The 57,671-nt window shown below is 34.9% G+C and carries 52 protein-coding genes (2 of these 52 cut by a window edge); 41 read left to right on the top strand and 11 right to left on the bottom strand.

Going from position 1 to position 57,671, the window contains the following annotated elements:
* From G7059_RS10270 to G7059_RS10210, 13 genes are all read left to right on the top strand, one after another.
* Positions 1-1,950, top strand: the 3' portion of a protein-coding gene (locus G7059_RS10270; protein ID WP_166082016.1) for a CDP-glycerol glycerophosphotransferase family protein. 447 nt of this gene lie to the left of the window's left edge; the window shows 1,950 of its 2,397 coding nt (coding positions 448-2,397); its start codon lies beyond the left edge, outside the window; it ends in the stop codon at positions 1,948-1,950.
* A 219-nt stretch (positions 1,951-2,169) separates the two neighbouring features.
* Positions 2,170-3,180: an ADP-ribosylglycohydrolase family protein gene (locus tag G7059_RS10265; protein WP_166082015.1), complete on the top strand. Its 1,011-nt coding sequence runs from the start codon at positions 2,170-2,172 to the stop codon at positions 3,178-3,180.
* 304 nt (positions 3,181-3,484) lie between these two features.
* Positions 3,485-4,789, top strand: coding sequence for a PTS sugar transporter subunit IIC (locus tag G7059_RS10260; RefSeq protein ID WP_166082014.1), 1,305 nt, complete (start codon positions 3,485-3,487; stop codon positions 4,787-4,789).
* Positions 4,789-5,826: a MupG family TIM beta-alpha barrel fold protein gene (locus G7059_RS10255; RefSeq protein WP_166082012.1), complete on the top strand. Its 1,038-nt coding sequence runs from the start codon at positions 4,789-4,791 to the stop codon at positions 5,824-5,826. The genes G7059_RS10260 and G7059_RS10255 overlap by 1 nt, the downstream gene beginning before the upstream one ends.
* Positions 5,827-6,510: 684 nt before the next feature.
* The gene (locus tag G7059_RS10250; RefSeq protein ID WP_166082011.1) at positions 6,511-7,137 is read left to right on the top strand and encodes a ribulose-phosphate 3-epimerase; all 627 of its coding nucleotides are present in this window, start codon (positions 6,511-6,513) and stop codon (positions 7,135-7,137) included.
* A gap of 53 nt (positions 7,138-7,190) precedes the next feature.
* Positions 7,191-9,227 carry a BglG family transcription antiterminator gene (locus G7059_RS10245; RefSeq protein ID WP_166082009.1) on the top strand — a complete coding sequence of 679 codons (2,037 nt, stop codon included), beginning with the start codon at positions 7,191-7,193 and terminating at the stop codon, positions 9,225-9,227.
* A gap of 9 nt (positions 9,228-9,236) precedes the next feature.
* Positions 9,237-9,701 carry a PTS sugar transporter subunit IIA gene (locus G7059_RS10240; RefSeq protein ID WP_166082007.1) on the top strand — a complete coding sequence of 155 codons (465 nt, stop codon included), beginning with the start codon at positions 9,237-9,239 and terminating at the stop codon, positions 9,699-9,701.
* Between the two features lie 2 nt (positions 9,702-9,703).
* On the top strand, positions 9,704-10,825 hold the full coding sequence (locus G7059_RS10235; RefSeq protein ID WP_166082006.1) for a M42 family metallopeptidase: 1,122 nt from the start codon (positions 9,704-9,706) through the stop codon (positions 10,823-10,825).
* Position 10,826: 1 nt separating this feature from the next.
* A complete protein-coding gene (locus tag G7059_RS10230) occupies positions 10,827-11,105 on the top strand; it encodes a PTS sugar transporter subunit IIB (RefSeq protein WP_166082005.1) in 279 nt (92 codons plus the stop codon).
* Positions 11,106-11,118: 13 nt separating this feature from the next.
* Positions 11,119-12,435, top strand: a complete 1,317-nt coding sequence (locus tag G7059_RS10225; protein WP_166082004.1) for a PTS galactitol transporter subunit IIC — start codon at positions 11,119-11,121, stop codon at positions 12,433-12,435.
* Positions 12,436-12,457: 22 nt separating this feature from the next.
* Complete coding sequence (locus tag G7059_RS10220; RefSeq protein WP_166082003.1) at positions 12,458-13,270, top strand: BtpA/SgcQ family protein; 813 nt, start codon at positions 12,458-12,460, stop codon at positions 13,268-13,270.
* Between the two features lie 51 nt (positions 13,271-13,321).
* Positions 13,322-13,963: an HAD-IB family phosphatase gene (locus tag G7059_RS10215; RefSeq protein ID WP_166082002.1), complete on the top strand. Its 642-nt coding sequence runs from the start codon at positions 13,322-13,324 to the stop codon at positions 13,961-13,963.
* Between the two features lie 84 nt (positions 13,964-14,047).
* A complete protein-coding gene (locus G7059_RS10210) occupies positions 14,048-14,695 on the top strand; it encodes an HAD family phosphatase (protein WP_166082001.1) in 648 nt (215 codons plus the stop codon).
* 176 nt (positions 14,696-14,871) lie between these two features.
* Here G7059_RS10210 and G7059_RS10205 read toward each other — a convergent pair whose 3' ends face one another.
* Genes G7059_RS10205 through G7059_RS10195 form a run of 3 tightly spaced genes read right to left on the bottom strand, consistent with a single transcriptional unit; the run spans position 14,872 to position 17,429 of the window.
* Positions 14,872-15,507 (bottom strand): Crp/Fnr family transcriptional regulator, encoded by a 636-nt coding sequence (locus G7059_RS10205; protein ID WP_166082000.1) that lies wholly within the window; start codon positions 15,505-15,507, stop codon positions 14,872-14,874.
* Position 15,508: 1 nt separating this feature from the next.
* Positions 15,509-17,194: a heavy metal translocating P-type ATPase gene (locus tag G7059_RS10200; protein ID WP_166081999.1), complete on the bottom strand. Its 1,686-nt coding sequence runs from the start codon at positions 17,192-17,194 to the stop codon at positions 15,509-15,511.
* A gap of 31 nt (positions 17,195-17,225) precedes the next feature.
* The gene (locus tag G7059_RS10195; protein WP_166081998.1) at positions 17,226-17,429 is read right to left on the bottom strand and encodes a heavy-metal-associated domain-containing protein; all 204 of its coding nucleotides are present in this window, start codon (positions 17,427-17,429) and stop codon (positions 17,226-17,228) included.
* Positions 17,430-17,668: 239 nt separating this feature from the next.
* On the opposite strand from G7059_RS10195, the gene G7059_RS10190 reads away from it, so the two are divergent.
* Positions 17,669-19,279, top strand: a complete 1,611-nt coding sequence (locus G7059_RS10190; protein ID WP_166081997.1) for an McrB family protein — start codon at positions 17,669-17,671, stop codon at positions 19,277-19,279.
* A 3-nt stretch (positions 19,280-19,282) separates the two neighbouring features.
* On the top strand, positions 19,283-20,554 hold the full coding sequence (locus G7059_RS10185; RefSeq protein ID WP_166081996.1) for a guanosine 5'-monophosphate oxidoreductase: 1,272 nt from the start codon (positions 19,283-19,285) through the stop codon (positions 20,552-20,554).
* 351 nt (positions 20,555-20,905) lie between these two features.
* On the opposite strand, the gene G7059_RS10180 is transcribed toward G7059_RS10185, so the two are convergent.
* A complete protein-coding gene (locus tag G7059_RS10180; RefSeq protein ID WP_166081995.1) occupies positions 20,906-21,751 on the bottom strand; it encodes an AraC family transcriptional regulator in 846 nt (281 codons plus the stop codon).
* Between the two features lie 149 nt (positions 21,752-21,900).
* Here G7059_RS10180 and G7059_RS10175 point away from each other — a divergent pair, with 149 nt between their 5' ends.
* The 8 genes from G7059_RS10175 to G7059_RS10145 all read left to right on the top strand — a co-directional run bounded on the left by G7059_RS10175 (position 21,901) and on the right by G7059_RS10145 (position 30,183).
* Entirely contained in the window at positions 21,901-23,172 is a 1,272-nt protein-coding gene (locus G7059_RS10175; RefSeq protein ID WP_166081994.1) for a PTS sugar transporter subunit IIC, read from the top strand.
* A 26-nt stretch (positions 23,173-23,198) separates the two neighbouring features.
* Positions 23,199-24,671 carry a family 1 glycosylhydrolase gene (locus tag G7059_RS10170; protein ID WP_166081992.1) on the top strand — a complete coding sequence of 491 codons (1,473 nt, stop codon included), beginning with the start codon at positions 23,199-23,201 and terminating at the stop codon, positions 24,669-24,671.
* Positions 24,672-24,857: 186 nt separating this feature from the next.
* The gene (locus G7059_RS10165; RefSeq protein ID WP_166081991.1) at positions 24,858-25,304 is read left to right on the top strand and encodes an N-acetyltransferase; all 447 of its coding nucleotides are present in this window, start codon (positions 24,858-24,860) and stop codon (positions 25,302-25,304) included.
* A 215-nt stretch (positions 25,305-25,519) separates the two neighbouring features.
* Positions 25,520-26,416: a hypothetical protein gene (locus G7059_RS10160; RefSeq protein ID WP_166081990.1), complete on the top strand. Its 897-nt coding sequence runs from the start codon at positions 25,520-25,522 to the stop codon at positions 26,414-26,416.
* A gap of 77 nt (positions 26,417-26,493) precedes the next feature.
* Positions 26,494-27,249, top strand: a complete 756-nt coding sequence (locus G7059_RS10155; RefSeq protein ID WP_166081988.1) for a MurR/RpiR family transcriptional regulator — start codon at positions 26,494-26,496, stop codon at positions 27,247-27,249.
* A 146-nt stretch (positions 27,250-27,395) separates the two neighbouring features.
* Positions 27,396-28,832, top strand: a complete 1,437-nt coding sequence (locus G7059_RS10150; protein ID WP_166081987.1) for a glycoside hydrolase family 1 protein — start codon at positions 27,396-27,398, stop codon at positions 28,830-28,832.
* An 11-nt stretch (positions 28,833-28,843) separates the two neighbouring features.
* The gene (locus tag G7059_RS10430) at positions 28,844-29,323 is read left to right on the top strand and encodes a hypothetical protein (RefSeq protein ID WP_205700215.1); all 480 of its coding nucleotides are present in this window, start codon (positions 28,844-28,846) and stop codon (positions 29,321-29,323) included.
* Entirely contained in the window at positions 29,296-30,183 is an 888-nt protein-coding gene (locus G7059_RS10145; RefSeq protein WP_205700214.1) for a PTS transporter subunit EIIC, read from the top strand. Before G7059_RS10430 ends, G7059_RS10145 begins: the two co-directional genes overlap by 28 nt.
* A 50-nt stretch (positions 30,184-30,233) precedes the next feature.
* Here G7059_RS10145 and G7059_RS10140 read toward each other — a convergent pair whose 3' ends face one another.
* Both G7059_RS10140 and G7059_RS10135 read right to left on the bottom strand, forming a co-directional pair.
* Positions 30,234-31,685, bottom strand: a complete 1,452-nt coding sequence (locus tag G7059_RS10140) for a HAMP domain-containing sensor histidine kinase (RefSeq protein WP_166081986.1) — start codon at positions 31,683-31,685, stop codon at positions 30,234-30,236.
* Positions 31,675-32,364: a response regulator transcription factor gene (locus G7059_RS10135; protein ID WP_166081985.1), complete on the bottom strand. Its 690-nt coding sequence runs from the start codon at positions 32,362-32,364 to the stop codon at positions 31,675-31,677. Before G7059_RS10135 ends, G7059_RS10140 begins: the two co-directional genes overlap by 11 nt.
* A gap of 122 nt (positions 32,365-32,486) precedes the next feature.
* On the opposite strand from G7059_RS10135, the gene G7059_RS10130 reads away from it, so the two are divergent.
* The 13 genes from G7059_RS10130 to mgtA all read left to right on the top strand — a co-directional run bounded on the left by G7059_RS10130 (position 32,487) and on the right by mgtA (position 47,552).
* Positions 32,487-32,810, top strand: a complete 324-nt coding sequence (locus G7059_RS10130) for a hypothetical protein (protein WP_166081984.1) — start codon at positions 32,487-32,489, stop codon at positions 32,808-32,810.
* 141 nt (positions 32,811-32,951) lie between these two features.
* A complete protein-coding gene (locus G7059_RS10125) occupies positions 32,952-33,530 on the top strand; it encodes a TetR/AcrR family transcriptional regulator (RefSeq protein WP_166081983.1) in 579 nt (192 codons plus the stop codon).
* A 117-nt stretch (positions 33,531-33,647) separates the two neighbouring features.
* Entirely contained in the window at positions 33,648-33,806 is a 159-nt protein-coding gene (locus G7059_RS10120; RefSeq protein WP_166081982.1) for a hypothetical protein, read from the top strand.
* Positions 33,785-34,876: a PTS sugar transporter subunit IIC gene (locus tag G7059_RS10115; RefSeq protein ID WP_166081981.1), complete on the top strand. Its 1,092-nt coding sequence runs from the start codon at positions 33,785-33,787 to the stop codon at positions 34,874-34,876. The genes G7059_RS10120 and G7059_RS10115 overlap by 22 nt, the downstream gene beginning before the upstream one ends.
* A complete protein-coding gene (locus tag G7059_RS10110; protein WP_166081980.1) occupies positions 34,869-35,702 on the top strand; it encodes a tyrosine-protein phosphatase in 834 nt (277 codons plus the stop codon). Before G7059_RS10115 ends, G7059_RS10110 begins: the two co-directional genes overlap by 8 nt.
* A 1-nt stretch (position 35,703) precedes the next feature.
* On the top strand, positions 35,704-37,137 hold the full coding sequence (locus G7059_RS10105; RefSeq protein WP_166081978.1) for a 6-phospho-beta-glucosidase: 1,434 nt from the start codon (positions 35,704-35,706) through the stop codon (positions 37,135-37,137).
* Positions 37,138-37,245: 108 nt separating this feature from the next.
* Positions 37,246-38,460: an N-acetylglucosamine-6-phosphate deacetylase gene (locus G7059_RS10100; RefSeq protein WP_166081977.1), complete on the top strand. Its 1,215-nt coding sequence runs from the start codon at positions 37,246-37,248 to the stop codon at positions 38,458-38,460.
* Positions 38,447-39,118, top strand: coding sequence for a deoxyribose-phosphate aldolase (gene deoC, locus G7059_RS10095; RefSeq protein WP_166081976.1), 672 nt, complete (start codon positions 38,447-38,449; stop codon positions 39,116-39,118). Before G7059_RS10100 ends, deoC begins: the two co-directional genes overlap by 14 nt.
* A 128-nt stretch (positions 39,119-39,246) precedes the next feature.
* Entirely contained in the window at positions 39,247-40,989 is a 1,743-nt protein-coding gene (locus G7059_RS10090; protein ID WP_166081975.1) for an NTP transferase domain-containing protein, read from the top strand.
* A gap of 1 nt (position 40,990) precedes the next feature.
* Positions 40,991-41,911, top strand: a complete 921-nt coding sequence (gene pip / locus G7059_RS10085; protein WP_166081974.1) for a prolyl aminopeptidase — start codon at positions 40,991-40,993, stop codon at positions 41,909-41,911.
* A 162-nt stretch (positions 41,912-42,073) separates the two neighbouring features.
* Complete coding sequence (locus tag G7059_RS10080) at positions 42,074-43,468, top strand: MATE family efflux transporter (RefSeq protein ID WP_166081973.1); 1,395 nt, start codon at positions 42,074-42,076, stop codon at positions 43,466-43,468.
* Positions 43,469-43,630: 162 nt separating this feature from the next.
* The gene (locus G7059_RS10075) at positions 43,631-44,815 is read left to right on the top strand and encodes a saccharopine dehydrogenase family protein (RefSeq protein WP_166081972.1); all 1,185 of its coding nucleotides are present in this window, start codon (positions 43,631-43,633) and stop codon (positions 44,813-44,815) included.
* A gap of 100 nt (positions 44,816-44,915) precedes the next feature.
* Positions 44,916-47,552, top strand: coding sequence for a magnesium-translocating P-type ATPase (mgtA, locus tag G7059_RS10070; protein ID WP_166081971.1), 2,637 nt, complete (start codon positions 44,916-44,918; stop codon positions 47,550-47,552).
* Positions 47,553-47,574: 22 nt separating this feature from the next.
* On the opposite strand, the gene G7059_RS10065 is transcribed toward mgtA, so the two are convergent.
* Positions 47,575-48,729 (bottom strand): MFS transporter, encoded by a 1,155-nt coding sequence (locus G7059_RS10065; protein ID WP_166081970.1) that lies wholly within the window; start codon positions 48,727-48,729, stop codon positions 47,575-47,577.
* A 164-nt stretch (positions 48,730-48,893) separates the two neighbouring features.
* Between G7059_RS10065 and G7059_RS10060 the strand changes: the two genes are divergently transcribed.
* Entirely contained in the window at positions 48,894-49,361 is a 468-nt protein-coding gene (locus G7059_RS10060) for a CBS domain-containing protein (RefSeq protein WP_166081969.1), read from the top strand.
* A 15-nt stretch (positions 49,362-49,376) separates the two neighbouring features.
* A complete protein-coding gene (locus G7059_RS10055; RefSeq protein ID WP_166081968.1) occupies positions 49,377-50,408 on the top strand; it encodes a Gfo/Idh/MocA family oxidoreductase in 1,032 nt (343 codons plus the stop codon).
* A gap of 49 nt (positions 50,409-50,457) precedes the next feature.
* Here the strand turns inward: G7059_RS10055 and G7059_RS10050 are convergent, their stop codons facing one another.
* Both G7059_RS10050 and G7059_RS10045 read right to left on the bottom strand, forming a co-directional pair.
* Positions 50,458-51,747, bottom strand: coding sequence for a PTS sugar transporter subunit IIC (locus G7059_RS10050; RefSeq protein ID WP_166081967.1), 1,290 nt, complete (start codon positions 51,745-51,747; stop codon positions 50,458-50,460).
* A 23-nt stretch (positions 51,748-51,770) separates the two neighbouring features.
* A complete protein-coding gene (locus tag G7059_RS10045) occupies positions 51,771-52,454 on the bottom strand; it encodes a PIG-L deacetylase family protein (RefSeq protein ID WP_166081966.1) in 684 nt (227 codons plus the stop codon).
* Between the two features lie 219 nt (positions 52,455-52,673).
* Between G7059_RS10045 and G7059_RS10040 the strand changes: the two genes are divergently transcribed.
* Positions 52,674-53,438, top strand: a complete 765-nt coding sequence (locus G7059_RS10040) for a MurR/RpiR family transcriptional regulator (protein ID WP_166081965.1) — start codon at positions 52,674-52,676, stop codon at positions 53,436-53,438.
* Between the two features lie 12 nt (positions 53,439-53,450).
* On the top strand, positions 53,451-54,389 hold the full coding sequence (locus tag G7059_RS10035) for a GNAT family N-acetyltransferase (RefSeq protein WP_166081964.1): 939 nt from the start codon (positions 53,451-53,453) through the stop codon (positions 54,387-54,389).
* A 34-nt stretch (positions 54,390-54,423) separates the two neighbouring features.
* Here G7059_RS10035 and G7059_RS10030 read toward each other — a convergent pair whose 3' ends face one another.
* Complete coding sequence (locus tag G7059_RS10030; RefSeq protein WP_166081963.1) at positions 54,424-55,257, bottom strand: NAD(P)H-hydrate dehydratase; 834 nt, start codon at positions 55,255-55,257, stop codon at positions 54,424-54,426.
* A gap of 121 nt (positions 55,258-55,378) precedes the next feature.
* On the opposite strand from G7059_RS10030, the gene G7059_RS10025 reads away from it, so the two are divergent.
* Positions 55,379-57,328 carry an LTA synthase family protein gene (locus G7059_RS10025; RefSeq protein ID WP_166081962.1) on the top strand — a complete coding sequence of 650 codons (1,950 nt, stop codon included), beginning with the start codon at positions 55,379-55,381 and terminating at the stop codon, positions 57,326-57,328.
* A 3-nt stretch (positions 57,329-57,331) separates the two neighbouring features.
* Here G7059_RS10025 and G7059_RS10020 read toward each other — a convergent pair whose 3' ends face one another.
* Positions 57,332-57,671: the 3' portion of a YdeI/OmpD-associated family protein gene (locus G7059_RS10020; RefSeq protein WP_166081961.1), read on the bottom strand. Its footprint extends 299 nt past the window's final position; only the last 340 of its 639 coding nucleotides appear in the window; its start codon lies off the right edge, out of view — the gene reads right to left on this strand; the stop codon is at positions 57,332-57,334.

The following is a 57,671-nucleotide window of genomic DNA, read 5'->3' as shown; positions in this document are numbered from 1 at the left end:
CTATCACAACAGGCTTCAAATGCTTTTAATATGTATCCTGGAGAAGCTGGCAAGCGTGGTGTTGATTTCTTGGTTTCATTACTTAAAGAAATTAAGGAAGAACCTGAATATGTCGATGATAATGAAGCGAGCGATATAGTTCACGTTCTCAATCGTGATTTCACCTTCAATTCATATGCGAAAAGCAACCAAGATTCATGGTTTACACGTTCGCTCAAAGCAATTTTCAATCCAGCAATGCTCATTCAAATTATGTTAGGGGTTGTTTTGCTTATTGGCTATAGTTTTATTGCCAGACGCTTAATACCAACCGAAGGTCACACAACTGAATTTCTAGGACGAATAATGCCTTTAATTGTCGGTGTCCTGCTTTTACTTGGCTTACTTGTAACTGCTCTAACATGGTTTAAGGAAAAGGGTAAAACAAGATTTACCAAAGAAAAAGAGTCGCTTGATTTCAAAGACTTCTTATTCATTGCATTCCCTTTAACACCTATTGTTCAATACTTATTTGCAAATCAAGATATTCTATCATTAGAAGGATCAATTAAAATATTTGCTTTCTTCTTCTTAATAGCAACGCTACTCGTTGTACTAATTCCTTGGATACTCAGTCCATTTATAGCGAAAACAGTTAGTGTTTCCATTGGCTTGTCCTTTGCCTTTATTATTAATAATATGGCAAGCTTTGGACGTATAACACCCATACGTGAAATCTTATTGATACTGATTGCTTTGTGTGTTGCGATATTCTTTATATTGTTTTACCAAAAGAAAATGCTCATTATTATTGTTGCTATGGCTTTCTTCATTACAAGTCTTGTAACATCTGTATCAAAGCATTTGTCAGGAGTTAGTCAGCATGCGTTTGAGACTGATTATAATGGTCGAGTTGCAGCAGAAACAAAAGGAATGTCTTTAAAGCACAGCCCAGATATCTATCTTCTAATTTATGATGCATATGAAAATCAAGAAACAATGAATACTTATGGAATAGATAATGACGCTCAATATGACTATCTCTTAGATCAAGGATTTGCTATTTATGATGGTACATATTCAGTTGCACCAAGTTCTCTTTCGTCAATGTCACGTGTGGTAAATCCTGATATTTTCCCAGATGGAAGCATCGAAGCGCGAAGAATTCTTTCCGGGTCAGCATCTGTAGTTCAAAAGTTACAGAGTATTGGTTACTATACTCGATCCATCCACAGTAGTGATTATTATACTAAGGGATACCATCCGACCTTTAGCGAATATTTCCCAAGCGAATCACTTTCGATTGCACCAGAAGTCATCATCGGAAAGGCAATCTTAGAAGGTGAGTTCCGTTTTGATACAGAATTCTCAAATGTTGATTATAACGAGTACCAAGCTATTCGAAGCAATGCGCTGACACATCATCTTGATCAACCAGAATTCATGTATTCTCATGAAGATCTTCCTGGTCATACCACGAATGCAGGTTTCTTAACCCAAGCTGATTTTGATCTTCATGTGGAGCACCTTGCTGAAGCTAACACGCAAATGCGCAAAGATATTGAAGCACTCAATCTTCCAGGACGTGATGCGATTGTAATCATTGCAGGAGATCATGGTCCTTATCTTACAAAGAATGGGGGACCACTTGACGGTCGCGTTGATATTTCAGAGATTGACCAACTTGATGTACAAGATCGCTACGGTGCTTTCCTAGCGATATCTTGGCCAGATCAAGACACGGCAACTCGTTTTGAAATTAAGACTATTCAGGATGTTATGCCAGCCATATTAGCATACATGTATGATGATAATAGTTTGTACGACAAGCTTCGTATTGAGCCAAATACTTTATTCACTGAAACTACTTCTGGGGTAGAGGTTATTGATGGTATCATCCACGGAGGTATCGATGATGGTAAACCACTCTTTAAAGTTCGTGGAGTACGGGTTCAAAAACCAACAGAGTAGTATATAAACGATTAGCTTCCTAAAAAACTTCCTTGAAATGGGAAGTTTTTGTTTTCTATATTCATATCGTTCAATGTTGTCTTTCTTGAGTTATTGCCATACAATAAAAATGACTGATTACTTACTGAGTTGGTTTGTGGTTATATGTGTTTATAGTCTCGTTGGAGAAGGAAACTTAGATATTAAAAATGGTTACCAATATATATGAAGGAGAGGCGTATGACAACTAAAGATATAAATGAATTATTAAGGAATACTATCTTGATAGGAGCTCTAGGAGATGCCATGGGTTATCAAGTAGAGTTTATGAGTGAATCTGAAATTGACTCTTTCTTTAGTAATAAGGTAACTTTTGAGAAAATGACAAATCAACCTTTGATAGTTTCCGATGATACACAAATGTCACTCTACACACTAGAAGGAATATATAATGATAAGCGTGATCCAGTGAATTCAATCTATCAATGTTACATAGACTGGGGATGGACTCAGTTATATTCAATTAATAACAATATTGCTATACTACATCCAGACGTGAGTAAATTAGCACGTCTTCCAATAATGAGACAAGCACATGCTCCGGGAAGAACATGCATGGACGCACTAATGTTTGGTGAAATGGGAACGTTTTCTTCAAGAATCAACAATAGTAAAGGAAATGGTGGTGTTATGAGACTAGCACCTTTGGCGGTATACTATGCTTTGAATAGTGACTTAACAGAACACCAAATCGCAATGTTAGGGGTGGATGTATCGTGTATAACACATGGCCATGACTTAAGTATTATTGCATCATATCACTTCGTATACCTATTAGCATGTCTTGCGAGAAATGAGAATGTAGTCTTAGAAGAATGGATTCTTATTTCATTGAACGAGACAGTAAATCAATTCTCGAATTTTTGTGAAATATTAGATTACAAACGTCTAATTGAAAAGAGTATTCGTTTAGCACGAGAAGATTCGATTAATGATCGATATGCAATCAGCCAAATTGGTGAAGGATGGGTAGCTGAAGAAACATTAGCAATTGCACTATACTGTTCAATAAAGTATACAAGCAACCTGGAAGGTGCACTACTATCCAGTGTTAATCATAATGGAGATAGTGATTCTACAGGTATACTAACAGGAAATATACTAGGGATACTTCTTGAGAACTTAGATAGTTATTTATCAATACTAAAACGTATAGATCTTTATGATGTTATAACTTCGTTGGTGGAATAATTTATATATAAAATAGGACATGAGATTCTAGTAAAACAGAAACAGTACTGATGAGTTAATCATCCAACCTACCGTATTTAACTAATAGATTTATGATAAAATTTCAGCAAAAGACTTTTGTTGAAAATTAAATAATTTGGTATATACCACATATGTTTGTGATTTTCCATTAACAATGCACAAAGTTGTTCTAAAAATGAACTAAAGTTTCAATAATATTAGAAATATAATGAAATCTGCTAACATTCTTGATATTTCGTTAAACATTATAATGTTATAATGAATTCGAAAGGGGGAAGTTGTTATGGAAAAAATAACCAACTTCATAGAGAATCACATTGCACCACCATTGATGAAATTTGCTCAGCTTAAATATGTTCGTATCATCCAACGAACATTCATATCAATGACAGGGTTGCTAATTATTGGTTCTTTGTTCTTATTATTTGCGCAATTACCAATACCTGCTTATCAGGACTTCATTGGAAAATTTGCAAGCGTGTTTACATCTGCATCAGGTGTTGCAACTGGGATAATTTCAGTTTTAGCGGTAGTAGCATCCGCAATCGCAACAATTGAATACTATAACGCGATTGATGAATTCAAACTTGACTACTTTGGTCCAGTATTAATTGCAGTTGCTAGCTTTTTCTTAATTAATCCTGCAATTACTGTTGAAACTGTTGTAGAAGGTGGTACAGGGTCGTTCAAAGGATTTGCTGCCGGAGCATTCGGAGCAACAGGTATTTTCACTGGACTTATTGTATCAATTGCTTCAATAGAAATATTTAGATACTTGATGAAGCGAAACATGACATTGAAAATGCCAGCTGGAGTCCCTCCAATGGTTACACAAGCATTTGCAGCTCTGATTCCTGGATTTGTTGTTGTAACATTCTGGTGGATTATTCGCTTTGTGTTTAACTTTGATTTATCTGCAACAATAATGGGGCTCTTTGAACCACTTATTAGTGTTGGTGACACATCAGTATCCGTGTTCTTAGCAACATTTATGAACCGACTATTATGGTCTGTCGGTATTCATGGTGGTACTGTTGTTAACGCAGTTGGTCGTCCAATTTGGGAAGCAATGAATGCAGCAAACCTTGAGGCATCGGTTCTCGGTACTGCTATACCATATCGTTTCTCCGGTATTTTTATGGATAACTATATTTGGATTGGACTCGCTCCATTGGCTTTATTATTGGTAACTTCCAAATCTAAACGACTAAAAGCATTGGGACTACTAGCGCTTCCAGCAGCTTTATTTAATATTGGTGAGCCATTAATGTTTGGTCTTCCGCTTGTACTTAACCCACTATTTATGATTCCATTTATCCTTTCTTATCTTGTAATAGCGGTTTTTGCGGTTGTGGGTGTAACTACAGGAATTCTACCAGTACCTATCCTTAATATTCCTTGGATAACACCAGCGCCAATTAGAACTCTACTCGCTACTAATGGTAACTTTATTGCGATGGTATATGTTCTGTTGATGTGGCTATTCTTAGCTCTTGTGTTCTATCCGTTCGTTAAAATATTGGAACGACAAGACTTAGAAAAAGAAGCTGAGGCAGAAGCATTAGAAGAAATAAGTGAGGTCGTATAATGTTCGGTATATCAACATACATCCAAGACCTTGATTATAGTTATATTGAGCAAGCAACAAAATTAGGAGCAAAATTTCTCTTTTCTTCTTTACATATCCCAGAAGAAAACTACGATTCAGTAGGAGAAATTATTCCTAGCCTATTAAAAAAATGTAAAGAAATAGGTCTAATATATGTTCCCGATGTATCACCTAGAACATTTGAAAAGTTGGGAATAGAAAATAATGACTATAGTAAATTGAAAGAGATTGGTATATCAGCACTAAGACTAGATCATACTGTCGAAGATTTCAGTTTGTTAGCAGAATTGATGAATGATTTCACAATTTTCTTGAATGCCAGTACTGTTACTAGGGAATATTTAGATAATGCAATAGAAAGTGGAATTGATGTTACAAAAATGTATGCTATGCATAACTTTTATCCAAAAACAGATACAGCTTTGGATGAAGTATATTTTGATAACATGAATCAAATTTTTAAGGAATATAGAGTTCGTGTTATGGCGTTTGTAGTTGGTGATAAACTTAAACGCTTCCCCTTATATGAAGGACTTCCAACTCTAGAGTCCCATCGAGACATGGATCCCTATATTGCAACAATTGATATGGTAAAAACATATGGTGTTGATGATGTCGTGATTGGTGATAGTGAGGCTTCAATGGATACTTTATCGTATATTTCAGAATATATGTATAAAGGAATTGTGACAGTTCCGGTTGCAATTGAGAACTCGGAATTAATTGATTTGGGAAGAGAATATGGAATACGCCGAGATCTTGCTAAGAATGTTGTGCGCCTAGCAGTGCCTCGACAAATTGGTATTAAACCTTCTAGAAATAATTCTCGCTACAGAGGTGCTATTACAATTGAGAACATATTAGCACAAAGATACTGTGGAGAGATTCAAATAATAAAAAGAAATTTGGAATTTCAATCTAGTAGTAATGTGATTGGTGAAATACCTAGAAAATATTTGGATATCGTTGATTTTATTGACGAAAATACTAGGATAGTATTTCATAAATGTGATTGATTTTTTATATAACATGTATACGAAAAAGACGATTTGGATGAAAATCGTCTTTTTTTGTGTGAAACATGATTTTATAAATAAGTTTTACTAAAAGTAAAGTATCTTAAATAGAGCCAACAAACTTGGTGCTAATCTTGAAGGATTATAATTAAAAACATTAATTTTTTGGAACAATTAATTTGATAAATAATCACTATGATAGCACTAATAATAGATAATAATCCAGCAGAAAAAATAGATTGAACTTAAACTCCAGATTGAGCTGTAATGCTGGTTACATATTAATATAGTTGTGCATGGATACTTTCCTAGTTTTGGAAATTAGTACTTCGAATGGTACTGTTCTTTTGCTTATTTTAAAATGAAAATTACGCACATATTAGTATTGAAAAGTCTATTATAATTTCCACAATATTACAATATTCATATTTCGTACCACTTCATTTTCATCGTATAAAACAGTGCATTTTGCCGTATTTATAAGTGTTTAAGTACGGAAAATATAAGAATCAACTCATGGTTGTGAGAAATTTTTCTGTTTTAAAAAATGTACACAGTAAAGTCTTAGCAAACTAAATTACTAGTTCTATTAAAGAACGTGTCAATTAATAAAGTGGTAATACTGAAAAAGTTGACAATTGTCAGAAAATTGAAAAAAGATAAAATAGTTAGTAAGGAGGATTTATGAAAATATCACCATCAATAGCGTCATCAAATCTATTAAAAATTGGAGAAGAAATTGAGAGAATAGGAAATAGCTATGACACTCTACATGTAGATATAGAGGATGGTAATTTCGTGCCAAATATTACTTTTGGGTTCGACATGCTTGACCATCTAAATGAATATTCTCCAAAACCTTTTTCTATACACCTTATGGTTTGTAGGCCAGAGGACTATATTCTTAAACTTTCTCAGTACAATTGTGAATATATATTTATTCATACTGGATCAACAAAATATATTAGAAAAGTTTTACAAATGATCAAAAAAAATGGAATTAAGGCAGGTATTGCACTAAACCCTGCAGACACAATTGATCATTTACTTTATCTAGTTGAAGATGTTGATGCAATACTCGTTATGACATCTGAACCAGATATGAGAAACAACGCTTTTGAGATGAAACTACTGTCCAAAATTGAATCAATTGTTAAAAAAACAAATGTTGAAGTTTGGTGTGATGGTGGTATTGGACAGCAAGAAATGATTAAACTAGAAAAACTAGGGGTGTATTGCTGTGTGGTTGGTAGATCATTATTTAAGCAAGAAGATCCAACTATATTTATTGAAAAAATGAATATACTATAACTTATCTGAGTCGTATAATTTATTATGACAAAAGTCGTAAAGCAGGGTGCAAAATGAAATCAAATGTTAGAGTAATTCGTATTCTTCAATACTTAGTAAATAATTCAAGGACTACTATTAGAGAAATTGAAAATGATCTTGGTATTAGTGAAGAAGTAATTCGTTATGAGCTTGAAAACCTAAATGACTATTTAGATATTCTAAAGCTTAACAAAATTCAGAAAAACAGTAACGGCAGTATCAATGTAAATATCGAAAATGTAGATAAAGTAATTGAAAGTGTAATGGCTATTTATAAGATGTCTGGTGAAGAACGTCGTGAATATCTTGCATTCAAATTTATTAATGAAAAAAAAATAAATATTACACATGAAATGAATAATTTATCTGTTGCAAGAAACACAATTAAATCTGACTTGAAATGTATTGTTGAAGAATTTAAGGCTTATGGTATTGAAGTTAAAAATTGGCAAATTGTCGGAGGCTATGAGTCATCGTTTCGGAATTACCTTTTTAATAAATATATGAACCATCATCTTATTTTATTTGAAGAAAGTAGTGAACCGCTTCTAATATCAGAAGTATCTAAAGCAATAAGTGAAACTTTCGAAGGACATAACATTAATAAGATAACAAATTTTGTGAAAAAATCTATATATGAAACCAACAATTATCAGCTTTACGATACATTTCTTTTATACATAATAATAATGGTTGAGAGAATTCTTCAAGGTTATACTCTTGAAGAAACCGAAGAGTTTGAGAAATATTGTGGAGTCTACTCAAAGGAAATAAGTAGGAATCTGAATGAGATAAAGAAAGAATTCAAGATAGAAATTAATGATGTAGAGTTTAGTAAATTGGTGGAAGTACTAACAGGGTTAAATAATAATGGTTTTAACACACTTTATGAAGAAAACATTGTTAGAGCAAATTTATTTGTGACTAATTTAATTGAACATGTAGGCGTTAACATGGGTATTAACTTTAAAGAAGATGAAATTCTTTTGGAGGGATTGTTTGAGCACACAAAGGCGACAATGTATCGACTTAAACATGGATTCAAAAATCAGTTTGAGACTTACTACTTAGCTATTGAACAACACGTTAATCTATACAACATAGTCAAAGAAGGACTTAGAGAATTAGAAAAGATGATGTGTGCAACATTGTCCAAGGAGGAAATTGCCTTATATGTCGTTCACTTTCTTGGTGCACAGCGCCGAATTGAAGAAACTCAAACAACAATAAAGCGTGTTGTTCTGATTTGTAATTCTGGATATGGGACGTCAATTCTATTAAGAAACATACTAGAAGCAAACTACTATATTGAAGTAGTCGAGTCAATATCGTTATACCAACTAAATAATTTCAATTTTGATAATATCGATGTTGCAATTAGCACGTTAGACTTAGACTATGAATTTAAGAAAACTATGAGAGTATCTGTTCTTTACATTTCACCATTTCTCAATTTCGAAGATGCAAAAACACTTAAGAAATATGGAATAGAACGTAAGAGAAATTCAACGCTACCAAGTGTGTCAAAGATTTTGGAAGTTGTGCATGAATCCGCCGTGGTAATTAATAAAGAGAAACTGCAAAATGATCTTAAGGACTTACTTTCTAATAAATTTGTTGTTACAACACAATCTGCGTCACTGTTTGATGAAATTAGTGAAAATGATATCTATATTGTTGATAAAGAAATCAGCTGGGAAGCCATGCTTGAAATTGGAGGTCGACATCTAATCAATAAAGGAGTTGTGGAAGAGAGTTATGTTGAGGAAGTATTTCAATCAATTAATTCTTACGGACCTCATTTTATTCTCAAGAATAAAATAGCAATACCACATGCGGGCATAGATTCAGGAGTTAACAACTCAGGAATAACAATAGTCTATTCAAAAGAAGATGTAGTATTTGGGAATGGATTATCTGTAAGACTTTTGATTTTTATTGCATCCCCCGACAAACCGCGCTTGCTATCGACAGTAATGAAAACGAAGGAATTAACGGAGGATGCAGAATTGTATACAATAATTCAAAATGCGAGCAAAAAAGAGATTAAGAATTACTTGTTGAAATAGGAGATTAATATGACAGAAAATCAAAAGTTTGTATATTACGACATGCAATTTGAGGACAGAGATGACCTACTAAGGTTTATTTCTAAGACCTTATTTAAAAAAGGCTATGTAACTGAATCATACGAAGAGAAAATAATAGAACGAGAAAATAACTATCCAACAGGCTTGATGTTAAATGGGATCAATATTGCAATATGTCATGCTGAACCACAGTATGCAAAGAAAAATGCAATCTTTGTAATTAAACTTAAAGAGCCGGTACTATTCAGAAATGCTGAAAATTTTGAAGGCTTGCCTGTAGAATTAGTTTTTGGGTTAGTTTTAACGAATGGTAAGGATCATTTAAAAGTCCTGCAAAGACTATCTCAACTTCTCTTAGATAACAAAAACATTGATAAAATTAGAGAAATAAACTCAAGAAGTGGCTTTGTTAAATTTATTGATAAACATTTTGGTGAAATAGAGGAGGAATAAGAATGAAACAGTTAAAAAAAATGGTAGAAGAACTCACAAATTTACAAGGGAATGTAGGGTATGAAGAAGAAATTATTGAATATATTCTTTCTCGAAAAAAAATTCGAGATATTAGTACAAAAGTAGATTCACTAGGCAACATTACTATTCATTTGACACCACACTTAAAAGAAAAAAACAAACCAAAGGTTATGCTCTTCGGTCATTCAGATGAAGTTGGAATGATGGTAAAACGAATAGACAATGACGGTTTCATTTATGTTGAAAAATTAGGTTCGGTTAACCCAACGTGTTTACCTGGTCTAAAAGTTCAAGTAGCGGGCGATAAAGGAACTATAGATGGTGTAGTTGGAGTTAAGTCGCATCATCTCCTACAAGGTAATGATAAAAATCACGTTGCAACAGTTCAAAATATATATATTGACTTAGGAGCTAAAAACAGAAAGTCAGTTATTGATTCGGGTGTCAATCTAGGTTCTCCTGTTTCATTTAAACCACAGTTTATGGAATTATTGGATGATTGTGTATCAAATAAGTCAATGGATGATCGTGCATTGCTTGCAATTCTTATTTACTTGAGTGAAACGTTAGATCCTATGAAATTAAAATGTGATACATACATTGTAATAAGTGTTCAAGAAGAGTTCAATACACGAGGAATTATGCCAACAGTACGTGAAATTAATCCGAACTATGTTGTAGGACTGGATGTCACTCCGGCTACAGATACACCCGATCTCAACGGATATTCTGAAATATATCTTGGAAACGGGCCGGCACTTACCTATATGAACCATCACAGTCGAGGTACACTAGCTGGAATCGTTCCGAATAGAAAATACATTAATTACATTACAGAACTAGCAGAAGGTCTCGGAGTTAATATCCAAAGAGAAATTGCAACAGGGATTCTTACAGAAACAGCATATATAGCAATAGAGCATGTGGATTGTGTTGTTGCAAATTTTTCGCTTCCAACAAGGTATACACACACGCCTGTCGAAGTAATCTGTATGAATGATTTAGAGGATATGACAAAGGTTCTTGAAAGATTTGTATACGATATTGATGAAACAAAACGGTTTGGTAAGAATTTCGATGTTTTGAGAAAGGAGGATAACTAAAATGACAAAACGTATCGTAGTAGCTTGTGGCACTGGGATGGCGACATCTACCATGATGGCTGAAAAAGTCCGAGAGTTGCTTGATGGAAATGGCATCGAATACACTATTTCCCAATGTATGTTAAGCGAACTTGATTCGCACAAAGGAAATGCAGACTTATTTGTAACAGCAATGCGAGTTGATAAAGATTATGGAATTCCAGTGGTTGTAGGAACACCGTTCCTCGTCGGCATTGGAGAAGAAGAAGCAGGAAATAAAATATTAGAATTACTTAAATAAAAGGAGAAAGAAAATGCAAGAAGTATTAAATTACATTTTATCACTTGGGTCTACAGTGTTCGTTCCTATCGTTTTGATGATAATTGGCTTGATATTTGGATTGGGACTCTTTAAGTCAATTAAAGCTGGAATTACTGTTGGAGTAGGATTTGTTGGGTTTAACCTTGCCGTTGGACTTATATCGTCGGCATTGGACCCAGCAGTAACTCTTATTATTGAACGAATTGGTTTGAACTTAACAGTTATGGACCTTGGATCTGGTGCTGGTGCAGGAGTAGCGTTCTCTACAGTTGTTGGTGCGCTAATAATACCGGCAGTATTCGCGTTAAATGTTGTTCTCATTCTTATTGGAGCAACAAAGACATTTAACATTGATATATTCAATTATTCACATTATGCATTCTCGGGAGCAGTTGTACACAATATAACCGGAAACCTTGGTCTGGGTATGGCAGCGGCATTAATTCAAGCAACATGGTCTTTGTTATCAGCAGATTACAGTGCAAAACGTGTCCAAAGTGAGTTAGGTGTTGATAGCGTATCTATTCCTCAAGGATATGCATCCAGTAGTGTGCCTCTTTTCGCAATTCTTGATAAAATATATGACAAGATTCCTGCCTTAAGAGATTCTAAACTTGATATTAAAGGATTACAAGAAAAAATTGGTTTCTTCGGTGATCCAGTTATTGTTGGAGTCATTTTGGGAATTATTCTTAGCTTGCTATCTGGATATAACTTTGCTGATTCTGCAAATTTAGTCATGTCAGTATGTGCGATTTTAATTCTTTTCCCACGTATGATTAAAATTATTGTAGAGGGCTTACTCCCATTATCTGAAGCAGCGAAAAAATTCTTTGCAAAACATTTTTCAGGAAGAGAGTTATTTATTGGTCTAGACTCAGCAATAACATTAGGTCATCCAACAACTGTTATTATTGGAACATTGCTCATACCAATCACGCTGGTACTAGCTGCTATTTTACCGGGAAATAAAGTGCTTCCACTCGCGGATCTTGCTTTTGCTGCATTCTTCTTATGTATGGCAACTGTTATCCACAGAGGAAATATCATGAAAACACTAATAAGTGGTACTCTTAACATGATTGGAATCCTATACTTAGCAACTTGGTTTGCTCCACAATTTACTGATCTTGCTATTCAAGGTGGACTTGCTCAACCGGGAAACTCTGTTTCTGCACTTTGGGCAGGGAATGTCTTCATGGCAGTAATAGCTAAGGTTGGTAGTTTCGGAATTCTTGGTATAGCTGCACTTATAATATTTACAATTATTATGGTTTTCTATGTTAAAAAGAATGCGTTGAAAGATTAATAATTTAGAAGGAGAGAAATAAATGAGTTGGTTAAAAGAAGTAATTGGTACAGAAAAGGCAATTATCGCAATGTGTCATTTTGATGCACTGCCAGGAGATCCACATTTTGATGAAGAAGGTGGTATGGACTTGGTAGTAAAACATGCTAAAGAAGATTTCTTAGCATTGCAAAATGGGGGTGTTGATGCAGTAATGTTCTCAAATGAGTTCTCATTGCCATATTTAACTGATGTCAAAACAGAAACTGTTGCTGCAATGGCGCGTATTATCGGTGAATTAAAACCGCTAATTAAGATTCCGTTTGGAGTTAATGTATTGTGGGATCCTAAGAAATCTCTAGATCTTGCTAAAGCGGTAGATGCACAGTTTGTACGCGAAATTTTCACTGGTGTATATGGATCGGACTTCGGTCTTTGGAATACAAATGTGGGTGAGACAGTTCGTCATCAACAAAGAATTGGTGCAGGTCATATCAAACTCCTTTTCAACATTGTTCCAGAAGCAGCATCCTATCTTGGAAATCGTGACATTATTAGTGTTGCAAAATCGACAGTATTTAATAACAGACCTGACGCATTATGCGTATCAGGGTTAACAGCAGGTAGTGAGACTGATTCGGCTGTATTGAAGCAAGTTAAAGACACAGTCCCGAATACAGTTGTATTTGCTAATACAGGTGTGCGGTTAGCTAATGTTGAAGATCAACTAAGCATTGCTGACGGTGCAGTTGTTGGGACAACTTTTAAAAAAGATGGTGTGTTTGAAAATCATGTTGATGAGGAACGTGTAAGAGAATTTATGGATAAGGTAAAGAAGTTTAGAAAGTCGTTGTAGTCTCATAGGCGCCTAAGGGCGCCTGTGAATCTGTATATGGGAGGAATGGGAATGTATCAATATATTGTTGACTTTGATGGTACGATTACAAGAAAAGATACAACAACAGAAATAATGCGAGAATTTTTACCAGAGGTTAGTAAAGAGTATGTAAAAAAGTTGAGAGATGGGAGCATTAGCGTTAAGTCTTATATTAAAGATCAACTTGAAATATTGGAAGTAGATGAAAATATGTATAAAAAAACACTATGCTCAAGAATCCCAATTGATTACTCGTTCGCTCAATTCTATGATCAATGTCCAGATACATTAATAGTGAGTTCCGGTGCCTTTGAACATGTAACAACTGTTCTAGATTGTTACAATATTGACTTTCCAGAAGAAAAAATAATTTCCAATCACCTTGATTTTCGTGATAATCGAGTCTATGTACAAATACAACATGAAGGTACAGATAATGCAATTGATAAGGTATCAGTTATTGAAAAATTTAAGCATGAAGGAAAATTAGTTATCTTCGTAGGAGATAGTTATTCAGACTTTGATGCTGCAACCAATGCTGATATTGTTTTTGCAAGAAGGAATCATAGACTAGAAAAATTCTGTATAGAAAATGAAATTTCCCACTATACATATTGTGACTTCTCTGAGATATTAAGTACATTAAGGTCATTAGAAATAGTAAAAAAATAGTCTTAATATTGTTACGAAGCACAATGTAGAGTGTTTTTGGGAATATTATAGGTAATGTCGATTTAAAACAATGGAGCGTACATAATGAAGAAAGCAATAATCTTTGATTTTGATGGGTTAATTATTGATACAGAGTCGGCATGGTTCGAGGCATATAAGAAATGGCTGAGTGAAAATTTCAATTACAAATTAGATTTCGATCTTTTTTTAACATGCATAGGTACGACAAATTTTCATTTTGTGGATAGAGTAAATAAAGATTTAGGAGTTGATATTGATTATTCTAGATTTAATAATGAGATAGATAAAATTGCTGATTCTTTGAGTAGCGAACTTCCACTGCGTCCAGGAGTTAAAAACATATTGGAATTTGCAAAATCAAAAGATATACCATGTGTTATTGGAACAAGTTCTAATAGGGAGCATTTAGAATATCACCTTAAACGTCTTGAAATTGAAGAATATTTTGTTGGTTTTGTGACTGCTGATGATGTTGAAAATATAAAACCAAGTCCAGATATTTACGTTAAGGCATCAAATATTTTAGGAGTACATAAGAAAGATATAATAATATTTGAAGATTCTTTGAATGGATTGCTTGCGGGAAATAGTGCAGGAATTGATGTTGTTGTTGTAACCAATGATGTTACTAGTTATATTGAATTTCCTGAAATTTATCTAGAAAAGGTATCTTCATTTGCATCATATGATTACACGCTCTTGTTCAAATAATTAAAAATTAAATAAAAGGTAATAGAACATTATTTAACTTTTCTATATTCTATTGTTATTAAGAAACTATATAAGCGAAAAGTCTCTATCATTTAAGTCAATGATGGAGACTTTTATTTTTTCATTTCAAAAATCTTACATAGTATGTTACCGCAGGTATATAATCGTTGATAATTCTATACTTTAATAAATAAATCATTATTATTCTTTTCTATCTTTCCGTCATCAACCAAGGATTTTATTGCTCTACTCATTGTCTCGGGTGTGATTCCCAGGGAGCCCGCTAGGTCCTTTTTTGATAAGGGGAGATGGATATGTCCGTCATCGCTTGCATAGTGCTGTAGTGCTTTTAAAACACGATCTTTAGCAGGAACTAAACTCTCGGCAATAACTAGATTATCTCTACTGGCAATGCGCTGAATTAATGATTCCATCATGGAAATCATCATGGTTTCATCCTGCTTCAAAATGTTACGAAAAGCATTCAATTCAATTGTACATATCGTACTATCCTCTAACGCTACGATGTCATATTGACTCTTTTTTGGAGTAAGTAAGGAAGATTCACCAAAGTAATCACCAGGATAAAGAATACTTAAAATCCGTTCTTTCCCGTCCTCATTTATTTTACGAAGTTTTACAGAACCATGGTGGATAATTCCGAGCATTTCAATGACATCACCTTCATGATAGATAGTCTCGTAGGTATGATAATGACGTGGTTTAAGAAGCTCGGATATCGTGCTTAAACGATCATCGCTAAGTTCCTTAAATACATGTACTTGTAATAAACAACTGTTATAGGAATCCATTTTATCCTCGCAATCTCATTGCATTCGCAATAACTACTAAAACTGACGCTTCGTGAATAATCATTCCAACCGACATACTAACATGAGCATTGAGAACACTCATGAGTAGTACGGCGACTGTGATAAGTGCAACCATAATATTCTGAAGCATAATGAGTCGTACCTGTCTTGCCAATCGGAACATATTTGGTATTTGATTTAGGTCACGATTTGCTAATATCATGTCACTACATTCCATTGCTACGCGATTTTCTGACCCTCCCATTGATACACCTAAGTCTGAAGCAATTAGTGAAGGAGAATCATTCATTCCATCACCAATCATCATGATGTTTTGATGATTCTTAATGATTGCTACTTTTTCTTGTGGAAGCAAGCGACTGTGTACTTCTTTAATATTAACCATATCAGCAATACGCCTAGCACTTTGAGCATTGTCTCCTGTTAACATTAATAGCTCGTAATCATTTAGCTGACTAAGAGCATGAGGAGATTCTGGTCTCAACGTGTCTTCTAAAACAACAATACCATAAAGTTCAGTATCAGTCCCAACATATACTACGCTTGAAGAAATAGAGGGTACATCGTATGGAAAGAGATTCTCCTGTCCTACTAAGTAATGAACACCATCAATGTTTCCTTTCAATCCCATTCCTTCAACAACCTCAAACAACGAAACGTCTTTTAATGGTAATTTGTTTGCTTTTAATATAGCGCCAGCAATCACATGTTCTGAGAAGTATTCCAATGATGCTGCAATTTGCAAGACTGTTTCTTGTGAATGTGCATGAGGGATAAACTGAACAACGCTGAGAGTGTTAAGTGTAAGCGTACCTGTCTTATCAAAAGCTATTGTTTTGATGGAATTTAGTTTATCAAATACATCGATACCTTTGATGAGTACATGGTGTTTTAATGCATTGGTTAAGGCAACAGATGATGCATTTGGTATTGCGATAACCAATGCTCCTGGACATGAAACTACAAGGAGTGACAATGCTATTTGAATATCACTAGTTATAAAATAGGATAATAATGAGATTCCTATAACACTCGGAGTATAGTATTTTGCAAATCTATCGATGAAGTTTTGCACCTTTGATTTCTGATTTTGAGCGTTCTCAACTAAATCAAGAATCTGACCATAAACTGTGTCTTCACTAATTTTTTCGACTGTGATTAATAGGTAACCCTCACGAAGTATTGTTCCCATATATACAGGACTATTAGTCCTTTTTTGTTGGGGAATTGACTCACCAGTAATCGATGCTTCATCGACAGTGGCAAATCCTTCATAGACAATGCCATCAACAGGTATTACATTTCCTGCGGTCACTTTAATCTTTAATCCAGAGGTGACATCCTTCATTTCATAAGAGTTGCCGTTTATATCTTCGACTGTGGTTGGTAAGGAATCAATTAGTGAGTTTAACTGAAGTTGCGTCTTGTAGAGAGCACTTGACTCTAGGTGTTTTCCAAACACATATAAGAAACTTACTGATGCTGCTTCCCAAGGTTCTCCAATAAATAGAGAACCAAATGCTGCTAGGGTTACAAGTAAATCAATGCCTATAATTCCATAACGCAAGTTCTTGATACTATGAATTGAAAAGAAAGATGCATAATAAATTCCGACTAAAGCAAATAATACTAATGCAATATTCGACTGTGGGATTACAATACGCATAACAAGAGCGATAAGAAATGGGATCCATTTTCTATCGAAGAGCAAATCCTAAATCCTTTATGCGATTTTCTATTACATCCGCATCCACTTTCTCTTCGTCAAACTTGACTAGAACTGTTGAAGTATTAAAGCCAACCTCAACTTGTTTAACTCCATCAAGCTTACTAACACCTTTTTCAATTTTCGCAACACACGATGGACATGTGAGAGTTTCTAATCTAAATTTCTTTTCCATAGTCTTTCGACCTCCTTAAGACTAGTATAGGTAGAAATAAGAAATGTGCCTTGATATAGGTCAAGTACGAAATACAGACTAACTTTAGTTCACCAGAATTACATTAAGGATGATATTATATTCGATGATTTAAAGACCATTATAGAAATAAACAAGCAAACAATTATTCATTTGAATTTGTTGGTAATAATAAGTAAACTATAGTTAACAGTGTTTCATGACAAATGGAGGATACAAATATGATCACAAATGACTATGAATTAGATTTAGATGCTTTCTCTACATGGTTTTTGGAAAATAGAGAAGAACAAATAGAATTAGCAAATAATTGGGTTACAGATAATGATGTACTACGTGAGCAATTCCTAAATGAATGGCCACTTGAACGATTAGAGACAATGACAATTGATGAGTATGTCACTGGAAAAGGAGCACAAAACAAATCGTTATGTTATGAAATAGAACATGGAAAGTTTAAAAACTTATATTTAAGTATTCTTGGAGGCTCAGCAGGAAAGTTTGGAATATATTGGAGCAAGAAACATGAAGCGTATTGTGATCAAAACAACCGACCTATTGCAGAATCTGATGTGAGTTACCATTTCAATAAATTACGTAAGGATTTGGTAGAAATAATTTATGCTGGAATAAATAGAGATTTTACTGGTCCTGTCTTAAAGAACGTTCCACCATTCAATTCATTTTTTGGTAAGACTGCAACGATAATTAAATTGTTGTGCACCTATTCACCAAAAGGGACATACTCTGGGATTAATACAGCCAGTGATCGAGTAAAAATTTGGGATAAAGTTGCCCCAGCACAAGTTGATGGATGGGTGTACCGACAAAACTACGAAATTACTCAAGGTATTATTAATAAGTATCCTGAACTTAAAGGTGATTCCTTAGGCTGGGTTTTATGGGGGTTCCGTGAGTTCACCTATAACAAGATAACTCAAGTTGAACCTGTGATTGATATAGAAGTAAATTACGAGAAGAATCTATCAAATATACTTGTTAGTAATTACAACATCGTTTTAAGAGGTGCACCTGGGACAGGGAAAACCTATTTAGCAAAGCAGATCGCTGCGGATATAATATCGAATGGTTCTACAACAGTATTCAATGACCTTTCTGATGAAGAAAAGGGTCGTTTTGGTTTTGTTCAATTCCATCCAAGCTACGATTATACTGATTTTGTTGAAGGGTTAAGACCAAAGAAAAATGGAGACGGTTTTTATCTTCAAACAGGCGTTTTTACCGAATTTGTGAATCAGGCTAAAATCAATCTAGCTAGTGGAAAAAACGATCATTTTGTATTTGTTATTGATGAAATTAATAGAGGAGAGATATCAAAAATATTTGGTGAATTATTCTACTCAATAGATCCTGGGTATCGTGGCGATATAAATGGTGTTAGGACACAATATGCAAATCTGCATGATAATCCTACAGAAAAATTCTATATTCCAAAAAATGTATACATTATAGGAACAATGAATGATATTGATAGATCTGTTGATACGTTTGATTTTGCTATGCGTCGTCGATTTACTTTTATTGAAATCACAGCTGATCAGTCAGCCAAAGCAATGCTTAAGAACATCGAAATTGTAGATCAAATGCAACGTTTAAATAATGCAATTGTTGAAATAGGAGAATTAACAACTGATTATCATATTGGTGCTAGCTATTTCATTGATTTAGTAGCTGCAGAAACAGATAGTAATGACGCACCATTATGGAACAATAAGCTTCAACCTCTTTTGAAAGATTACTTCCGAGGTGAAAGTAAGGCAGAAGATAAATTGCGTCAAATTGAAGAGGAATATTTTGGCAAGGATGTATAGTCTATGACATTGCTAAACGATAATAGTATAGTCTGTAGCGATTTGACTGATCATCCAATAATCAAGCAACTACTAAATAAAGACATTTCAACCTTGAGAAGTGAAAACTTTATTGTTTTTCCTACACAAACTTCGGAGTCCAAAGATTTAGAAAATGACAACTATATTTTTCAATTAAGCAATGGAAAAATTTGGACAAGAAATATTGTTGGATTGCTAAGCTATAATAATGATGTTATTCAGATTCAATCGAGGTTCATGGAAAAGAGTAATGAAGATTTCTTTCTAAGATATATGATGCAGAAAGTATTAAACTTTAATGTTGTTAGTAGTAGTCTGAATAGTGATAATATGCAATCATATTATGATTTGCTTATGTACGTTTTTCCATATTTTTTAAATGAGGCAATGAAAAAGGGAGTATACAAAGAATATGTAGAAAAGAGTTATAATGATGCAAATATAAAAGGAAGAATTGATGTTGCGAGTCAAATAAAATACAATTCACCGTTCACAGGGAAGGTTGCATATACAACAAGAGAGTTTAGTTATGATAATAAAATAACGCAACTGATACGCCATACAATTGAAAAAATTCAAAAAGAGAAGAGCCACATTCTCACTCAGAATGATGTAACAAGAGAAAATATTCGTACAATTAAAGAAATGACACACTCTTTTTCATATCAATGCAGGGAAGCCGTAGTAAGAAATAACTTATTAAATCCAATAAAACATGGCTATTATGAAGAATATTCATCATTACAACGTTTATGTCTTCAAATACTTAAAGATAATAAGACAGGCTATGGTAATGATGAAATGCAAGTGCAAGGTGTTATTATAGATGTAGCGTGGTTATGGGAAGAATATATTCATAAGATTACCAATTGGAATCACTATGGAAGAAAAAGTCATTTGGGAACACTGAAGCTATTCAAGCAACTTTTTGAAGAAACACAACAGCATCGATATCCCGATTTCGAAGTAAATGGTGTTCCAATTGATACCAAGTACAAGCGTCGCCTTGATAAACGTAATGACTACAATCAAATCACTACCTATGTTCATATTCTTGAGTCGTCGCAAGGAGGTTTTCTACAACCAACTGATGAGTATGACTCGAAGTCTTTTGTTCGTCTGGGTACTCTTTACGGAGGTGGTGATATTTTCACCTATAAGTTCTACGTCCCTCAAGAACAAGATAGTTACGAATCTTTTGTAGAAGAAATTAAGGTTTCGGAATACTCATTAATAGAAACTTTTATTGAGTGAAGAGTTCATATGTCTTCTATTATGATTTAAGCTTGATCTTATATATCAAAAACTCTAATGATTTTTCTTTTATTGTTAATCAACTTAAGTCCGCCATGAGTGACAAATTGTCTGTAATCATGAGATGTAATATAATACTAAGTTATACATTACTAAATATACTATAAATAAAGAGCCTCTATAGTTTCTGATTTAGCTAAGCGCTAGAAAGAGATTATAGAGGTTCTATTTTTTAAATTAATATTATGTGATATGATGCAATCTAACATTAATTGAACTAATAATACTATTTCATTATTAAGAAAAATAATACTTGTTTTATAATAATAATTAATCAAATTAAGTACAATACTATTGATCTGCTCCGTCTTTCAGCATCTTTCTAAAACGTGCAGGAGTAACACCATAGCGTTTTTTAAAGTGTGTAATAAACCTTCTTTCGTCTGAAAACCCACAAGCATAAGAAATATCAACTATTCTATCATTGGTAGTACTTAGAAGGTACTTTGCTCTTTGAATTCTTTTGTAGGTTAGGTACTCGAGAAAAGTAGTGTTTAGCTCCTTTTTGAATAACGTGGATATGTATTGATTAGAGTATCCAAATTTCAAACTCAGATCGTTAAGAGTAATTTTAGTTGGATAATTATCTTTAATATACTCACATAATTCCTGTATTTTTTTGCTATAACCAGCATTTTCTAAGCCGTCTACTCGATTTGAAAAAGAAAGCACATGTCCAATCAATGAGAGAGTGTCTCCTTTTACTACTAAATTACTCGCAGGTGTATCTAGAGGCAAATTAACTAAAATGCTCTCAAAAAGTTTCTTTATCTGAGAATTACATTCAAAAAATAAGGTATCATTAATTAAGGTTGTAACTCTAATATGGTCATAAATATACTCCCTTTTTACATATATAACAGTTACATCGATTTTTCCTTTTGAAAATAAAATATCATAAGGATGATGATTTCCTAAATACAATATTTGTCCTTTAGAAACATGTATTGTATTGCTATCAGCACTTACACATATCTCACCGCAATTCAATTGTAGGATTACAATTTCATCAAAATATAAATCAACGTATTGGGTTATCTGATTAAGATCCGTTATGATTCGTTTTGCATGAATGAAAGTGTAGTCCGGATTAGTAATGAACTCAGTATTATTGAGAAATAGAGAACTTTGGATCATTGTATCACCTAAGATTATTATACGAGAATTCGTATCTATAATCTAGTTGTGGTAAAAGTTTGTTTAAGAAAGCGCTATGATTACATTAAGAAGTGGTGAGAAAGAATATATTATTCTATATATAATTTGAATATAAAAGGAGAAAGAATATGAATAAATTTCAAGTGTATTTGGAAAAAATAATTAATCCAATTACGAGTAAATTGAGTACAAATAAGTTTGTTGTTGCGCTAACAGGTGGGTTTATGTCCACAATGGTTATTACATTAGGTGCATCTATTATAGCGATATTAGTGAATTTACCGATAGAAGCTTGGCAGAATTTTCTAACATCTAGTGGTCTAAGCAAAGTTGGTTTAGACTTTGTAAGCACAACTTTAACACTAATAGCAATATATTTGGTAGGTTCTATTGCATATCACTATGCAAAAAATGATAATAGAAATCCAATTACTGTTTTAGTTATTACAATGGCTTCATTTTTATCATTGATTCCTCTAAGTGTAATTGAGGTGAATGGTAGAAACTCGACTTTTATCGAATTATCTAAACTTGGAAGTAATGGTGTTTTTGTAGCCATGCTTTGTGGTCTATCCATTCCTTACATTTATGGTAAACTTGAAGATAAAAACATAAAAATAAAACTTCCAGACTCAGTGCCACCAATGGTTTCAGATTCAATATCACCTATATTCATAGGAATGATTATTTTCATTATTGCTTTTTCAGTTAAATACGGTTTCACATTTACTTCGTATGGAGATATCTTTACCTTCTTCACTACGATAATTACCAAACCTGTAATGCTGCTTGGATCATCTCCATGGGGAAAAGTAGCCGTTTATATGTTTGCCAATTTGTGTTGGTTCTTCGGTCTGCATCCTAGTCCAATATTATCGACTTACTCTGTAATGACCTATCCGATAATTTTAGCGAATATTGAGGCGTTTGTTGCTGGTCAGCCTTTGCCATATTTAGACTTTATGATTGTTTCACTTGTTCTTAATATCGGGGCAACGGGCAATACTCTAGGATTATCAATAGGAACTCTATTTGCAAAATCAGAAAAGTATAAGTCAATGAGTAAGCTAGTGATTGTACCAAATTTATTCAATATTAACGAGCCTGTTGTATTTGGATTTCCATTAGTTCTAAATCCTATTTACTTATTTCCAATGGTGTTTACGTGTGCTGTTTCTTCAGGCGCGGCATTACTGATATCAAAATTGATACCAATATCAATTAATCCGACAGCATCAATGCCATGGGTAACTCCATACTTTATTTCAAACTTCGTCATGGGTGGATTAGGTATGTTAATAATTACAATTGTAGCAATTTTGATGTCGTTCCTAATGTATTATCCATTTTTCAGAATCGATGATCAGAAGGCGTTGCAAGAGGAACAAAACACACAGTAATACGTAAATAGTAAGGAGATAGTAAATTGAAATTTAACAAAGACTTTTTATGGGGTACAGCCCTTGCTGCAAATCAAGTTGAAGGAGCATACTTGTCTGGTGGAAAAGGATTAAGTGTAGCTGATGTAATTGCAGTGAAAAATAATGATGGTGAACGATTAATTTCATATATTATTGATGGAGAGTTGAAGAGAGAACGAGCATTATTCTATAAAGGAACTGAAATGCAATCTGAATTTATCTGTGAAGAAGGAGTGTACTATCCTTCTCATGAGGGAATAGATTTTTATCACAGATATAAAGAAGATATTACTTTGTTAGCTGAAATGGGAGTTAACTGTTTGCGGATTTCGATTTCGTGGTCACGAATATTCCCAAATGGAGATGATGATGAACCAAATGAGGAAGGTCTAGTATTTTATGACAACTTATTTAGTGAGTTATTAAAAAACAATATTGAACCGTTAGTGACTCTCTCTCACTATGAAATGCCTCTTACTTTAGTAAACAAGTATGACGGGTGGATAAATAGGAAAGTAATTAATTTTTTCGAAAAGTTCGCATTAACAGTAATGGAACGATACAAAAGTAAAGTCAAATATTGGTTGACCTTTAATGAGATTAACGCAATAAGAAGTATCCCATTCAATGCAGCAGGATTAAAAGAAGTCAATCCTCAAACTATTGCAGTAGCAACACATAATCAGTTTATTGCGAGTGCTTCAGTTGTTAGAAAATCTAAGTTGATTAATCAAGATTTTCAGGTTGGAATGATGATTGCATATGCCGCTTCATATGCCGCCACCTGTAGTCCAGAAGATCAATTAGAGCAACAAAAAATGAGTAATATTCTAGATTTTTACTGTGAAGTTCAGAGTAATGGACGATATCCTAAGCAAAAATTATATGAATATAAAAAAATGGGAATAGACCTTGTGATAACCCAAGAGGAAGAAAAGATTTTGAGAGAAGGGTGTGTTGACTTCATTTCGTTAAGTTACTATCACAGCAGCGTAATTTCTGCTACGCCGAGGGAGATGGTAACTGGTAATGTTTCTATCGGAGAACAAAATCCCTACCTTAAAGTATCGGATTGGGGATGGACAATCGATCCAGTTGGACTAAGAATTTCACTAAATAGATTATATTCCAAATTTCAAAAACCATTATTTGTAGTAGAAAATGGACTTGGAGCGTATGATAGTTTTCATGAAGATGCAGAAATCGAAGATGACTATAGAATTTCATACATAAATGACCATCTTCTTGAAATAAATAAAGCAATAGAGGAAGACGGAATTGAGGTGTTAGGTTATACTTCTTGGGGTGGAATTGATTTAGTAAGTGTGTCAACAGGGGAAATGGAAAAGCGATATGGATTCATCTATGTTGATAAAGACAATAATGGAAACGGGACACTTAATCGATTCAAGAAAAAATCTTTCTATTGGTATAAAGAAATAATTAAAAGTAATGGAGAGAAACTAAATTCACAATAATAGTAAACCGTAGTGTTCATTTGTTTTTAAGGTAGTCATGATTGTCATGTCTACCTTTTCTGTAATTGTAACATCACTTATTACTTACTAACAGAATTGTCTGCTATATTGTAATCGATCAATTTTTCTTGCAGTAACCTTCTTTATATTTTATAATGAGACCTTGTTGTGAAGGAGGAAAACAGTATGAAACTAATAAGCTTTAAAGAAGAGTCTTTAAATGATTATATTGAACTTGCTACAGAATTTCATTCAAGTCCTGCAAGTTACACCCCAGCAAATATTGATGTATTTACAAGAAACTTCAATGCTATGATGGATGGAAAAGGTGTACACGGTTGGTTTATTGTTAATGATGATGAATCTATCATGGGATATGTGCTAGGAACAGAAATGTTTTCTACTGAGATCGCTCAAAGGGTTATTTGGATTGAAGAATTTCATATTATTGAGCAATACAGAGGAAAAGGGTACGGTTCGAAAGTTTTAGAAACAATTACAAACAGCTTTGATGATGTTGTTAGATTTAGACTTGAGGTATCACCATCGAATGAAAAAGCTATCGCATTATACGAGCGACTTGGATTTAATGAAAGTCCGAACAATCAAATGTTTTTTGATAAAGTAGCATAGTTTAATAAATATACAGTCAAAAGCATCTTTTCAAATCAATGAAAGGATGCTTTTTATGTACAATAAAGTGAAAAGAGATATAATGGAATCAAGAGAACTACCAAAGAATTACATAATTGATTACTAATAAACATGAAAATATTCCTTTCTGGATAATAGATGATACTCTATAACAAAATAAGGTTAAATAGGATAGATTAAGAAAAGGAGAGAACATGAAAACATTATCTATTTTTATTTTACAAAAAACTGGAGTTTTTAATTCTGGATGGCTCGAAACGTATCTTGAAAAAGAATACAAGTTAAGCCCGAATAAACTTATTGAAGCAAAGAATTATTATTGTGCGGATGAAGAAGACAAAGACGAACACAAGAAATACTTTAAGATAGTTCACAATGATAATGAAATTGCATTATTACTTTTATTTAAAAAACCAAGACTAAATGCTTGGGAGTGGGAAAAAATTGTTGTAACTGTAGCATCCAAGTCATCAGAAAAATGTGATGTTATTCGAGTTCATTATCATTCTCAAGACCCTGTTATTCTTTCTTCAAGTGATAGAATTGAAAAGATACACAACTTTAGGATGCTCAATCATAGTTTTCTCCCAAGCAACAATACTGTTCAACAAAAAAAGTTGCAAATTACCAAACCAGATACTGAAAAACAGCCTCAGGAATCAACTAACAATCTAACCAAAGTACAAAATAAATCGAATAAAAATCATACTTTTAAGAAGAGTGCAAAAAATAAGCAATGGAACTATGATTCAAGAGATACGAGCGTTTCACCAAGTCAAAGAATTTCAAGATCTTCAAAACAAAAGAAAAAGCAGGTGAATAGAAAGCAATCATTAATAGATAACGTAAGTGTGGAGTATAATTTTGAGGTAAACAACAGAGAAGATAGTATCTCGGATAAATCAGAGATTATTAATCTTGTCGAAAAGCCAAAACGTTATGTAAATAATATTTGTAGTGAATGTGGAGGCATTATTCCTATCGAGTGTAAAAATGGTGCTATAAAGTGTACTGAGAATAAATACAAACCTAGTCAAGAAACTGAACAAGAATGGAAACGTGCTCCTTTATCAAAATATAAAGACAAATAGAAAGACTAATCGCTAGACTAAGTATTTGTTTGAACACCAACCTCAATGTATAATAGAAAATATATGGGGGTCTAAGTATGTTCAACAATATCGACTATGATTCACTATCAGAAATTGATCGTTCGATAATAAATTATATCGTTCATAATCCAGAAATTTCCAGTTTAATGAGAGTGAGAGAGCTTGCTGATGCCACTCATGTTTCGCCTTCAACAATCATTCGATTTGTAAAGAGAGTGGGCTATGATAGTTTTACTGAGCTCAAACTTGATATTCATAAAAAACTGGTGCGAGATGCATCGATTATTACATCAAACCTTTCGCAGCTAAGTTACAAAGAACCTTTAGTGTTTGAAAGTGACTTTGAGGATAAGATAGATAAGCTTGTTGGAAGAATTGCACAAGCTGATGTAACTTTTTGTGTAGGAATCGGTTCTTCTGGAATCATGGCCGAGTACTTTTCAAGATTGCTCAATTCCCTAGGTCATCTCAGCTTATATTATCAAGATGCGGGATTACCATATTACCTAGGAAAAGATTTATCTAATGAGACGAGTAATCTCATCTTTTTTTCAACATCAGGTGAAACGCGTGAGTTAGTAACAATAGCTCAAACAATAGAACCCCATTTCACCTATACAATATCGATAACTAATAATTCAATGAACTCTTTGGCGTCTGAGACAGATTTAAATATTGCTTACTACGTTACTCTGGATCGATTCATATTTAATGTGGATTTCACGTCTCAAATTCCGGTAGTATATATAATTGAAACGGTCATACGTAAGCTTCATGAACTGGGCAATAAGGAACAAATTCCGTCAAATTGAAGATACTGTTGATAAAACGAGGATAATTGAGCATTACAAGGTACACTGTGTACCGATGCCGTAATACGTACCTAAAACCAATGTAAGTGTTTACACTGGTTTTTTTGTGTTCTATTATTAAGGTAGAAGATAAAGGAGATGATGTTATGTATCATTTTGTAAAAGATTCATTCCCGAAGGACTTTCTTTGGGGTTCAGCATCAGCAGCATATCAAGTTGAAGGTGCTTATGACGAAGATGGAAAAGGTCCATCAGTGTGGGATAATTTTTCAAAAATAGAAGGAAAAACGTTCAAGGGTAGTAATGGTGATGTAGCTGTTGATCATTATCATCGATATAAAGAAGATGTAAAGTTGATGGCTGAACAAGGATTAAAGGCTTATCGTTTCTCCGTTTCTTGGTCTCGTGTATTACCGAAAGGGCGAGGCGAGATAAATGAAAATGGACTTCAATTTTATAGTGATTTGGTTGATGAGCTACTGAAATATAATATTGAACCGATTGTTACTCTTTATCACTGGGATATTCCCCAAGCTTTACAGGACGAATATTTAGGATGGGAATCTCGCGAAGTAATTGATGACTTTACGAACTATTCAAAAATTCTATTTGATAAGCTAGGTGAACGTGTTAAATATTGGGTATCAATCAATGAACAAAATGTGTTTATTACGCACGGCTATATGATGGCTTCCCATCCTCCTGGAGTGAGTGATTTATCCCGTATGGCAAAGGCAAATCACATTGCAAACCTTGCGAACGCTTCTGTTATTAAAGCATTCCGTGAAGGTGGATATCAGGGCCAAATTGGACCAAGTTTTGCATATGGTCCTGCTTACGCACTAGACACACGACCTGAATCAGTATTGGCAAATGAAAATGTAAACGCAATTATGGCTGACCTCTGGATGGATGTCTATGCTTGGGGAAGATATCCTAAGTTTGTATTAAAACAATTTGGGAAAATGGGACTAGATTTCGATATTCGTGAAGGAGATGAAGAACTACTTAAAGCAGGAAAGCCTGACTTTATGGGACTAAATTACTATCAATCCTCTGTAGTTACAGACATGAAACTTGAAGAAAAACTCGAACAAAGCGGTCCGAACTATTCTGGTAAAAAAGGAACAGCTGGACAACAAGGACTCCCAGGACTCTTTAAATCTGCACCGAACGAGAATCTTGAAACAACAAACTGGGATTGGATTATTGATCCACAAGGCTTGAGAATTGCCATGAGACGCATTTCAAGTCGCTATGATCTACCAGTTCTTATTACTGAAAACGGTCTTGGTGAGTACGATAAACTTGAAGGTGATGAAATTCATGATGAGTACCGCATTGATTATATTAGAAAACATATCGAAGCAATTCAAGATGCAATCACTGATGGTGTGGAAGTATTAGGTTACTGTACGTGGAGCTTTACGGATCTATTAAGCTGGCTTAATGGTTATCAAAAACGTTATGGTTTCGTATATGTAGACCGTGATGAAACCGATGCGAAAGAACTAAAACGATATAAAAAAGATAGTTTTTATTGGTATAAGAAAGTTATTGAATCCAACGGAAATGAATTGTAGAGGAGGTAACTATGCAAGGATTGGAGAAGTTCTTAAATAAGTATTTAGGTCCGATTGCTAACTACATGGCAAATAACAAGTTCTTTGGAAGTCTATCAGAAGCATTCATGAGAACAACACCTGTTACAGTAGGTGCTGCCATGATAATGATTGTCGGTAATTTCCCTTATCAAGGATGGCTCGATTTTCTAAGCAACATAGGCTTAACCGATCATTTCAATGGTCTAGTAGCTGCAACTACGGGGATTATATCTCTCTTTATTGTATTTAATTTTTCGTATACTTATGCGAATAAATCAGATCAAGATGGTCTTTCTGCTGGATTAATATCACTAGCTTCTTTCTTTATCGTAATGCCTTCACTCAGAATGGGTGTTGATTATGAAATAGCAAGTACAGCACCAGAAATTTATACAGAAATTTTCCCAATGTTTGATGCGTTTTCTCAGTATTTTACCGGGGAATGGCTATATTTACAGCAATTATTGTAGCCTCCATTACTAGTTTCCTCTTTGTGAAAATGAATGAAAAGGGGCTGGGAATTAAGCTTCCCGAAAGTGTTCCATCAAATGTTTCCGCGTCACTAAGTCCATCAATCATTGCAACAATCATCTTCGTAATGTGGTTTATTATTCGTGTTGGTTTTTCCTATACACCATTTCACTCATTACAAAATATTGTAGGAATCTTTACATTACCACTACAGAATTTTGTGACGAATCCATTTACGATGATTATATTCTTTATGATTGCGAATATGTTGTGGTTCTTTGGAATTCATCCTAATATGCTTTACGGATTAATATTCCCAATGATGTTGGCTATTTTGCCTGAGAATATTGAAGCATTCAATGCCGGTAGACCCATACCACATCTATTGCTGATTGTAGTATATCTTGGTTCGGGAAATGCCTTTGGTGGACAGGGAGGTACCTACGGCTTCCTTATCTCCTCGTTTACTGCCAAATCAGAAAGGTATAAGTCATTGCGAAAACTCGCAATTGTACCATCTGTATTCAATATCAATGAGCCAATTATCTTCGGAGCACCAATCATGATGAACCCTGATTTCTTTATTCCTATGGTATTTGGTCAGGCAGTGATGTCTGCAGTTGGAATTGGATTAGTGTACGTATTAGGACTAACCCAAGTTAACCCAACAGCACAATTACCTTGGACAACTCCAGGTATTGTCCAGGCACTTATGACTGGAGGCTGGAAGTATGCGATTATTGCACTTTCTATGATTGTTGTAAACGCAGTGATATGGTATCCATTCTTTAGGATAGCTGATAATCGCGCGTATGCTGAAGAGCAAGAATACGATAGATTGCATAAAAAAATAGCTTAATATAATCAAAGCTCTTCCTTGCGGAAGAGCTTTTTAGTGGTTGAATTATATCATTGAAAGTGAATAATAAACGCTGTGCCTTTACCTAATTCACTCTCAACCTCAATAGTTATCTCATGTCTATTAGCAATTTGCTGTGCTATTGCTAATCCGATTCCATTACCTAGTGCATTATCGGTTCCTTCATCTTTATAGAAACGATTAAAGATATAAGGGAGTTCCTCTTTGGAGATACCTTTACCATGATCTTGAATTGTTAGGGTTTGATTGGTAAGTTTTAGTGAAACTGTACCAGACTCATCAGAAAACTTAATCGCATTATTTAAGATGATGGAAATCATTTGTCTTAGACGCACATAGTCTCCATAGAATACAGTAATTGACTCCTCAGATTCAAAAGTTACATTAATCGACTTTGCATTAGAAAGTGGTCTTGAAGAACGAATGGCATCATTTACTATGTCATTAATATTAACTGTTTCCATATTTAATGAGAAATCTGTAGTATTAAGTTTTGAATAATCAAGAAGATCATTAATTAGCTGGCTTAAATGTTTTACTTCATCCTGCATGACTGAAATCTGATTCTGTATCTGTTCTTGATTCACATCTGTTGCCGTATTCAAAGTCTCAAGAGTTCCACTTAATACAGTAACAGGAGTGCGGAGTTCATGGGAGATGTCTGCAAAAAATTCATTTCGCATATAATTCAATTTATCTCGTTCTGATTGTGCCATTTGGAGTTGCTTGGACAACTCATCAATAGAACTAGCGAGTTCACCAAGTTCATCATTTTGTTGAATGTTTGTTTGGGCAGTATAGTCTCCATCTTGAATACTCAATGATACATCTCGCATTTTCATAAGAGGTCTCACAAACCTTAGAGATAAGAAATAAGCAAGAAAAATTGAAATCAATAAGGCAATTAAAATATAGAGTGCAAGGAGCTGATAGCCTTGTTGAATCACGGAATCAATACTGGACAAAGGTGCATGGAGAAGAACAACTGCTGCAACACTAGTACCAGTATAAACAGGAACTCCCACACTGATTGATTCAGAGTTAAGTAGAGAACTAAAGCCTTCACTAAAGACAACATTGCCAAGGCTGGCATCGCGTATCATTTGCTCACCATCGCTTGGTAAATCATTAATGCTCAGGTTCCCATGCATATGACTTCGGCCGATCGTTTGAATATCTTTATCCACAATCCAAACTTCTCCACTCGTGACAGCTTCAAGAGACTCTAGATAGGTGGAAATTGTACGATTATTCATACCGTGTTTTCCAGACATATGTCCTCCTGTTGAATTTGTTGGTTCTAAGAGATACGAAGAAACTGATTGAGCAATCGTTTGGGCTCTTTCAAGTAAATCATCTCGTGCTTGCTCTTGTGTTGATTGCTTGAACATTGAAGAAAAACTAAAAGCAATAATTATCGCAAAGGATAAAAGACTTAAGGAAAAATATAAAAAGAGTTTTTGTGTTAGTTTATACTTCATGTTGATTCACCTCAAACTTATAGCCGACTCCCCAAACAGTTGCGACATTCCAGTTTTTGGTGTTGAAATCCGTAAGCTTAGCGCGAAGCCTTTTGATATGCGCATCAACAGTTCGAGAATCACCAAAGTAATCAATACCCCACACACTGTCTAATAAAAGATCACGAGTAAAGACTTGATTTGGGTGATTAGCGAGAGTCCATAATATTTCAATCTCTTTTTTAGTTAGAGAAACTGGTTTGCTATCAATTCGTACAGTGTAATCATCAAGGCTGATAAACAAATTAGAGTATTTCAAGCTGTTGTGAGTGTCTTGAGGATTCATTCTTCTTAATATAGCCTTGACTCGAGCATGCACTTCTTCAAGTAGAAATGGTTTAACGATGTAGTCATCAGCACCTATTTCTAAACCCATGATACGGTCATAATCTTCCCCACGAGCAGTTATCATTATAATAGGAACGTTGGAAGTTCTGCGAATTGTTTTACATACCTCAAAACCATCAATAAGAGGCATCATGACATCTAAAAGAATAATATCATAACCATTATTATCAAAATAATAGAGTGTCTCTTGTCCATCTCTGGCTTCATCAACGCGATAGCCTTCATTTCTAAAATAGTTCACAAGGATTTCTCTTATGTTATCGTTGTCATCACTTATTAAGATAGTTTTCATGAATATCACCTTTTCTATTGTAATCGTACCATAATTAATCTTTAGACTTGTGACAAAAAATGACATAAAGTCATAATTTTGTCATAAGTTATTGGTAAAGTAAGGTCAAAGGAGGAATAACCATGAAAAATAGAAAGTACTTAATCGCTCTTACTGCTGTATTTACTGGAATGGTGGTAATGCTATTAGCGTTGAATCCAATCAATGCAGCTTCTGATGACTATGGAGTGGGTAGTCGTAAAGGAAGGACTACTGATGAAGAAAGTTGGTATTGTGACCGTCTTGAGCGTGAGGTGAGTCGTGAGGAAGTTGAAGAACGAAGAGCTGCTAACCACGAGGAATGCCCACGTTATAATGAGAATGTTCAATCAGGTACTATGAAGGGTCACCACCAAGGACATGGTAATCAACAAGAAAGACACCATCATAGAAATAATGTTCAGTGATAGATACTAATCAATAAGTGTGATTAAAAGTCAGCGGGAAATAATCTGCTGGCTTTTATTGAATGTTTTCTAGAAGGAAAAGAAGGAGTTGGTTAATTAATCAATAAAATGATAAAATAAAAGTAAATGTGGGGTATCACTATGAAAAATTCAATTGATATAAAGAAACATGAAAGTAAAAAAATAATGTCTGAGAACCTCATAAAGATTGTATCAAAAGGGGCAGATATTAGGACAATTTCAATTAGTGACATCATAAAGGACAGTGGTGTCTCTAGAAGTAACTTTTATAATTATTTCAGTGACATTTATGCATTGTTAATGTGGACGTATGATCAGGAGCTTACGCTTCAATTTGATGATATGTATCATGTTGGCATGCATAGAGAGGCATTAAAATATATGTATCATAAAATATATAGTAAAAGAAACTTCTACTTAAATATCTATATTTATGACAAAGAACACTCTGTTGATAAATACTTTGAATCATTAATTTTTGATACTTATTGTTCGCAAGAAAGATTAAGAAAATATGATATTAATGGTAACAGATGGTTTGGGTCTAATCTTGCTGGAAAAGCAGTCGCAAATGTTTTTGGATTTACATTAAGAGAATGGATGGATTCAAGTTTTACGATTAGTACAGAAGATATTATTGACTTCTCTACCTTTATAAGAAATGTTAATTTGCATGATGTATTTAAAGGACATCGTTGATATATAGTTAGAAAAAATAACACAGGAAAGATATTGCAATAAAGACTGACAATAACAATAATTTGTCAGTCTTAATTCAACTTGAATACCCTTACAATTGGGTCAAGGAGGATTATTATGAAAAATATAATCAAAAATTTAGATGGTGTTATGATAAAATTTCAAAACAATATCTACATTAGGGCTATATCTCAGGGTATGATGGGAATTATGCCAGTATCATTAATTGGGGGGATCTGTGGAATATTGGGGCAATGCCATTTCCTGATGTTCTGAAAAATGGACTTAATTTAATGGCATTAATGACAGCCAGTGTTATTTCATTATATGTTGTTGCTTCTGTATCTGGGGCTTTAGCAAAAATTAAAGAACAAGATACAGTTTCAACAATAATACTGTCAATCTTGATGTTCTTATTAGTTACACCTTTTACAAAAGATGACAAAGGAGTGCTTGCATTAAGTACTGGATATCTAGGAAATAAAGGGATGTTTTTGGCAATAATTGTAGGACTTCTTGCACCTCAAATTTATTACTTTTTCTTACAAGGAAAGTTGTTTAAAATCAAATTTCCAGACAGTGTTCCTGAAACAATTAAACAGATGTTTAATTCTATTATTCCGTACCTAGTGACTGTACTGATATTTGTAGGAATAAATCTATCGTTTTCTCAAACATCGTTTGGAAATATTCATGACTTAGTATATTCTCTACTACAAGCTCCTCTAGCAAATTTAGGAAATAGTATTTGGTCGGTTTATGCGCTTGTTTTACTTGCTGAATTGTTCTGGTTTTTTGGAATACACGGATCAATGGTAACAAACGTATTTTTGACGGCACTATTTAGTACTCAAGCTACAGCAAATCTAGAGGCTTTAGCTAGTGGTCAACCAATACCATATATAATTAGTACGTCTTTTATTGGAGCGTTTAAAGGACCACGTGCTTTAGCATTAGCAATAGTTCTATTATTCTTCTGTAAAAGTCGACACTTTAAATCAGTTGGTAAGCTATCAATTATTCCAAGTTTCTTTTCAATTTCTGAACCTATGAAATTCGGAATTCCAATGGTTATGAATCCATATTTGCTAATTCCAATGTCATTAGCACCAGTTGTTTCAATTGCTATTGCTTATGGAGCAACATTAATCGGTTTCATGAATCCAGTTTCAGCAAATGTTGTTCAGATAATTCCACCTGTTATTTCTGGGGTAATGGCTGCGGGTTGGCAAGGTGCAGTAGTACAGATAATTCAACTAGTTGCAGTCATAGCGCTGTATCTTCCATTTGTTAAACGCATTGATACTATTGAATACAATAAAGAGTTAGAGTCAAATCATGTTTAGTGTGCTGAATGAGATTAAACTTACTGGAATACGAAATTTCAGAGGACTAGGTGGTATTAGTACTAAAGATGGATATGTGGTAAAGAATAACCTGATTTTTAGATCTCAGGCATTAACCAACTTATCGGAAGAGGATATTAATCTATTAGAACAAGTTGGAATAAAATCGGTAGTTGATTTTCGATCATTAGAAGAGGTGGAAGCTGCACCGGACGATATTATTAAGGGTGCAGTTTACTATAACATTACACCAAATGCAATGGTGGCTAAAGAAGCTGCAAAAGATTCAAACGATAAAGTAAATAATAATATTTTAAAAGAAATCCCCGATGAAATGAAGCACTTTCTAGATAACCCAGATCAACTGTTAATCGGTGAAATGAAGCGCTTTGTTAGTGGTGATGATGCAATAATGGTCTATAAGAAATTCATTCATATGTTTAAGGATAAGTCGAACCTACCAATAATTTTCCACTGTCGTGGTGGAAAAGATAGAGCTGGATTTGCTGCGATGTTAATTCTACTTGCACTGGGTGTGTCAAAAGAAGCAATCATAGAAGAGTATTTATTAACAGAGCAATTGAATAAAGAAAATAATATTCTTAAAATGGCGCGATATGAAGAAAAGTATAAAGACAAGAAAATCTTAGAATTACGGAAATCACTAATGAGTGCAAAAGAGAGTTACATTCTTGCGGCTTTTGAGGAAATAGAACAGAAATACCAATCAATTGAAAATTACTTAGAAAAAGTACTAGATCTAACAAGCGATAATCTAAACCAAATTAGAGAAAACTGTCTAATTGACTATAGAAAAGAGGTGTAATATGTCGGGATTTCCAAAGGATTTCTTATGGGGTGGCGCAACTGCTGCAAACCAATGTGAAGGTGCCTACGATTTGGGAGGAAGAGGTCTTGCTAATGTAGATTTTATTCCTCATGGTGTTGATCGATTTCCTGTAATGATGGGAACAAAACAGATGCTTGAATTTGAAAGCACTCACTATTACCCTGCTAAAGAAGGCATCGATATGTATCATCGCTATAAAGAAGATATTGCTTTGTTTGCTGAAATGGGTTTTAAAGTTTATCGCTTATCTATTGCTTGGAGTCGTATTTTTCCAAAAGGAGATGAACTTCACCCAAATGAAGAAGGTCTAAAGTATTATGAAGACTTATTCAAAGAGTGTAGAAAATATGGTATTGAACCCTTAGTTACAATTACACATTTTGATTGTCCAATACATTTATCAATTGAATATGGTGGATGGAAAAATCGCAAGTTGATTGATTTATACAAACGATTAGTAACTGTTCTATTTACACGATATAAAGATTTGGTGAAGTATTGGTTAACTTTTAACGAAATAAATATAATCATGTTTGCACCTTTTATGGGTGCTGGCTTACTAATTGATAATGAAGAAACGAAAGAACAAGATCAATACTTAGCAGTTCATCATGAACTAGTAGCATCAGCATGGGCAACAAAAATTGCACATGAAATTAATCCGGAAAATATGGTAGGCTGTATGTTAGCTGCAGGAGCAAATTATCCATATAGTTGCCGTCCGGAGGATGTATTTAAAGCAATGCAAAACGAACGTCAGAATTATTTCTTTATTGATGTACAAAGTCGGGGATACTATCCTACGTATATATTAAAGGAATTTGAACGGAAAAATATCTCAATTAACATTAGCGATGAAGATAGGGAAATATTGAGGGAAAACACAGTGGATTTTGTTTCGTTTTCTTATTATTCATCACGTGTCACTGCTACAGATCCAGAAATATTAAGCAAAGAAACATCTGGGAATATGTTTAGTGGCATCAAGAATCCGTACCTTGAAGAAAGTGAATGGGGATGGCAGATTGATCCGTTAGGTCTAAGAACTACTTTAAACAACTTATATGATAGATACCAAAAGCCATTATTTATCGTTGAAAATGGACTTGGTGCAATAGATACGCCAAATGAAGATGGTTCTATTAATGATGATTACAGAATCGAATACTTACGAGCTCATGTCAAAGCAATGAGAGATGCGATTGAAATAGATGGTGTCGATTTAATTGGTTACACTCCTTGGGGGTGTATCGACCTAGTCTCGGCCTCAACAGGAGAGATGAGTAAACGATATGGATTTATTTACGTAGACCGTGATGATTTTGGTAATGGAACATTATCCAGAACTAAGAAAAAGAGCTTTGAATGGTATAAAAAAGTTATCGCTACTAATGGTAATGATTTAGAATAGTTTTAAACAGTAATTTGAAAGACTCTATTAACATAAATGGAGTCTTTTTTAACATCATTATTTTTGTATATACAACTGTGTTATAATGTCACTAAGGGGAATAGTACGATGTTTATTAAATCAAATAATATAATTTGGGATTCCTCGATTCGTGATGGTATCTTAGAATTTCAGGATGGAATTATTACCGATCTACATCATGAGGTAAAAGGTGATGTTATTGATTATGGTGATGCTTTTATTATGCCTGGACTTATAGATATTCATAATCACGGATACGGGGGTTGGTCCTTTACGGGAACTTCTTCGCTTGAGGATCTACACTTGCTTAAGATGCGCTACCTCTCAGAAGGCGTTACATCTGTTCTGGCAACCGCAAGTCCTTACGCATTTGATACAATCAGTGAATCGGTAAAAGATAAACGAGGTTGTGAGATTGTTGGGATTCATATGGAAGGCCCTTTCTTAAATCCTGAGCAATATGGGGCAGCACCACCAGATACACCTTTCCCAAAACCAAGTATAGAACGTTTAGAAAGCATCCTTAAAAGAAGTAAAGGAATGCTCAAGGTAGTGACTCTTGCGCCTGAGATGGAAGGGGCGACGGCAGTAATTGAACGTTTAAAACAAGAAGGCGTGAAGGTGGCCGTAGGACATTCAAATGTTAGTTACGAACAGCTCAGTAATCTTGAATCTCCTGTTGATCTTATGACACACCTTGGTAACGCAATGTCTGGAGTTCACCATCGTAATATGGGAGCACTTGGATATGGATTACTAGAGGATGTTACGGTTGAAGTTATTGCAGATGGACTTCATTTACACAAACCAATGCTTGATTTAATTTTTAAGACAAAGGATATTGATGAAATTATCTTAATATCTGATACTGTTGGATTGGCAGGGTGTAAGCCAGGATATTATCGACTACCTACAGGTGATGTGACAATGACAGAAGATGGAATTGTCATTAATGAACATGGACGACTTAGTGGAAGTAGTAAACCATTACGTTACGATTTGAACTACTTATATCAAAATCTAAAGATATCACCGGTTGATTTAGCACAAATGGCATCAGGGAATCCAGCACGATTCTTAGGTTTGGAAGATCGTGGAGTTTTACGAAAAGGAAAACGTGCCGATTGTGTTGTCTTTAGTGACATATTTGAAGTCATTGCTGTGTATAAAGAAGGTATATGTGTTTATACTCATGATACAGAAATTGTAAGAGAGAATCCAAAACTTGCAGAATACATAAAAGACTCAGAATTTTTAAATTTCTATGGAATCGAAAAGGAGATAGATTATGATAACACGTAAAGAGTTAGCGAAAATGATTGACCACACTTTGCTTAAGGCAGATGCAAATAATGCAATGTTTGATGTGCTTTGTGAAGAAGCGAAAACATATGGATTTAAAATGGTTGCGATAAACTCGTCACCAGTTGCATATTGTAGTGATAAGCTTAAAGGTACGGGAGTTAATGTGGGTGCAGCAATAGGATTCCCCTTAGGACAGACTACAATCTCAACGAAGGTCTTTGAAACAGAAGATGCAATCCGCAATGGCGCAAATGAGATTGATTATGTCATCAACATTCGTGAGTTAAAAAATGGAAATTTAGAATATGTTAGAAAAGAAATGGAAGCCATTGTATCAGTTTGTCGAGCTCAAAGTGTTACCAGTAAAGTAATCCTAGAGACATGTTATTTAAGTGATGAGGAAAAACGCGCAGTATGCGAAATCGCTGTACAGGTAAAACCTGATTTCGTGAAAACATCGACTGGATTTGGCACCGATGGTGCACGCCTTGAAGACATAAGGTTGATGAAAGAAGTAGTCGGCGATTCTGTAGCGATTAAAGCAGCTGGTGGAATCCGTGATTTAGAAACAGCACTTCAAATGATTGAGGCAGGAGCAAGTAGGATTGGTACAAGTTCAGGGATTGCCATCGTTGAAGCATTATTAGAACCATAATATATAGAGGAATCTCGTCTAGTACGTTGATTCCTTTTTTTGTAAAGTATACAATGTCTCATTTTGACAGTCATCTAAGCTAAGCGTATTATTATAAGTAAGAAATCATGTGGAAAGGGGCATTAATAATGAACAAACGAGATTGGATTGTTTTAGCACTCATAAACAATAATAATACAGATTTAAATAATCTTATTGAAAAAAGCACGTACTCCAAAGCTTTATTCAATGAATCACTTGCGAAACTTGTTGATTATGGTTATTTGGACAGCAAGTATCAAATTACGAGTAAAACCAAGGAATATCTTCAGGAATCAAAACCAGAGCGAGCTATTATTTTAGCTGCTGGGATGGGTCTACGAATGACTCCGATTGATAAAATCCCTAAAGCAATGCTCTTGGTCAATGATGAACCAGTAATCGAACGAACGATAAAACAACTCCATGAAGTGGGGATTAAAGAAATCTACATCGTAGTTGGATATCTTATGGAACAGTTTGAATATCTTATTGATAAATATAATGTAGAGCTAATTTATGATCACGAATATGAGCTGAAAGATTCCTTATATTCCTTAAGTCTTGCTTCCGATAAACTAAAAAATGCCTATATTGTACCGAGTAGTGTATGGTTTTCAAGGAATCCATTCAATATTAATGAATACTTCTCATGGTATGGCGTGTCAGAATATATTGAGAACGACAGTATCGTACGACTAAACCGTGACATGGAACTTATCTATTGTGGTGATGAAGAAGGTGGTAACGCCATGACGGGTGTTGCGTATCTCTTTGGAGAAAAAGCAATCAAAGTTCAAGAGAATCTAGATTCATTTAGTACCATGAGTAAATATAACAGAGAGTCTTGGGAACAAACACTCTTTGAGAATAATAAAATGTTTGTGTATGGAAGACTCATGTTAGGTCAGTCTGCCTACCAAATTAAGAAGTACGAACAACTTCGTGAATTAGACAGTCAATCACGAGACCTTAAGTCAAAACGAATCAATTATATTAGTGAGATGTTTGGTGTTGGTAAGTCAGAAATAACGAATATCTCAGGTCTTTTTGAAGGCATGACCAACCGTCATATGCGTTTTTCAGTAAACGGTACAAAGTATCTGTTAAGAGTTCCTGGTGAAGGAAGCAATGAAATTATTGATAGATTCCAGGAAGCAGAAGTATATTCTGTTCTTAAAGGAAAAGACATTAGTGATAAAATTATAGTAATGACTCCAGAAAAAGGGTATAAGATCACAGAGTTCTGGGATAAGGCACGTGTGTGTAATCATACGGATTGGGAGGATGTTACCCGATCAATTAAACATTTAAGAAAGCTTCATGATATGAACTTGCAAGTAAATCATAGTTTTGACTTAAGAGATCGTATTCAGCATTACGAAACACTTAGAGCAAGTGAGTCTTCATTTATGGATTATGAAGAAATACGAGAGAAGGTGATGGAACTTTTAGATTTCTTGGATACCTTACCTAAAGAGCAGACACTCTGTCACATTGATTCTGCAAGTGTGAACTTCTTGTTTGTAGAGGATGACATTCACTTAATAGATTGGGAATATGCAGCCATGTGTGACCCACATATTGATGTAGCGATGTTCTGCATCTATGCCGATTACAATCAGGATGAAATTGATAAAGCTATCGGTATTTATTTTGATCAAGAGGTAAGTGAAGAGTCCCGTATTAAAGTCTATAGTTATGTAGCAGTCAGTGGCTTCTTATGGTCTATATGGAGCGAGTATAAGGCTAATATGGGCGTTGATTTTGGTGATTACACCATTAAACAGTATCGATATGCAAAAGAGTTTTATAAACATGTTATGAAACTTAGAGAGGAAGGGATGCATTAATATGAACGTAGATACCTATCTAAAAACAGAAGATGGACAAGAATTGGCAATATATACACGTGGAAATCCTGACAAACCAGCAGTAATCTTTTTACATGGTGGTCCGGGAGGCCAAATAAGTGAGAAGTCATTTGATTTCTTTAATTTGAATGAATGGTATGTGATTGCTTTTGACCAACGTGGTTGTGGGGGTTCCAAACCTTTTGCGACATTAATCAATAACACACCTCAGTTTGGAGTTGAAGACATTAATCTGATTCGAAAACACTTCAACATTGAGACATGGACCGTATTTGGAGGAAGCTATGGTTCAACATTAGCACTAGCTTACGCGATTCAATACCCTCAACATGTTGATAATTTAGTGCTAAGAGGAATTTTCCTAGGACGTGAAGAGGACGTTCGCTGGTTATATCAAGAAGGAGCTTCGTACTTTTATCCTCAAGAACACGAACGTTTTAAAGCGATTATTAAAGAGGATAAACGGAATGATCTCGTGCAAGCTTATTATGAGATTTTCACTTCTGATAATGATTCACGAAAACGTGAAGCAGCAAAAGCTTGGGCAGACTGGGAAGGTTCGGTCGTTCTTTTAGTTCCAAATACAACGCTTCATGAAAATGAACTCACGGATGCAGACATAAGTATTGCTACTTTGGAATGTCATTTCTTTGCAAATAAAATGTTCTGGAATGATGACAACTATCTTCTAAACAACATTCAGGCGATTCAAGATATACCAACAACAATAGTCCATGGTCGTTATGACGTAGACTGTCGTTTAAGTGCTGCCCATGCGTTGCATAAGCAACTTAACAACAGTAAGTTAATTATCAGTGAATCAAGTGGTCATAGTCCTTATGAACCTGCATCTTTTGAAGCGTTACAATCAACAATGCGTGAACTTGAGAATTACAAATAAACTATAAATATCATTGATTTCTTGGTAATTTTTTCAATCGTTCATTCTTTATCAAGTAAAATGAGAAAAAGTAGTAAAAAACCGCATAAACATGCGGTCTTTTTCTTGTGTTTTAATTGTGAATTCTATATGATAATCGTATGTCATTTAGGAGGTGCTATTATGCATATTAAAAAGTTTATTGGTGATCGTGATTTTTTTAAGACAACTTTGATCATAGCGATACCATTAATGCTGCAACAATTGATCAGTACATCTGTTAACTTGCTTGATAATCTTATGATTGGACAGTTAGGGGATCACTCTCTTGCTGGAGTAGCAACAGTTAATCGATACTTTTTAATAGCAACGTTTGGCACCAATGGTTTTATCGCTGCTGCATCTGTATTCATGGCTCAATTCCATGGAGCACATGATCATAAACATATGAAGCAAACCTTCCGATTTGCTTTATTAACGTCCTGTATTATTATGTCTACATTTGTAGGGATTGCATTATTATTCCCTGAACATATTATTCGTTTCTTTATTCAGGATGACAAAGTAGTTTCTGAAGGGCTTAAATACATTATAGTTTGTGCTTTAACATTCTTACCAAATATGATTACAATGGCTATTGCAGGTTCAATGAGAGCTACTGGGGATTCAAAACGTCCTCTTATGGCAAGTGTTGTATCCGTGCTTACTAACGCATTCTTCAACTATGGATTAATTTATGGTAATTTCGGTTTCCCTCAATTAGGAGTGCTTGGAGCTGCATTAGGAACACTTATTGCTCGTTTTGTTGAGTTAACAATTATCCTTATGTTCTTAACATTTGGTAACTATGCATTTAAATCAAAAATATCAGAACTCTTTGATATTTCAAAGAGATTAATCAATCATATCTTCGTTAAAGCTTTACCACTTTCAATTAATGAAATTCTTTGGGCAAGTGGAATGGCTCTCTTACTTAAGTTCTATGCAACACGTGGTGCTGATGTTATCTCAGGATACTCAATTGCGACAACTGTCTCAGACTTATTCTTTACGATGAATGCCGGGATGAGTGTTGCAACAACAATTCTTGTATCTCACGCACTTGGTGCAAACAAACTGGATGAAGCACGTGACAACGGATATCATCTTATTGGATTTGGTGTAGTACTCAGCATGTTCTTTGCAGTGTTACTCTTTGGCTCAACTTTTATTCTTCCTTACATTTATTCAGTTTCTGACAGTGCTTTACATACAGCACAAACGTTCTTGCGTATTCAGGCACCACTCTTTAGTATCTATGTCATGAACACCACCTGTTACTTTATATTAAGAGCAGGAGGGGATACGAAATCTACGCTCCTTCTTGACTCCCTATACATGTGGACAGTTAATCTTGTCGCAGTAGGACTTGCAACTCACTTTACAAGCTGGGGAATTATTTCCTTATATATCTTAGGACAATCTACAGATGTTGTGAAACTCTTTATCGCTTATCGCTTTGTAGCTAAGGAAAAATGGTTAAATAACCTCGCTTTAGTCGAAGAAAAAAACGATTTTGAATTAGAATTAGGTGCTTAATTGAAGGACTCGGTATTGTATAATACTGAGTCTTTTTTATCATAGCTCGATGTAATTACACCAATAAAGATAGATACACTCAAGATCACCAAGAATTTGTTAAAAATTTCACATTCAATCACAAGAACTGTGCTACACTATGTATATAGGAGGGAATAATCCATGAAAGTATTAGTACTTGGCGGTGCTGGATCGATGGCAATGGGTGGTGCTAGCTACCTAATGCGTTATCCAGATGTATCTGAAATTGTATTATCTGATATTAATATTGATAAAGTAACAAAAGTTGCTGAAATGCTTAATTCCCCTAAAATCAAAGTTATGGAACTTGATGTCTTAGATCGCGATATGTTAATTGCGACAGCTAAGGAATATGACGTTGTCTTGAATTGTGTTGGTCCATTCACTAAGTTTGGTGTACCAATTCTTGAGGCGATAATAGAAGCAGGTGTTAATTACGTTGACGTGTGTGATGATCACGATGCTGCAGAAGATCTATTAAGACTGGATCAAAAAGCTAAAGATGCAGGAATCAGTGCTCTAATTTGTATGGGTACAACACCTGGTATCAGTAATGTACAGGCACGTGTAGTTTATGACAAACTTGATTCCTGTGATTCGATTAAGATTGCTTGGGCGATTACCAACCCACCAGCAGATATGATTAAAGGTACGTACCTTGAAGCTGCTGCAGAGGGTGGACTCATGTCTGATGCAGCTTGGGAACACTTAATTCATGTTGGTACTGGTCGCATTCCTATTTGGAAAGAAGGTAGATGGGATAGTATCGAAGCTCTTGAACATGGAGAGTGGATTGAATTTGATGAACCATTAGGAAGTGCAGAATCCTATTATATTGGTCACGCAGAACCGATTACATTAGCTAAGAATTTAAAGATTAATGATTTCTGTGCATGTCTTGGCTCCATTATGCCTGAAGTAATGCGTAAGCTAAGACAAGAAGCACGAGGACACAAAGATGCTCTCTATCCACCGATTGCTACTGATAAAAAACCATTTAGAGGAACCGACATTTGGCAAGATCGTGGTGTCTGGGGTGGACAAGCGGCGATTGCCGAAGGTTTAGAAAATGGTGAACATGTTCGCTATACAGCGAGAGTTCAAATGGGTGTTCATGACTCAGCTGCTTATAATAATTCAGGACAAGCAATTGGGGTCTACATGATGGGGAAAGGACAGATTACAGAAAAAGGAGTTGTTGCTCCTGAAACATGTATTGATCCACAACCATTCTTTGAAGAACTCGCTCGTTATTACTCACAAGATGCAGGTAAAACATTTACCATTGATGATGTCTTAATGATTGAAAGAGAAGTTCTCGAATAATCAAATATGGAAGCTTTCGGGCTTCCTTTTTTAATGCATATATCTTTCATTGTTCATGAATAATTTTATAATTAAATTATAGAGATGATGGGGGTATCTCATGGATAATCAAGAGAAATATAGACACGCATCGATGATGGAAAAACATGAGCTCTTAAAGACTTATAATAGTTCAGATAGTGGTATTTCTATGGAACAAGCTCAAGCATCAATTCAGTCGATTGGCCGTAACGTTATTATGAAGAAGAAGACACGATCTATACGTCGACAAATTGCACATTCTTTTATTACACCTTTTACGCTATTATTGTTGAGTTTGTCTGTACTGTCGTTTATTGCTGATTACTTACTTTCTACAGAAAATAAAAACTTAGGATCATCACTTATCATTTTAGGAATGGTACTTTTAAGTGGCGTAATTAATTTTATAGAGTCCTATCAATCCAATAAAGCACTTGAATCCCTAGGTAAATTTATGAAGACTAATGCCAGAGTCTATCGTAATTCTGCTAGCTCACAAATTATTGATAGCTCAGAGTTAACGGTAGGAGATGTCATTGAATTATCATCCGGAGATCTTGTACCAGCTGATATACGAATTCTTGAAAGTAGAGACTTATTTCTATCTACAGCTATATTAACCGGTGAAAGTAATGCCGTGGAGAGAAATGGTAAAGTGGACACTGATGATCATGCATTGTTCGATCGAATGAATTTAGCTTTTTGGGGAGAAACAATCCTGAGTGGTGAAGGTAAAGCTCTTGTGATTAGTATCGGTAACGATACAATTCTAGGAGCCATGGAAGAAAGCATCTCTCATAAACGTCCCCAAACAAGTTTTGAAAAGGGCATTTCATATGTATCCAAACTTTTAATTCGTTTTATGATTGTTATGGTACCTGGAGTATTTCTTTTAAGTGGACTTCACTCAGGAAATTGGTTAGAAGCCTTCTTATTTGCATTATCCGTTGCTGTAGGATTAACACCTGCAATGTTACCAACAGTATTAGCTACAGGTCTTTCAAAAGGAGCTACAAAATTATCCAAGCAAAAAGTCATTGTGAAAGAACTGTCTGCAATACAAAGTCTTGGATCAATTGATACCCTTTGTACTGATAAAACTGGGACACTAACAGAAGATAGAATCACTGTCATGCAGTCACTGGATATTAAGCATCAAGAAAGCGACGAAGTTGTTGAAAAGGCATTCTTAAATAGTTATTATCATACAGGTCTTGTGAATCAAATGGATCAAGCAATTATTGACTATGGGATTCATTTGGCTAAGAGCGACTTACAATCCTATCAGAAAGTGGATGAGATACCATTTGATTTTGAGAGACGGAGAATGAGTGTTGCTGTTAGAGATTCTCTAGGCAATTTAGAATTAATCACAAAAGGTGCAATCGAAGAAATATTGGGTATATGTACACAAGTAAAACTTAACAATGAAACAATCCCAATTGATGACTCAATCCGTGATGATATTCGAAAATATGTTAAAAACCTCGGAGAGTCAGGACTTCGAGTACTGGGAGTAGCTTATAAATCAGATATCCTTGCATCTGAGAAGTTATCATTAAACAATGAGCAAGATATGGTTCTTCTAGGAATTCTTACCTTTCTAGACCCTCCTAAAGCAAGTGCTCAAAAGGCAATACAAGCTCTTGCTAAGTATCATGTCAAAACAAAGATACTCACAGGTGATGATGCCTCAGTTACGAGAGCAGTGTGTGCTAAGGTAGGTATCAATGTTGAAACCATCATTACAGGTAAAGATATTGATACTATGACAGAGGCACAACTTAAGGACTCTATCACAAAGTATGATGTCTTCGCAAAACTTACTCCCCAACAAAAAGCTCTTGTGATTAAAAATCTTAAAGAGCTAGGTCATGCTGTTGGTTATATGGGCGATGGCGTTAACGACGCACTTGCAATGAGAGAATCGGATGTGGCGATATCAGTAGATACAGCAGTAGACATTGCAAAAGATAGTGCTGACATCATTCTTTTGGATAAAGATCTTGATGTTCTCCAACAAGGGATTCTTGAAGGACGCAAGATTTTCACTAACATCGTAAAGTATTTGAAGATGACGATATCAGCGAACTTTGGGAATATGTTTAGTGTGCTTATTGCTTCAATGTTTTTACCCTTTATTCCAATGCTACCAGTCCAACTCTTAGTCCTTAACTTAATTTATGACATAAGCTGTTTAACACTACCTTGGGATAATGTGGATGAAGATTATCTTTTAGAACCACATCACTGGGATGGAAAATCAATAAAGACTTACATGTTATGGCTTGGCCCGACCAGTTCAATCTTTGATATCTTTACTTTTATGATGCTGTTCCTCTGGATTCTTCCACAGTATTTCCAAGGATCCTATACGACTCTAACGAGTTCTCAACAAATACTATTCCAAGGCTTGTTTCATACTGCTTGGTTTCTCCAATCATTATGGAGCCAAAGTCTTATCATCAATCTTATTCGAACTGAAAAGATTCCTTTTATTGAGAGCAAACCATCACATGGAGTACTTATCTCTACATTACTTGGAATCTTAATTGGAAGTATGATCCCTTATACACTTTTCGCAAGCTACTTAGGAATGGTAGAACCTCTCACGAGCTTCTTTATCTTACTTGGATTCAATATGATTTCGTATAGCTTGACAGTATCCTTTGTGAAACGTTGGTATGTAAAACGATATGGTTCACTGTATAACTAAAAAAGACTGTCCTTTGACAGTCTTATTGTTTGAATTCTTTATGGCGTAGGATGAGGTAAAGACAAAGAAGCAGTCCAATAAACTCAAACGCTGCCAGGGCTACATAGATGGAACGTGCATCTAAGAAGATGCTTCCAAGGAATGTAATCGCAAAGGATCCCAATCCAATTGCGACCGTTGTATTAATAGAAATAGCTGAAGCTCTTACTTTCGCTGAGACATTCTCTCCAATTAAATGCATGACACTGGTGAAAGCTGAACCATAACCAACTCCGTGTGTTAAGGTAACTGCAATAATTACCCACTTCACAGGGAAGAAGAAATAAGCTAAGAAACGAATAGTATTTAAAGTAGCTGAAACAGCGAGAATCTTATATGCACCAAACTTTTCGATTAACTTATCTGAGAAAAACATCATGGGAATCTCAGTCCCAGCAGAGATTAGAATCGTAGTACCTAAGAATGTAAGACTTAAGTTTGCATGTTGCGTAATATAGAGACCAAAGAATGTGCCTGTTGCTTGAACTGAACCTAGAATAAAGAAGGAAACAATAATAGTAGCAACATATGGCTTATTCTGAACAAGATTCTTATATATCCCTTTTGATTCAACTGTAACTTCTTCTTCATGATCATCGACATCTTCAATGTCAGGAAATTTAGGTACAAAAATTAAAGGAATAAAGATACATAATGCATAGACCCAAAAGATTATTGTAAGACCAAAACTATCGGTTAGATATCCTGCAACTTGTCCTGCGATGGCATAGCCAAGTGATCCAAAGAGTCGAATTCGTCCGTATGGAATATTCTTAATGTTCGAGTACTGCATTACAAAGTTATCTGATAATGCACCTGGCGAAGACATAAAGAATGAGAAAACTACATAGGATAGAATAACTAAGGCAACGGCCTCATATTGAGCGACTGTTGCGAGTGTAATGCTGGTAATAATTGCGAGAACCATGGCGGTCATCAAGACTTTCTTATGTTGTCGCGTTTTATCACTAATAAAAGCAAAGAAATTTGTTGAGAAAAACGAAATTATAGGAGCAAAAGACATCATCATTGTGACTTGAGAAGCTGTAAGACTTGTCTCAGTTGTAAAGAAAACGGACATAAACGACAGTAAGACTCCCAAGCCAAAGAACATAATCAAATTATATGCATAAACCATAGGCCACCCCTTTATCCTCTTACTAATATCATACACCCTGAAGTCGACTCTAAGTCAAGATAAAGATTTATTATGCAAGTGATTATCATTTCAATTTTGGGAAGTTGTCAGATTTAGAATCTTCTTGATTTTCCATGTTACAATAGAATTACGGAGGCAATATTATGGCTATAATTAATCATATTGATAAACGAACTCATTTTGAATTAAATATTCCTAAATCAAACGCATTTCTACTCCAACCGAAATCTACAATAGGTACAATCGATACCACATCATCAGTAAGACAAGCAATAGAAAAAATGAAACATCATGGATATACTGCCATTCCAGTAGTAACTGAGAATGGTGAATATTACGGTACAATTAGTGAAGGGGATTTCCTTTGGCATCTTGTCGATCGAAATTCTAGTGATCTTAGAAATACCGAAGATGAAACAGTTACAAAAATTATGCGTAAACCGTGGAATCCTCCGGTACGCTTTGATACTCCTTTAGAGGATGTATTGGAAAGGGTCCTGAATCAAAACTTTATTCCGGTTGTTGATGACCGTAATATTTTTATGGGTATTATTACTCGTAAATCTGTATTAGAATATTTACTCTTTGTGTACGATGAAAACAATCGTTAGTTGAAAGGAAAAACTATGACTACTCGTAAACTCTGTATTGGATTTATTGGTAATGGTAAGAGTACCAATCGTTATCATTTGCCGTTTATTCTCAGCCGTTATGAAACAATGTGGGTAAAGAAGATTCAAGCATCTCCACGTTCTCTTAATAATTGGGATCAAATTGAAGGCATTGAATATTGCGATACTACAGAAGATATTTTTAGTGATGAAGATATTGATGTAGTAGTAATATCAACACCTGCTGCAAGTCACTTTGACTATGCTATGCAAGCAATCTTAGCTGGTAAGCACTGTATTGTGGAGAAACCTTTTACAAATACATTAGAAGAAGCTCAAAAGCTCTTTGAGATGGCAGAGAAAAAGGGTGTAATTCTTCAATGTTACCAAAACAGACGTTTTGATAGTGACTTCTTAACAGTCCAAAAAGTTATTGAAAGCTCAAAACTTGGAGATCTCTATGAAGTCGAAATGCACTTTGATTACTATCGACCAGAGACATCAGAAAACTCAAAAGAGTTTAACCCTTATCATTCCTTTGTTTATGGTCATGCATCCCATACTTTAGACCAAGCAATCTCATACTTTGGTATTCCTAAGAATGTGCACTATGATGTTCGTCAGCTCCTAGGAGAAGGAAGAGCAAATGATTACTTTGACTTTGATTTATTTTATGATAATGAGTTAAAGGTGTCTGTTAAGTCTAGCTTCTTTAGAGTGAAATCCCGACCAAGCTTTGTTGCATACGGAAGACGAGGTATCTTCACCAAACAAACTAAAGACCGTCAGGAAGAAGATCTTAAGAAGTTCTACATGCCAAATAATAGTGACTTTGGTATTGACCGTATTGAAGACTATGGAACACTGGCATACTACGAAGAAAATCAATACCATGAAGAACAAATCGTTTCAGAAAAAGGTGACTATGCATATTATTATGATGCACTTTATGAAACAATCATGAATGGTAAAGAGCCACTCGTTACTAAGGAACAAACACTTGAAGTAATGCGTATCATGGAAATGAGTTTAAAACATCTTAAATAGAAAAAAAGACAGTTCGCAAGAACTGTCTTTGAATTTAGTGAGACTAGAATTATTCTAATTCACTAACACTCTCCATATTTATATCTTCATTTTTCTCTAAGATCTTAAAGAATGGATAATAGATTCCAAATGAGACTAACCATCCAAAGAGTACAAAGGCTGCAGCTTCCCATCGGCCACCAGTAGATAGGAATGCTTTAATAGGAGCCGGTGTAATCCATGGAATACTTAATACAGGAGTCGGCAAGAACTTCAGCCATACACCAATTACGGACAGAATCAATAGAACGACGGCGGAAAGAATAAATGGAATTGCCATTAGCGGATTCAGCATAATTGGAAGACCGAAAATTACAGGTTCAGCAATATTGAAGGCACTACCAGGTGCAGATAACACACCCAATCCACGTAGACGTGGTTTCTTCGAAATAATTAATAAGATTACTAATGGAACAACACTTGTCCATACATAGTTATCTAAGAATAATGAAGTATATGTATATGGTAGTGGTGTACCAGCTGCGAATGCTGCTTGGTTTGCAGCTACCATTTGTGTCATAAATGTACCAGTAATCGGTGAGATAGTATTTGATCCGTGGATACCTACTGACCATAAGATACGGTCAATAACAACGATAATCATACTTGTAGCTGGTGAGTCACCAACTTGAAGTAATGGTGTAAAGAGACCTGTGATGATTTGAGCGATATTAATTTTTAATACGCCACCAATTGTCCACCAGAATACTACTACAAAGATTGATGGAATAAGACCAGCAAAGACACTAACAACCATTGGAGGAACGCCTTCTGGCATCTTAATGGTTACTTTTTTACGTAAGAAGAAGCGGAAAATTTCTACAGATACAATCGCTACAAGAATCCCTGTGAAAACTCCATCAGCACCTAAGAATGCTTGAGCAACAGCTTGTACGCCTACAGGTTCTGCACCTTCAGCAACGATGTGTAATGTTTGAACTGGATTCAGTAATAAGAAACATGCAACTGCTAAGATAACTGGTTGTACGATTTCGAGGTTTTCACCACGGTTACGGTTATACCAATCAACTAAAGCATACGATGTTGTGAATACTGTAAATAGACCAATGTAGTTAGTTCCAAGACCAGCAACTTGAGCAATTGTCCAACGGAAATTACCTAAGAACGCTAAGTAAGCTTTATTTGGAAATGATGCAATTAGAAGGAATAATGAACCAATAATTAATAAAGTCATAATTCCAAGACCTGTAAACTGCATTACTTGAACATATTTTAACTGTGAGAAGCGAATTAACGGCGGCGCCATTTTCTCTTCAACAAATTGTGATAATTTATGCATATATACTCCTTAATATTTTTCTATTATTTTCCTATGGTGTAGTCGATAAGTCCAGCATGCATGTATGCTTTTACAAAGTTAGGGCAGCTTGACTCTAAACCACGAACTTTCCCCATAGTTGTGTAGTAAGCTTCGTATGGTACACTGCTTACTTTCCCTCTAAAGAGGTCATAAATACGTAAAGAATTAAACCATGTATCAACATCTTCTTGGCTCATCTCAAGATACTTAGTAGGTACAAATCCAACAAGGTCCTCTAAATTTTCCCCATAAAGAAGATCAATGTCTGCACCTTGTGCTCGTAGACGTTTAACTGCTGCAGTTACTGTTTTATAGGTATAGTAATGACGATCATGCATTGTACCAATATGGTGTGTAATAACAAGATCAGGTTTTTCCTGTTTGAAGTATTCCATCATTTCTTGGATGAACTCTTCCTCACTTGGCATATTACTTGATAGGTAGTCTAAGCGATGTGCATTAACTCCCATACCCTTTGCAACTTCATCAATTTGACGAACAAGCAAATCTAAATAATCTTGTTTCTCTTGTTCTGTAGCACCAGCTACTTGTAGACGACCTGTTGTTACATGAACAAAAGTAGATTTTGCACCAAAGCGATTCATAACAATCGACATTGGGCCTCCCATTAATTCTGCATCCAAGGGGTGCGCACCAACTGTGATAATACGTTTATATTCTTTCATATTTCCTCTCTCTTTCAAAAATTTAAATCATTCATTCTCCTGTCATAAGCACATGCTTAAGCAGATTTTAAGAAACATAACCGGTGTAAGCGTTTCCTAAACCCATTATAATCTGTTAAAACAGAATGTCAACACTTTTTCCCAGAAACTTTGGACCAAAGTGTCTATTGTAATTGAAACTCTTTTTTAGTATGATGGATACAGGAATGAGGTGCATGCATGAATCCTATCCAATTAATGAGAATTAATGAGACCAACTTCACGAAACAAGAAGTTGTGATTATGAATACAATTATTGATAAGATTGAATCTCTTACAAATTTATCACTTGTTGAGTTTGCAGATATTGTTGGTATCTCAAAATCGGCACTCTTGAGATTTTGTCAGAAACTTGGGTATGAGGGTTACAGTCAATTTAAGTATGATGTATCACGTTATGTTGATGAACTCCAATCAGAAGGACTGAAACATCCAAGTCAGAAAACGATCTCTGAAATCTACGCAGAGACGATCTTAGCAATCGATCATGTCGTCAGTGATGACGATATGAATGAACTTTATCTGAAGCTTAAGAACGCTAAGAACGTTAAGATTTTTGCTTATGCAGAAACAGCGATATCTTCACTCTATTTTTCAGAACGCCTTTTAGCTTATGGCTATGATAGTGAGGTTGTCTCACAGGTATTTAATATCCATAAAAAGGCATCAATTATTGATCCTGATGATCTTGTGATTATTATTTCTATCTCAGGAAATACAGCAATTATCGGTGAGGTTATCAACCAATTGGAGGATCGCAATCTAAACACAGTATTAATAACTCAGAATACATTCTCAATGTTTAGAAATCGTGTGAAGCAAAGTATCTTTGTACCTTACTTCACTGATAATAACGATTCAATTAGCTTGGATTCACACGTAATATTATATGCATTTTTCAGTAAATTTATTAACTTTTTAATCAATAAAGAAAAACAACAATAAGGAGATTTAAGTATGTCAATACGACAATTTGAGGGACAAGAAATCTTAGAAGTTATGAACTTATGGAACCAAGAAATGAGTGCCGATGCTCTTGATGTTGAGAGTTTTACAGCATTAGTTCTCGGCGATGATAATTTTGATAAACGCTATGTGTTAACTGCTTATGAAGGTGATGAGTTAGCTGGTTTCATATGGGCAGTTAAACGTAAATATCCTTATCTTGAAAGAGGGATTGAGCCAGAACGTGGTTACATTGTAGCGATGTGTGTTGCTCGTCAGCATCAACGTAAAGGTATTGGTAGTAAACTCTTAAAACATGTTGAAGAAACAATGATTCAAGAGGGAGTAAAGGAAATTACATTAGGTGCATACAGCCCTAATTATCTCTTCCCTGGTGTTGATGTTCATAATTATGCAAACGGAACACCTTTCTTTGAAGCACAGGGTTATAACAAGCGTGGTGAAGCAGTGTCAATGAATCAAACATTGATGCCATTTACTTATCCTGAATATACCTTGAATAAAAAAGCAGAACTTGAAGAGCAAGGCTATCGCTTCTCAAAATTTACATATCAAGATGCAACGGAGTTAACTGATTTTATGATGACAAATTTTGGTTCAGGTTGGACCCGTAACATTCAAGAATCATTTACACGTAAAGATGCTTTAGATACATTGATTGTATGTAAAGATAAAGACGGAGAAATTGTTGGCTACTGTCAAAGAGGTATTGATGGTCATCCTGATCGCTTTGGACCGTTCGGAGTTCGTGAAGATCTACGTAGTTATGGTATCGGTGGAGTACTATTTGATGAAATGCTTCATGATATGGCACAACGAGGTATCCATCATGTTTACTTCTTGTGGACTGGTGGTCGTGCACAACAAATGTATGAACGTCATGGTATGCGTGCCTATAGAACGTATGCATTAATGAGAAAAGCAGTATAAAGTGAGTGAAAAAAAAGAACCGAGAGGTTCTTTTTTACATTTTAGCCATTGTTTGGGGAATCAACTGAATGAGTTCTGAAGGTATGACCACGTATTTATCCTCGTAGATTTCATCAGCGATCATACTGTGTAAACTAACTGCAGCAATTAATGTATGAAATGAATGAGGAAATTGTGCAAAGAATCCTGCAATCATGCCTGCTAAGACATCCCCAGAACCACCAGTTGCCATCCCTGGATTACCATAAGGTATCGCTGCAATATTTCCTTGGAAATATATCTCGGTGTGATGTTTCTTTAGAACAAGCATTCCTTTGAACTCATCCATAAATTTTTGGTTGGTATCAGGAGATTGATCTGGTATGGGAATGCTACTAAGTCGCTCCCATTCTTTTTGATGAGGTGTCAGAATGATGTTGGGTTTATTCATTATGAGTGCCACTTGTTCTGATATCAAGGTCAGAGCCGAACCATCGATAATAAGTATTTGATGTTCCTTGAGATTCTTTAGCACCCTATGAATGATGTGTTTACTGTCTTCAGATAATGCCATACCCGGTCCCAGTAGCACGACATCTACAGTACTCATAAAATTGATAAGTTCATCGATATCTTCACTATCAAGCACCATAGCTTCTGGACAATGAGAAAGAAGTGCAGTTCGATTATCTTTAACAGAAGCTACTGTGGTAAGTCCAGAACCTGAATAAACACAAGCTTTAGTGGATAGAATAACGGCACCACCAAATTGTTGTGATCCACCAATAATTAGAGTCTTCCCAAAGTCACCTTTATGAGATTCTACGGGTCTTCTAACAATAACTTCTTTAAGAAGTTGATTAATGAACTCTTTAGTTAATACTTTCATAATACATACCCTCCTTAAACAATTTGAATATCAAATTAAAATCATTTACAATAGTTTTATTAGATTGCGAGGAATTCCAGAAATGTCGAACAAGAAAAAGCAATTATCATTTTTTATTTATATGATCCCACTATTACTTATTGAAATCCTATTTAGAGTCCAAAATAGCCAAACATATCCAAGTATCGTATTTGTACGTTCCTTGCTATTTGTAGGGTTTCTTACATCAATATTGTATCTTATTAATACGTATTTGAACACTATCCTAGCTCGAATCCTTACCGTACTACTCTTTTTTTTCAATAGTATTTATGCCTTTTTCCAAACTGGAATTCATTACTACTACGGTCACTTTTTTTCAATGCGATTCTTGTTTGAAGGGACTCCTGATGTCGGAAGTTATACGGTCGATTTTCTAAAGTATCTTAAATTTGAGACATACGCATTTATACTAATTGGTCTTATCGCAATAGCTGTTTATCTATATATTAAGCCTGAAAAAGCAACAGATACTAATCCTAAATACTTATTGGTTTCTATTATGAGCCCATTATTACTTTACTTAGCTTATATCGCAATGCTGTTTATAGGAGATGCTCCCAATGCTTTTGAATCTTCGATTAAACTTTATATCAAACCATATTATACAGAGAACGCAATGAATCAACTTGGGATGTCTTCCTTTATTTCAACAGATATTATTTACTCTTTAACTTCCGATGGAAGCTTGGAAGTTAAAATCCCACAAGAGGAAATCGTGGATGAGCCAATTGAAGAATCAGAAGAAGAGAAACCGTCGACATTAGATGGTCGTATTCAAGATGACTTAGAATGGATTCAAGCAAGAGATGCTGAACAAAACGATACAATACGTTCCATTGATAATTATTTCCTTGGGAAGTCATATACCGAAAGAAATGATAAAACTGGTGTCTATAAAGATAAGAACTTTATCTATGTCCTTGTGGAAGCCTTTGATATGATCGCAATTCATGAAACTTTAACGCCAACTCTCTATAAAATGCAACAAGAAGGTACGTATTTTGATCACTTCTATTCTCCACAGTTCAACTGCGCAACAGCTGAGTCGGAATTAATGTCATTATCATCATTATACCCAGTAATTGATACATGCACGATGAGTGCATATTATGATAGAACATCACCTCAAACGATATTTAATCTCTTTAAGAATAAGGGCTATAACACGTCTTCCTATCATAATTGGAACGATCAATTTTACCCACGTAGTATTATTCACCCAGAATTAGGTTCGGATCACTATCGTGACGTAAAGACTCTAATTCCACGATTAATCAGTGGTTGGCAAAGTGATCTCACCATGATGGAAGGGATTGTGAAGGAATTGAATGCTGAAGAAGGTAAGTTTATGTCGTATATCATTACGTCTTCAACCCATCTTCCATATGATGTGTCTTCGTCACTTGGTAATCGCTATGTCAATAAAGTATTGGAAGTATATCCAGATGCTCCCTTAGAAATACGAACCTATTTATCGAAAGCTGTAGAACTTGACCTTGCAATGCAATACCTTCTTGAAAATCTATCAAGCATGGATAATACAGTAGTAGCCATGTATGCTGACCATCGTCCTTTAAAAATGAAGGGTGCTTATCTTGATAAGTATTCGGATATTAATCGCTTAGCAATGTACGAACTGGATCGTACGCCAATGATTGTTTACAATCCTCAACAAGTACCAGAAAAAGTCTCAAAAGTATCCAGTACCATTGATATGGCACCGACTTTTGCGAACTTATTTGATTTAGAGTATGATACACGTCTCTTTATGGGAAATGATATCTTTAGTAATGAAGAGAACTTCGTTATTTTCCAAAGTGGTTCCTGGTATTCTCAGAAAGGTTATTTCAGTACAGCAGATGCACGTTTCTATCCTTTCGATGAAGCAGATAGCATAAGCAGTGATGAAATTAATCGAGTAAATCAAATCGTTAAAAACAAGATGTCTGTATCATCACTCATTTATACGCATCAATACTTTAATAAACGTTTATTTATTCAAGATAAATACAAACAACTAGCTCCTTAGGGGCTAGTTGTTTTTAGAGCGGATGCCATTGTGGAATCCTTGAATCATAGATTGTAGTCTCTTGTTTTGAGTTTCTTCTCGTTTTGCACTCAGTACATGACGCGTCCAATCCTTCTGCATCCCTTTAGGTAGTTCCTTAAAGAACTTAAGGGCGAAAGTATCATGGCTCAATAAAGCTTCCAGTTCGCCAATACGATCCTCATAAAGAGCAACGCGTTGATCACTTGGAGCTGTACGTGTCTTTTTTAGTCCTTTGATATTCTTCAAGCGAATCATCGTGAAGTTATCATCGTAGGATAGCATTTGCGTAAATTGGAGCTGAGTCCCTTCAACAATTCCAGTC

The sequence above is a fragment of the Erysipelothrix sp. HDW6A genome (assembly GCF_011400295.1).
Lineage (GTDB): Bacteria > Bacillota_I > Bacilli_A > Erysipelotrichales > Erysipelotrichaceae > Erysipelothrix.
The sequence above is the reverse complement of the archived record's forward strand: the minus strand, read 5'-3'. Positions and strand labels throughout refer to the sequence as shown.

What these genes read in the sequence shown, in the direction of transcription:
- G7059_RS10265 (WP_166082015.1), top strand. Translation starts at nt 2,170, where the DNA reads ATGACAACTAAAGATATAAATGAATTATTAAGGAATACTATCTTGATA.
- G7059_RS10260 (WP_166082014.1), top strand. Translation starts at nt 3,485, where the DNA reads ATGGAAAAAATAACCAACTTCATAGAGAATCACATTGCACCACCATTG.
- G7059_RS10255 (WP_166082012.1), top strand. Translation starts at nt 4,789, where the DNA reads ATGTTCGGTATATCAACATACATCCAAGACCTTGATTATAGTTATATT.
- G7059_RS10250 (WP_166082011.1), top strand. Translation starts at nt 6,511, where the DNA reads ATGAAAATATCACCATCAATAGCGTCATCAAATCTATTAAAAATTGGA.
- G7059_RS10245 (WP_166082009.1), top strand. Translation starts at nt 7,191, where the DNA reads ATGAAATCAAATGTTAGAGTAATTCGTATTCTTCAATACTTAGTAAAT.
- G7059_RS10240 (WP_166082007.1), top strand. Translation starts at nt 9,237, where the DNA reads ATGACAGAAAATCAAAAGTTTGTATATTACGACATGCAATTTGAGGAC.
- G7059_RS10235 (WP_166082006.1), top strand. Translation starts at nt 9,704, where the DNA reads ATGAAACAGTTAAAAAAAATGGTAGAAGAACTCACAAATTTACAAGGG.
- G7059_RS10230 (WP_166082005.1), top strand. Translation starts at nt 10,827, where the DNA reads ATGACAAAACGTATCGTAGTAGCTTGTGGCACTGGGATGGCGACATCT.
- G7059_RS10225 (WP_166082004.1), top strand. Translation starts at nt 11,119, where the DNA reads ATGCAAGAAGTATTAAATTACATTTTATCACTTGGGTCTACAGTGTTC.
- G7059_RS10220 (WP_166082003.1), top strand. Translation starts at nt 12,458, where the DNA reads ATGAGTTGGTTAAAAGAAGTAATTGGTACAGAAAAGGCAATTATCGCA.
- G7059_RS10215 (WP_166082002.1), top strand. Translation starts at nt 13,322, where the DNA reads ATGTATCAATATATTGTTGACTTTGATGGTACGATTACAAGAAAAGAT.
- G7059_RS10210 (WP_166082001.1), top strand. Translation starts at nt 14,048, where the DNA reads ATGAAGAAAGCAATAATCTTTGATTTTGATGGGTTAATTATTGATACA.
- G7059_RS10205 (WP_166082000.1), bottom strand. Translation starts at nt 15,507, where the DNA reads ATGGATTCCTATAACAGTTGTTTATTACAAGTACATGTATTTAAGGAA.
- G7059_RS10200 (WP_166081999.1), bottom strand. Translation starts at nt 17,194, where the DNA reads ATGCGTATTGTAATCCCACAGTCGAATATTGCATTAGTATTATTTGCT.
- G7059_RS10195 (WP_166081998.1), bottom strand. Translation starts at nt 17,429, where the DNA reads ATGGAAAAGAAATTTAGATTAGAAACTCTCACATGTCCATCGTGTGTT.
- G7059_RS10190 (WP_166081997.1), top strand. Translation starts at nt 17,669, where the DNA reads ATGATCACAAATGACTATGAATTAGATTTAGATGCTTTCTCTACATGG.
- G7059_RS10185 (WP_166081996.1), top strand. Translation starts at nt 19,283, where the DNA reads ATGACATTGCTAAACGATAATAGTATAGTCTGTAGCGATTTGACTGAT.
- G7059_RS10180 (WP_166081995.1), bottom strand. Translation starts at nt 21,751, where the DNA reads ATGATCCAAAGTTCTCTATTTCTCAATAATACTGAGTTCATTACTAAT.
- G7059_RS10175 (WP_166081994.1), top strand. Translation starts at nt 21,901, where the DNA reads ATGAATAAATTTCAAGTGTATTTGGAAAAAATAATTAATCCAATTACG.
- G7059_RS10165 (WP_166081991.1), top strand. Translation starts at nt 24,858, where the DNA reads ATGAAACTAATAAGCTTTAAAGAAGAGTCTTTAAATGATTATATTGAA.
- G7059_RS10160 (WP_166081990.1), top strand. Translation starts at nt 25,520, where the DNA reads ATGAAAACATTATCTATTTTTATTTTACAAAAAACTGGAGTTTTTAAT.
- G7059_RS10155 (WP_166081988.1), top strand. Translation starts at nt 26,494, where the DNA reads ATGTTCAACAATATCGACTATGATTCACTATCAGAAATTGATCGTTCG.
- G7059_RS10150 (WP_166081987.1), top strand. Translation starts at nt 27,396, where the DNA reads ATGTATCATTTTGTAAAAGATTCATTCCCGAAGGACTTTCTTTGGGGT.
- G7059_RS10430 (WP_205700215.1), top strand. Translation starts at nt 28,844, where the DNA reads ATGCAAGGATTGGAGAAGTTCTTAAATAAGTATTTAGGTCCGATTGCT.
- G7059_RS10145 (WP_205700214.1), top strand. Translation starts at nt 29,296, where the DNA reads ATGGCTATATTTACAGCAATTATTGTAGCCTCCATTACTAGTTTCCTC.
- G7059_RS10140 (WP_166081986.1), bottom strand. Translation starts at nt 31,685, where the DNA reads ATGAAGTATAAACTAACACAAAAACTCTTTTTATATTTTTCCTTAAGT.
- G7059_RS10135 (WP_166081985.1), bottom strand. Translation starts at nt 32,364, where the DNA reads ATGAAAACTATCTTAATAAGTGATGACAACGATAACATAAGAGAAATC.
- G7059_RS10130 (WP_166081984.1), top strand. Translation starts at nt 32,487, where the DNA reads ATGAAAAATAGAAAGTACTTAATCGCTCTTACTGCTGTATTTACTGGA.
- G7059_RS10125 (WP_166081983.1), top strand. Translation starts at nt 32,952, where the DNA reads ATGAAAAATTCAATTGATATAAAGAAACATGAAAGTAAAAAAATAATG.
- G7059_RS10120 (WP_166081982.1), top strand. Translation starts at nt 33,648, where the DNA reads ATGAAAAATATAATCAAAAATTTAGATGGTGTTATGATAAAATTTCAA.
- G7059_RS10115 (WP_166081981.1), top strand. Translation starts at nt 33,785, where the DNA reads ATGCCATTTCCTGATGTTCTGAAAAATGGACTTAATTTAATGGCATTA.
- G7059_RS10110 (WP_166081980.1), top strand. Translation starts at nt 34,869, where the DNA reads ATGTTTAGTGTGCTGAATGAGATTAAACTTACTGGAATACGAAATTTC.
- G7059_RS10105 (WP_166081978.1), top strand. Translation starts at nt 35,704, where the DNA reads ATGTCGGGATTTCCAAAGGATTTCTTATGGGGTGGCGCAACTGCTGCA.
- G7059_RS10100 (WP_166081977.1), top strand. Translation starts at nt 37,246, where the DNA reads ATGTTTATTAAATCAAATAATATAATTTGGGATTCCTCGATTCGTGAT.
- deoC (WP_166081976.1), top strand. Translation starts at nt 38,447, where the DNA reads ATGATAACACGTAAAGAGTTAGCGAAAATGATTGACCACACTTTGCTT.
- G7059_RS10090 (WP_166081975.1), top strand. Translation starts at nt 39,247, where the DNA reads ATGAACAAACGAGATTGGATTGTTTTAGCACTCATAAACAATAATAAT.
- pip (WP_166081974.1), top strand. Translation starts at nt 40,991, where the DNA reads ATGAACGTAGATACCTATCTAAAAACAGAAGATGGACAAGAATTGGCA.
- G7059_RS10080 (WP_166081973.1), top strand. Translation starts at nt 42,074, where the DNA reads ATGCATATTAAAAAGTTTATTGGTGATCGTGATTTTTTTAAGACAACT.
- G7059_RS10075 (WP_166081972.1), top strand. Translation starts at nt 43,631, where the DNA reads ATGAAAGTATTAGTACTTGGCGGTGCTGGATCGATGGCAATGGGTGGT.
- mgtA (WP_166081971.1), top strand. Translation starts at nt 44,916, where the DNA reads ATGGATAATCAAGAGAAATATAGACACGCATCGATGATGGAAAAACAT.
- G7059_RS10065 (WP_166081970.1), bottom strand. Translation starts at nt 48,729, where the DNA reads ATGGTTTATGCATATAATTTGATTATGTTCTTTGGCTTGGGAGTCTTA.
- G7059_RS10060 (WP_166081969.1), top strand. Translation starts at nt 48,894, where the DNA reads ATGGCTATAATTAATCATATTGATAAACGAACTCATTTTGAATTAAAT.
- G7059_RS10055 (WP_166081968.1), top strand. Translation starts at nt 49,377, where the DNA reads ATGACTACTCGTAAACTCTGTATTGGATTTATTGGTAATGGTAAGAGT.
- G7059_RS10050 (WP_166081967.1), bottom strand. Translation starts at nt 51,747, where the DNA reads ATGCATAAATTATCACAATTTGTTGAAGAGAAAATGGCGCCGCCGTTA.
- G7059_RS10045 (WP_166081966.1), bottom strand. Translation starts at nt 52,454, where the DNA reads ATGAAAGAATATAAACGTATTATCACAGTTGGTGCGCACCCCTTGGAT.
- G7059_RS10040 (WP_166081965.1), top strand. Translation starts at nt 52,674, where the DNA reads ATGAATCCTATCCAATTAATGAGAATTAATGAGACCAACTTCACGAAA.
- G7059_RS10035 (WP_166081964.1), top strand. Translation starts at nt 53,451, where the DNA reads ATGTCAATACGACAATTTGAGGGACAAGAAATCTTAGAAGTTATGAAC.
- G7059_RS10030 (WP_166081963.1), bottom strand. Translation starts at nt 55,257, where the DNA reads ATGAAAGTATTAACTAAAGAGTTCATTAATCAACTTCTTAAAGAAGTT.
- G7059_RS10025 (WP_166081962.1), top strand. Translation starts at nt 55,379, where the DNA reads ATGATCCCACTATTACTTATTGAAATCCTATTTAGAGTCCAAAATAGC.